We start from the raw sequence: 57,671 nt of genomic DNA on the forward strand, positions 1-57,671 counted from the left end.
GCAAGAATATCAGCCGATGTGCCCGGTACGACGACAACCTTGACGTTGTTTGCCTTTTCAAACTCCGGCAAGACGTACTCGGTGTAAGCCTTCTCCATGTTGCCGCCATTCATACCGATATAAAGCGTCTTGGTTTCAGCCGATGCGGCCGAAGCAAACGCGACCGACAGGCCGAGCGCTAACAGGGCGGACTTGGTAATGGCCTTGGTAATGGATTGATTTTTCATGCTACTCCCCTTTGTGGTTTAAGTTCGTATCGAACCGGTCGATGCGGAATGCATCGATCGGCGTTTCCGTCTCGCCTTTCACGGCAAGATCGCAAAGAATGGCGCCTACAGCCGGGCCGGTCTGGAAACCGGCACCGCAAAAACCGAAGGCGTGAAAGAGATTTTTGACCCGGCTGCTTGGCCCAATCACCGGATTGTCGTCCGGCATTTCAGATTCAGTGCCAGACCAGAAGCGGATTACCTGGGCATTTTTCAGATGCGGGAAAAGCTCAATTGCGCGCAGCATCACCGATGACGCCGCATTAACCGAAGGCCGCGAGAAATCCGGGTTTTCGAGCGGTGTTCCGCGCCCGCCGCCCATCACATAATTGCCCCGCGTGACCTGACGGCCATAAAAACCGCCACCCTCTTCGCCAAGGCTCATTGGCAGACGCATCGGCATTGGTTCGGTCACAACCATGGACGGATAGATGCGCTGGAGCGGCACCGGCTCGCCAAAGGATGCGGCGAATTTATCCGACCACGCACCGGCGCAGTTGAAGACCATGCCCGCATTGATTTCAATGCCGTCACCGGCCAGCACTGCAAAGCCACTCCCCGTCGAACGCACTTCATGAACAGGCGTGTTTTCCAGTACTGTCGCACCTAAAGCTTTTGCAGCGCGCGCAAAAGCAGGCGAAACGAGACGTGGATTAGCGTGACCATCTTCCGCACACAGCGAAGCGCCCGCCACATCACCCGTCAGCCATGGAAAGCGTTCGCGCACGGCATTACCGCCGATCAGCTCAAGCTCCAGCCCAAGCGGCCTGACCCTTTCCGCATAGGCTTCAAGCTTTGCGAAATGCTCTGGCGTGCGCGCAAGTTTCAGATGACCGCTACGAATATACTCACCGTCGATGCCGATCAGTTCAGGCAGACGCGCCCAGAGATCGAATGCGCGTTGCGACAGCGGAATTTGCTCTGGCTCGCGACCCTGCCTGCGCACGCCGCCATAATTGACGCCACTTGCCTGCGCACCGCAAAAACCCTTATCCAGCAGAATAACCGACAGCCCGGCCCTGCGCATGAAAAGTGCTGCCGAACCGCCGACAATACCGCCGCCGATGATCAGTGCATCAGCCTGAAGGCGCTTTGTCATGGCAACACCTCATGCTGAGACTTCGAACCAAAGCCAAGCGGGATCGGCTTGACTGGTGCCTGCGCACGAATACGTCCTGCCTGCGATGGCGATTTATCCTGCATCGACGCCAGGAGTTCCGCAGCAGCAGCCGTACACATACGGCCCTGACAACGGCCCATGCCAACACGGCTCAATGCTTTGAGCCGGTTGATCTCGCTTGCATTACCGTCGCGGATGACCGAACGCGCTTCGCTGAGCTTTATCTCTTCGCAACGGCAAAGCGTGACATCCTGTCCGACGGTTTCAAACCAGTCATGCGGGAAGGGAAATGCCTTCTCCAAAATCAGACGCTGACGATAAACCGCATCCAGTTCACTGATAAGACGCTGTTCGAGCGCCGCATCCGCCGTGCCACCAAGATCGCGGATCATGGCAATTGCCGCCAGGCGCCCGCGAATTTCCGCTGCATCAGCACCGGCAATTCCAGCCCCATCGCCCGCCACATACACGCCGCTCTTGCTCGTCCGGCCAAGCGCATCCGCCACCGGAAGCCAAGCGCGATCACGCTCGTTAAAGCCGAAATCACAGCCCGCGAGATCGGCAAGCTGGGTTTCAGGTCGCAGCGCAAAACCATAGGCCAGCGCATCGCATTCAATCTCGCGCTGACGTTTGCCTGAGCGATAGCGAATGCCTTCAACATGCCCCGCGCCCAGCACTTCATCGGGCCGCACATTATAATGGATCGGCACGCCGCCAAGCTTCAGTCGCAAGCCATAATAAGCGCCGAGCGCAACAATGCGCGGCGCGTGCAACGCCAAATGCGCCAGATGAAATTTTGAGCTGAACGATGCCGTATCAAGAACCGCTGCAACCTTGGCACCGGCATGATGATATTGCCATGCCACCAGATAAAGCAGCGGGCCGGAACCCATGAAAACCACACGTTCGCCAATCGTGCAGCCCTGTGCTTTCAGTGCTGTCTGCGAAGCACCAAGCGTATAGACACCGGGCTTCGTCCAGCCGGAAAATGGCAGCACGCGGTCGGTCGCACCCGTTGCAAGCAGCAACTGACTGTAAGGCAATTGCACATGAACACCGCCCGACATCAGATCAAGGTGGCTTGTTTCATCGCGTGAAATGTTCCAGACCAGCGTTTCCGGGCGATAATCAATCGCCTCGCGCAAATGATCGAAGGTCTGATGCAGCGCTTCCGCCTTATGGGCTTCCGATCCGTAACGCGCCTTATAGCTGCGACCATCATCGAATGGCGGACGGCGATAGATCTGCCCACCAGCGCGCATGCCTTCATCCAGCACAATCGGACGATGACCAGCCTTCACCAGCATTTCGGCTGCACGAATACCCGCAGGACCAGCGCCCACAATCACCGGATTGAGAAACGTACTCATGCGAACGGCTCCGTCACGAAAGACATGCCTTCTTCAAGCAGCGTCGTGCAGGCGCGCACGCGCTCACCTTCGCTGGTCATGACATGGCAATCCTGACATGCACCGATCAGACAAAAGCCTGCCCGCGGCTCGCCGGTAAATTCTGTATGACGCACTTTGCTCTGCACCGAGAGAATGGCCGTCAGCACGGTATCGCCGCGACGTCCCTGATAAGGGACGCCGTCGAGCAGGAAGCCGACCGGCTGTTCATCAAGACGATAACGTCGGCGGAACTGGGGCGTGAGAGGCGAGGTTGAAACCGCCATGATATGTATGCCCCTATCAACCCTTGCCCACAAGGACACGGTCGAGACCAAACAGACGGTCGATAATTACCATCGTGACAGTAGCCACAAGGATCATCAGCGCAGACACCGCAGCCATCATCGGATCGATGGATTCGCTTGCATACATATACATGCGAACCGGCAGCGTGACCGTGGACGGCGAAGTGACAAAGATCGACATGGTCAGCTCATCAAACGAATTGATGAAAGCAAGCAGCCAGCCGCCCGACAATCCCGGCAGAAGCAACGGCAGCGTCACGCGGCGGAACACTGTCCATTCACCAGCACCCAAGGTGCGGGCTGCGTTTTCCGCATTGCGATCCATGCTGCTGAGCGACGCCAGAATAAGGCGCAGCGCATAAGGCGTGACAACGATCACGTGAGTTGCAACCAGCCACGCAAACGAGCCGGTCAGGCCCATCAGCGAGAAGAGACGCAGAAACGCGACGCCAAGCACCAGATGCGGGATGATCAGCGGCGACAGAAACAGCGCATTAAGCGCATCGCGGCCACGGAAATTATACTGCGCAATCGCAAGGCCTGATGGCACTGCAAGCAGCGTCGAAATCGTCGCCGAAAAGATTGCGAGCTTCAGCGAGTTTGAGAACGACGTCATGAAGTCGTTATGCGCGAATACGGCATAGAACCAGCGCAACGACAAGCCATTCCATGGCATCGACAGCGTGTTTTCCGGCGTGAAGGCGACAAGACAGACCACAACCATCGGTGCCAGCATGAAGATAACGACCAGCGTGTGAAAGAAGAGTGCGAAAGGACCGTTCTTTGTCATGGCGGTTACCCCAGCTTCCTTCTCGCTTGCCCTTCGAGCATGCGATTATAGGCAATCATGATAATGAGATTGGCGACGAGAACGATGATCGCAATGGCAGCACCGAGCGGCCAGTTGAGCTCAATCAGGAATTCGTCATAGACGACCGTTGCTGCCATCTTGAGACGACGGCCACCCAACAGACCCGGGATCGCAAACGAACTTGCAGAGAGTGCGAAGACGATCAGACTTCCCGACAGAATGCCGAGAACTGCCTGTGGGAACACCACGCGGCGCAGCGCTGTGAAGCGCGATGCGCCAAGCGTAAGGGCTGCTGCCTCAACCGTCGGATCGAGCTTTTGCAGCACCGTCCAGACAGGGATCACCATGAAAGGCAGCATGATATGCACCAGGCCGATCACGATAGCCGTTTCGGTATAAAGGATTTGCTGCGCTGGCAGGCCGACAAACTCCAGCACGCTGTTCACAAGCCCGTTGCGGCCTAAAAGCATGCTCCAGCCGAATGTGCGTACGACAACCGAAACCAGAAGCGGGCCGATAATGACCAGCAGGAAAATCGAACGCCACGGCGCGCGCATATTCGAAAGAATATAGGCTTCCGGCACGCCGATAATCACGGCAATCACAGTCGTAATCAGCGCAAGCCGCAAGGTACGCCAGAAGATGTTCAGGTAATAGGGATCCTGAAGCACCTGCGTATAGTTGGTGATCGTATAGACGGCTTCGATGCCCTTGTCATAGCTGTAGCTGTTGAACGACAGCATGACGGTGAGTGCCAGTGGCAGAAGCACCAGCGCGAAGAACATCAGAGTGGATGGGCCTGTCAGAAAAACCGGCATCCAATTACGCCGTTCTTTCGTTTCCCCGGAACCTGTCTGCGAAACGGCACTCATGATCAGTGCGCTCCCTTGTTCAGGATGCGGCAATCTTCATGGTTCCACTTGAGGCCAACTTTGCTGCCTTCAATCGGCGGCGGGTTGCCAAGGTTTGGCAAGGCCACAGACAGCATACCGGCAGGGGTCAGAACGCCAAGCAGCCACTGTGCGCCCATGAAATAGCGCGTGGTGACTTCGCCGCTGACATGGCCTTCATCGGCATCCACCAGATGCACTTTTTCCGGGCGGATAAACACCGACACTTCGCCAGAAGCGGACGCATCTTTTGCAGGGAAACGGATTTGCGTATCGGCCAGCGTAATATGCTCGCCATCGGCTTGCGCCTTCAGGAAGTTCGACTTGCCAACGAAGTTAGAAATGAAGTGGTTATGCGGATGCTCATAGAGCTTATAAGGCGCATCAACCTGCGTGATCAGGCCCTTTTCCATCACCACGATGCGGTCGCTGATCGACAGCGCTTCCGCCTGATCATGCGTGACCATAATGGTCGTAATGCCAACTGTGCGCTGAATGCGGCGCAGCTCAAACTGCATTTCTTCACGCAGCTGCGCATCAAGATTTGACAGAGGTTCATCGAGCAAAAGTACCGGCGGGTTGATGACCAGCGCGCGTGCAATGGCGACGCGCTGACGCTGACCGCCCGACATTTCACGCGGGTAGCGTTCGGCCAGTGCACTCAGACGCACCAGTTCCAGCACGTCGCGAACACGCTTTTCGCGCTCTGCCTTTGGCACTTTGCGCATTTCAAGGCCGAAGCTCACATTTTGCGCAACCGTCATATGTGGAAACAGCGCATAGCTCTGAAACACGACACCCAATTCGCGCTTGGCCGGGGCCAGCCGCGTGATATCGCGTCCATCCAGGGTGATCGCGCCCGATGTTGGTGGCACAAGACCGGCAATCATCTGCAAAGTTGTGGTCTTGCCGCAGCCCGAAGGGCCGAGAAGCGAGATGAACTCTCCCTTTTCAATCTGCAGATTGAAGTTATCAACGGCTGCAAACTTGCCGTAGTAACGGGAAATATCGGAAAGGGTCAAAAAGCTCATTGCGTCTCCCTCTCAGCAAGACTTCCGCCAGTCCAAGTGAAGGAACGGAAGCGCCGCGATGTTGGTTCACGTCGCCTCTTCATAGGACTGGCTGAGGGGAGCGGCTTGATCGCGCATCTGAGCGCTTATCGGACCTGATTGTTTGAACGCATGACCGTCCGGCTGTCTGTGCAGCCGCAGCGTTCCCCAGGTCTGATGCAAATACCACCGATCCGCTCAGCATTCATTCCATGCCTTGCCTGACCTTCCCATTGGCGACAATTTCAAATGGCAGAAAATTTTGAACGATTACAAATTATAATTTTCAATTTCGGAATAAATTATGTATTTATTTCAAAATACAGAATTCGGAAGCAATTTTATGGATGATATATCAGAGAATACGAAATCCAGCGCCTCGCTTAACTCAAGTCTGGTGAAGGCAATTCATATTTTGAAAGGTCTGGCCGCAAGCACGGAAGACGGCGTCCGCCTCATCGATCTGGCGCGGGATCTCGAATTGAGCCAGCCATCCACCCATCGCCTGCTGAAGACGCTGATTGTCGAGAACCTTGTAGAGCAGCTTCCCGATAAAAAAGCCTATCGCCTGTCGCTGGACTTTTTCGCCATGGCCGCACAGGCACGGCAGCGCGACGGCATATTGAGTATTGCGCGCCCGTCACTCCTACGGCTTTCAACCACGTTCAACGATACGGTCTTTTTGCTGGTGCGCAGCAATTTCGATGCGGTGTGCCTCGACCGCGTGGAAGGTCCGTTTCCGATCCGCTCCTTTACCGGCGACATCGGTGGCAAAGTTCCACTCGGCATCGGTCAGGGCAGTCTTGCCATCCTATCCTTCCTGCCGGAAGAAGAACGTGAGGCGATCATACGTTTCAACATGCCGCGCATTCTCGACAAGGCCACTGTCGATGAGGTGGATCTGCGTATCATGATCGAAGATGTGCGCCGCACAGGTGCTGCCACCTATAATTTCAACATGATCGACGGCATGTCAGGACTGGGTGTTCCGGTGCTCAATCGTAGTGGCGAAGCGGTCGCAGCGCTCAGTATCGGCACGCTGGCCTCACGATTAACAGAAAAACGTCAGCATACGATTACCGACCTTTTGCGCAAGGAAGCGGCCATTATCACCGAGAAACTCAACCCTTTTGATCCCACTCTGCGTCACCCAAGCCAGGCGCTTGTGAAATAATCGAAAGCTTTAACAGATTTCGACGCAATACCCTTACCTTGTCCACAGCAGCCCCCGAAATTGGAGATTGACTTGCACCATGCGCCGTCGTTTGATCGGGCAAGTGTGGGGGATCTGTAGAAAGAGGCGATAAGCCCAAAGCAGAAATTCCATCTCTATATCGATGTAAAAATGGAGTTCTGTTGTGTTCAAGTTCACCAGACGGGGAATGTTTCATCTTGCGCTCGCTCTCGCTGCTTCGACAGCGATGGGCACCGTTGCCACCACGGCAGCGCAAGCTCAGGATAAAATCCTGCTCATCATCAATGGCGCGCTCGGCGATAAATCCTTCTTCGATTCTGCTGCCAATGGCATGAAGATGATCAAGGACAAGTATGGCGACGACGTCGAGACCAAGATTTTGGAAATCGGCGATGATCCGACCAAGTGGGAACCGGTTTTCCTCGATGCGTCCGAACAGGACTGGGATCTGATCATCGGCGGCACCTATCAGATGTCGGAAACTGTCGGCTCCGTTGCGCAGCAATATCCCGACAAGAAATACGTCCTCTACGATGCAAGTGTGCCTTATGAAGAAGGCGGCTACGACAACGTCTATTCCATCCAGTACAAGCAGAACGAAGGTTCCTATCTCGGCGGCATGCTGGCGGCTTCACTGCTCAAGGAAGGCAAGCTTGGCGACACCGGCAAAAACCTCGGCTTCCTCGGTGGCATGGATATCCCTGTCATCAACGACTTCCTCGTCGGCTATGTCGCGGGTACTCAGGCAATCTCGCCGGACGTAAAAATCGCTATTTCCTATGCGGGCTCCTTCATGGATGCGGCAAAGGGCAAGGAACTTGGCCTCGCACAATATCGCTCTGATGTAGCACTCGGCTTCGTCGTTGCCTCGCAGACCGGCCTTGGCCAGCTTTCAGCAGCGAAGGAAACCGGCAAATATGTTCTGGGTGTCGATTCCGATCAGGAAGGCATCTTCAAGGATAGCGATCCAGCGATGGCCAAGCAGGTTGTCAGCTCCGTTCTGAAGAACGTCGATGTCAGTCTTTTGCAGGCCTATGACCGCTTCAAGGAAGGCAATCTGCCATTCGGCAAAGCCGAAGCGCTCGGCCTGAAGGAAGGTGCTGTCGGCATCGTACAGGACGGCAATATGGCTTCGATGGCCACGCAGGAAATGAAGGATGCCATCAAGAAGGCTTCCGATGAGATTTCCGAAGGCAAGATCACGGTTCCAACCGCATTCGGCATGAGCACCGAGGATCTCAACGCGATCCGCAACAAGGTTCGTCCCTGATCGTGGAAAAACAAGCTGAAAACAATGAAGGCGGCGATGCAATCGTCGCCTTCCGCCCAATCGTCGCTTTCCGCGATGTGAGCAAGGTCTATCCGAACGGTACGCAGGCTTTACGCGATGTGTCGTTCTCGATCCGCGCAGGCTCCATCCACGCCATTTGCGGCGAAAACGGCGCTGGTAAATCCACACTCATGAAAATCCTCTTCGGCATTGAGAATGCCACGGCAGGCGAAATCGTCATCGACGGCCAGACGATCACTTCATGGTCGCCGGAAGACGCGAGCGCCAAGGGTATCGGCATGGTGCACCAGCATTTCTCGCTCGTGCCGACACTGACTGTCACTGAAAACATCATCCTCGGTCATGAGCCGGTGAAGAGCGGTTTTATCGACCGTGTCAGTGCACGTAAAATGGTCGAAGAGCTGATGCAGCATTATGATCTGCATGCCGACCCGGACGCGATCACGGGTACGCTGTCCGTTGCGGCACAACAGAAGATCGAGATTCTCAAGGCGCTGTCGCGCCGTACCCGCCTCCTGATACTTGACGAACCGACCGCGGTTCTCTCGCCACCGGAAATCGAAGAGCTGATGCGCAGGCTGAAAGCGCTGCGCGACGAAGGCATCACCATTCTCTTCATTTCGCACAAGCTCAACGAAGTGCGCGAACTTGCTGAAAGCGTCACCGTGTTGCGTGCAGGCATGGTCACCGGCACCGAAAAGCTCGCCGACGTGCCGGACGATGCCATCATGCAGATGGTCATGGGTCACGCCGTCGATATTCCTGAGCGCGCCCATAAGCAGGGTCCGACGGAAACGGTCCTCGAAATGCAGGGCGTTACCATTGAGGCGCTCGATCCCGCTGATCGCATCCGCGATGTAAGCCTGACAATCGGTGCGGGCGAAATCCTCGGTGTTGCCGGTGTCGATGGCAGCGGCCAACGCGGCCTTGTCTCAGTCCTGTCCGGTCTTATGGAAGCAAGCAGCGGAACTGTTCGTCTGAATGGCGCAGACATGCTTGCTGCCAAAACCGCAAGCTGGCGCAAAAAAGGCCTGGCCTGTCTGCCTGCCGATCGCTTTTCACAAGGCGGCGCGCCCGGTCTTTCTCTGGCAGAAAATGCAATCGCCGGAACGGGTCGCGACAATAAGACCGCCGGTGCTCCAATCTATTGGGGCCCTTTCCTACGCTGGAATGCGATCAAGGCCCGCGTCAGCGGCATGATCAAACAATATTCGGTACGCGCAGGTGCAATCACCGAACGGCTCGATTCCTTATCGGGTGGCAATGCCCAAAAGCTCATCGCTGCACGGGAACTCGCCACCAATCCGAAATTCCTGATCGCCGACCAGCCCACGCGCGGCATCGACGTTTCGGCGGCGGCCTTTCTGCATCGTCGTATCGATGAGGTCGCGCAAGGTGGCTGTGCCGTGCTGCTTGTCAGCGCCGACCTCGATGAATTGCTGCGGCTCAGTGACCGTATCGTCGTGCTCTTCAATGGTCGTATCGTCGCCGTTCTCAAAAACGGCCCTGAAATCACACCAGCAGTCCTTGGTCCTTACATGCTCGGCACGAGGAATGCTGCCTGATGCGTAGATTTATATCCTATCTTATTCCCTTCTTTCTGACCGTGCTTGTGATCGGCGTCATCATGGCGGTTCTGCTGGTGCCACTGGCATTGATGCAGGATAATCCGGCGGGCGTTCTCAGAACCTTCTTCCTCGGTCCCTTCGGCAGCATTCGCCATATGGGCAATGTGGTGGAAGCTGCAACGCCGATCATGCTCACGGGTCTTGCCATCACCATTCTGTTCCGCTCCGGCCTGTTTAATCTCGGCGCAGAAAGCGGCTTTTATCTTGGTGGTCTGGGTGCGGTTGCGGGTGCTGTTCTGCTGCCTTCGCTCGGCTGGTTCTCATTGCCTGTCGCCATTTTGTGCGGCGCGGTTGCGGGCAGCTTTGCCTGCACGATTCCAGCGGCTCTGCGCCTGCGCTTTGGTGCATCCGAAATGGTGACATCGCTGGTTCTGAACTATGCCTTCCTGTTTCTAGGCCTGTTCGTGCTCAACTATGTCATCCGTGATCCGGCTGCGGGCGGTATGATGTCAATGCGCATTCCGGCTGATGCAAAGCTCGAGCGGCTTCTGGCAGGTACGCGCCTCAATAGCGGGTCGATCATTGCGATCATCGCCTGTATTGCGGGCGGCATCTGGCTCTACTGGACGCGCTCGGGCCTCAATATCCGTATTGCAGGGTCCAGCCCCGGCCTCGCCAACCATCTTGGCTTGCCGCTCAAAGGCATTGTCATGCGTGCGCAGATCATCGGCGGTCTCGTGGCAGGCATGGCTGGCGCGCTCGAAGTTCTGGGCCTGCACAATCGTTTCGCATGGCTCGATCTGCCCGGCTATGGCTGGACTGGCCTGGTCGTTGCAATTCTCGCACGCGAAAACCCGTTCCTGATCGTTCCGGCGGCTTTGTTCCTGGGCTTTGTTCAGGTGGGTGGCGATCTTCTGGCACGGAACATGAATATTCCGACCGAAGTTGTGGGCCTTGTGACCGCCGCTATCATGGTCGGTGCGACGGCCAGCGTCATTCACAATCATCCAACTGTGCTGCGTCTGATCCGAAACTTGCGAAACCGGGAAGGAGAACAGTCATGAGCGCCGTTCTTGCACAAATTCTCGATCCTTCCTTCATCGCAACAATCCTGCGTGTCGCCACGCCTCTTTTGTTGGCGGCATTGGGCGTGATGATCTCCGACCGCGCGGGCGTGCTCAATATCGGCATGGAAGGCATGATGCTGATTGCAGCATTGATTGCAGTTCTCGCAAGTGCTGCAACGGGAAGTCCTGCCATCGGCCTGCTCGCAGCTCTTATTGTGGGGGCGTTCCTTGGCTGGCTGATGTCATTGTCGGTCAACCGTCTCGGTACTGACCTCATCATGACCGGTATCGCGCTCAACATTGCGGCAGCAGCAGGCACCACGCTGGGGCTTTTTCTTGCCACCGGCGACAAGGGCATGTCAGGCGCGTTGAAAAGCGGTGCACTGCCAAGCTTTGCCATACCTTATATCGGTAATATCCATATCTTAAGCTTTGCAGCGTTGCTCGCTGTGCCTGCTGTTAGCCTCATGATGATGCGGACGCGATTCGGCCTTCATGTGCGTGCAACGGGCGTTGATCCCAAATCCGCACGCGCGGCAGGCATTCACGTCAAGCGTGTGCAAATGCAGGCGCTGGTGCTTTCGGGCATATTTGGTGGTGCTGCGGGTGCTTATCTTTCGCTCGGCTATGTCACATGGTTCGGCCAGAACATGACGGCCGGTCGCGGCTTCATTGCCATTGCAGCGGAAGTCATGGGACAGGGAACTGCGTGGGGGACACTGGCCGCAAGCCTTGTGCTGGCCGCAGCAGAATCCCTCGCCATTACGCTGCAGAGTCTTGGACTACCGTTCGAGCTGATGCAGATGATCCCTTATCTCGTCCCGGTCGTCGTGCTGACGGTGCACGCCGCCAGAAGACAGCGACGCGCCAAGCAATTGAAGAAATCCTGACATGCATAAGAATGAGAAAAACATGAAAGCCTGGGAGCTTACACGCGATCTGTTGCGCGACACCAAACCTGTCATACGCACCGCGGAAGAGCAGACATGGGACGCAAGCGCCGTCATGAAGGCGCAGGACGATCTCATGGCCATGTTCTGGAAAAGCAATGTGCCGGGTTCAGCGGCACCTGAATGTCTGATGGCTGGCGCGCTGCAATCGCTTGAAAACAAGGGCTATGTGCTGGCACCCTATGCAGAACTTCTGCGCGACGGGCTTGCAGCACTGGAGCGCTCTGATTTTGAAACGCTTTATCGCATCGATATGCGCTTGCGTATCCTGATGCGTGCAGCAAAGCCGGACCCGAACCACCCATCGCAAAAGACTATGCGTTTTGCGTCGTGGGACGCGTTTGACGCAACGGTCAAATGGCCGGAAGATGCGGCTTATGATCTTGGTTCCGACGATTTCCGCGAGCGCACTTCGGCCGCGTGGATGGCCCAGCTCGTAGGGGCTGCCGCTGGCACGGCACTTGAGGGCTATACGGCTGAGAACATCATGGAGGTTTTCGGTCCAATCCGCGATTATGTGCGCGAGCCCAACACCTATAATGACGACATCACCTTCGAGATCGCCTTTCTGGAAGCCTTTGGCGACAAGGGTTTTGCCGTTACCAGTGCCGACATTGCCGAGCGCTGGACCTCGCTCATCCCGCTTGGCTGGTCTGCGGAGGCAATCGCCCTTTCCAATATGCGTCGTGGGCTTACAGCGCCGGAAACCGGCACATCTGACAATCCCTTCGACGAATGGATCGGCGCTCAGATGCGCGGCACAATCTGCGGCATGGTTGTGCCGGGACGTGCGCGTGAAGCTGCCCGCCTTGCCTGGATGGATGCGGAAATTTCGCACGCCGGAAACGGAATTTTGGGTGAAGTTTTCAATGCCGTCATGGCCGCACGCGCCTTTGCGATCAAAGACACGCGCGAATTGCTGGTCTCAACCGCAGAGCTTTTCTCGACTGAAACGGAATATGGTGCGGTTCTCGCTTTCGCGCTTGATGCCTGCCATACGGCTGCCAACTGGCAGGATACATGGGCAAAATGCGATGCAGAATATGCCGAATATAACTGGATTCACGTTACGCCAAACGCCGCCGCACAGGTCGTTGCACTGTGGTTTGGCGAAGGTGATTTCGACCGAACGCTCGAAATCGTCTGCGGTATCGGCCACGATGTCGACTGCAATGCAGCTCAGATTCTAAGCATGATCGCCATCCAGCACGGCCCCGGCATCATCGCAGAACGCTGGTCAAAGCCGCTCCTTGCCGACGATATCGTCACCTATATGCGCCGTCCGGCGAAAATCTCCTTCAAAGCGCTTGTCGACCAGACGGTCAGTGCCGCGCGCAACGCTCTCTAAATCCCCTCATCAGGAAACCATCATGGCCCGTAAAATCATTATCGATACCGATCCCGGTCAGGACGATGCAGTCGCCATTCTTCTGGCACTCGCAAGCCCTGAGCTCGACATTCTCGGCATCACCGCCGTTGCTGGCAACGGCCCGCTGGCCCGCACTGAAATCAATACCCGCACCATCTGTGAAGTTGCGAAAAAGCCGGACACAAAAGTCTTTGCTGGCTCGATCCGTCCGCTGGTGCGGCCGCTCGTAACGGCTGAAAACGTCCACGGCAAAACTGGCCTTGATGGCTATGATCTGCCACAGCCAACCATGCCGCTTCAGGCGCAGCATGGCGTTGATTTCATTATCGAAACGCTGATGAAGGAAGAAGCTGACACCGTTACGCTCTGCCCGCTTGGCCCTCTTACAAATATCGCCTCCGCACTGATCCGCGAGCCGAAGATCGCTGAGCGCGTCAAGGAAATCGTGCTGATGGGCGGCGGTTATTTCGAGGGTGGTAACATCACACCATCAGCAGAATTCAACATCTATGTCGATCCGCACGCCGCCTCGGTTGTCTTCAAATCCGGCATCCAGATCACCATGATGCCGCTCGATGTCACGCACAAGGTACTGACGACCGAGAAGCGCATCGCAGCTATTCGCGGCATCGGCACGCATGTCGGCGAAGTGGTTGCAGCATGGCTTGAATTCTTCGAACGCTATGATGAAGCAAAATACGGCACCGATGGCGGCCCGCTGCATGATCCGAACGTCATTGCCTATCTGCTGAAGCCTGAACTTTACTCGGGCCGTCACTGCAACGTGGAAATCGAGATCAATTCGGAACTGACCATTGGTGAAACAGTCGTCGATTGGTGGGAAGTGACCGACCGTCCAAAGAACGCACTCTTCATCAAGGATGTTGATGCGGATGGTTTCTTCGCGCTGCTCACAGAGCGTCTCGCAACGCTGTAAAACATGTCTCCCAAAAGTGGGTTGTGTTTTTGGGAGAATGGCATGCGAACTGATCATAAGCAAAAAGCCGCGCTGGCAGAACCAGCGCGGCTTTTCAATATTGATCTGCTCTAGTTTTTGCCCAAAAGTTGCGCCACTTCCTGAGCCGTTGGCGCAGCTGAACCAGCACCAACACGGGTAACAGCAATCGCACCGGAAGCAGACGCAAAGCGCACACAATCATGCAGCGACTGGCCTTGCGAATAAGCAACGGCAAAACCGCCGTTGAAACTGTCTCCGGCAGCAACCGTATCGACCACCTTCACCTTGAACGGTTCGAAGTGCTTGACCTCGTCGGCAGTGACAAGCAATGAGCCGCGCCCGCCAAGCTTGACGATCACGATCTTCGGGCCACGTTCGAGAAGCTTGCGCGCAGCAGCTTCTGCCGATGCAATATCGGTGGGTTCAATGCCAGTAATTTCAGCGGCTTCCGTTTCGTTGGGCGAAATGATCTCGCTCAAGGAAATCAGGTCGGCCATGCGGCTTGCATCACCCACAGGTGCGGGATCGAGCAGCACGGTGCCACCAGCGGCTTTCACAGCCTTTGCAACAGCCAAATTGGCTTCATGTGGGACTTCGCGCTGCAACAGCGTGATCTTTGCCTTGGCGATATCAGACGCATAGGCATCAATATCGGAAGCCGACCAATGTGCATTGGCACCTGCACAAACAACAATCGTGTTCTGCCCTGCTTCTTCGACCTGAATGATAGCAATACCGGTATCGACCCCATCAATCATGCGGACACCGTCGGTATTGAGCCCAAACTGCTGCATCTCTTTGACAGCCAGTTCGCCGAAAGCATCGTTACCGACCGCACCGACAAAGCGAATGTCGCCGCCAAGCTTTGCTACAGCTACCGCCTGATTGGCGCCCTTGCCGCCAAGGCCAATGCCATAGCCCGACGCATTGAGTGTCTGGCCGGGACGCGGCAGTGCTGCCATTCTGGCGCTGACATCCACGTTCACACTGCCGAAAATGAAAATCTTCAATGGAATTCTCCACGATTGCAATTACCGCCGAACATAGCGTCGGTTGTGGCAAACTTCCATGCCATGGCGTAAGCCATACACAAATACGAAAAACCGCAGGCTTTAGAGCGCGTTTATTTAAAGCATAATCTTATCGATCCTCGTTTCACTCCGGTGGGATTATGCTCTAATCGACGGTGCCCGAGCGGGTCGGATCAGCAAGCGGAAAGCTCTTGTCCGTCAGACAAGTTTTGAGCCAGTTATAGTCGTCGTTATCGATGACTTCGCCGTCAAGCTTCAGCTCAGGTTTTGAACTATAGAGTGTGGGCTGCGCTTCCGGCTTCACATTCCAGCTCTGCCCTTCTCCGCTTGTCGTTGGACAAGTGTTGTCATCACCATTGAATGAGCAACTCGCAATCAGCGTAGGTTTGCCATCAACGATATTGGCAATAAAGCGCTTGGTGTAACCGGTATTGGTCGCCCAATATTCATCGACACTGCACACACGATCACCATTCTGATAATGGCGCGTTGGAAAGCAATTATAGGTCTGGTCAGGCGGCAGCATATCGCAGGATGTCTCATAGCCCGCATAGTCACCGCTACTGAACTGCTGAAGGAAAGCCCGCTGGGTGCGTGCCACTTCAATGAGGCTCATCTTGCCCTTTTCCCCAAGCTGCGCTGTGCGTTCGGCAATCATGCTGTCGGCAATCTGCTCCGCACTTTTACCATCCGGCACGCTATCGGGTTCGCCAATGAGGCCGTCCAGCGCCTTGTCACGTGCTGCAATCCAGCGCTTCTGGCTTGCCACCAGCATAGCGCGGATTTCCTCGTCGGGCGCGGATTTGAGCGTTGCCGAGTAGGTCTTATTCAGCCTGCTATCTGCTTTCTGGAGCAATTTGCTGGAGCAGATCAGCTTTTCGCTTGGCGTTTGTGCCTTACTGCAATCAATGGCCCATGCCGGCACCGACAAAGCACAGAGAGCAGCCAATACGGAAAGGCGCAGAGCGGAGTGTTTCAAATTCATATCAAATACCTGAAATTACTGATCGACCGATTTCATATCGCAGGTCGTTTCTGCATTTGAACACAGACCTCTGAACCAGGCGCGTCCGGTGAGTTGCTCATCGCTGGCAAGTTCGACAAGTTCTTCACCCGCCATACGCTTGCGCAGCACCGTGTAATCCAACAGAACCCAGTCCTCATTGCAGGCGAGGATATTGTTGATCCGGCCCATTTCCGTCAGCCAGTCGCTGCCGATATCGAGGAGCCGCTCGCTCTGAGGATCAGGCTTCAGAAAACCACGCGCCGACTGAATTCCAACTTTTGCTTCGTCCGATTTGATCCAGCCTTCGCCCTTGTAGACCTCACGCGGAACATAGTCGTCGCTCTCTTCATTATAGGCGTCGCTCGCATTGGCGATCTTCAGCCAGCCATCTTTGGCTTCGAGCACGTCAAAGCCGATGCTGTAGGCATATTCCGCTTCTCCGACTTTGGAGCCGGTCGGTATATGACCCAAAAGTTTGGCATCGGCAGATGGCGTCTCACGTATTTCAATTGAGGGTTTTTCACTGTTCGTCCATGCACTGAACGCGCATGATGTTGCGCCTGCATGAACCTCTGCCTGAGCGCTGACAGCCTGTGCCGGAGCAGTTAGCGAAAACACAGGTAAAGACAGTGCAAATGCTGCGAGATATGGACGAAACCGCATTACAACCTCCAGATAAAATGCCTTCATTCAATAAAAACCTTCACGCTGGCTGCACGTCCGCCTGCATCAACAACGGTCAGTGTGGAATAGCCTGTCCCATCCGGCAGCCACGTGGCCGTGCGACGGCGATTGGGTTCTGAAATTGGTTTGCCATTGGCAAGCCAGCGAAACGGTGCGCGCCCGCCCTGCAATTTCAGCACCAGCGGCGAGGCATTATCGGTCAGGGCTTTCAGTTCGACATGTGCGCCATCGGGTGGAAACACGATACGCGGTGCGGGCTCAATCGTGGCTTTGAGAACCGGCAGAGGATCGCTTGCAGACGAAAAGCGTATCTGCGTCACCGGAAGATCGGCGCGTGCCGTGCGAAACGCGCCAGCAGGCGCACGCGGCAGCGGCACTGACACAACCCCCGAACGTACAAAGGCTTCAAACAGGATTGGAGCCGCCGAAACATAGCCCGCAAGTCCCGGCACCGAGCCACCATCGGCACGCCCGACCCAGACACCCAGCACATAACGACCGTCATAGCCGACCGACCAGGCATCGCGATAACCATAGGACGTGCCGGTCTTGTAAGCGAGGCCGAGGCGTTTAGCACCCTGCGGTGGCACAACACCGGCCAGAATATCACCAATCTGCCACGATGCCTGCTCGGTGAGAATAGGAGCCGTCGGCTGCACAGGCTCAGAGCCTTCCGTGCCGTCACGCAGCGCTGCACCGCGACCGCCATTGGCAAGGCCTGTATAAAGCTGCACCAGATCGCGCAGGCTGATGCCCGCGCCACCAAGGCCGATGGCAAGGCCCGGCGCTTCGCCTTTCGGCAGTTGCAGATTGACCGCCGCCTGACGAATGCGCGTGGTGAGCCGTGCAGGGCCGACAGCATCAAGCAGGCTGATGGTCGGCACATTCAGCGACATTTGCAGCGCCTGACGGATGCTGACATCGCCCTGATAGCTCATATCGAAATTGCGCGGACGATAGCCTGCAAAATCCTGCGGACGGTCCTCGATGATGGTTTCCTGCGCAATCAGTCCCTGCTCGAAGGCCAGCCCATAGATGAAGGGCTTGAGCGTGGAGCCGGGCGAACGCACGGCGCGGGTCATGTCGATCCAGCCCTGCCGCTTACCATCGAAATAATCAGCGGAGCCGACTTCACCTAAGACATTGCCGTTGCGACTGTCGGCCAGCACGATTGCCACAGAGACTTTTGGCCCAAGCTTGGCGGCAGCTTCGCGTGCCACAACTTCAAGCCCAGCCTGCACCGATTTTTTAAGCGTCAGGTGATGCCGGGCCTCGGTCGGTGCCTGCTTCAATGCGAGATCAGCAAAGTGGGCAGCCAATGCGGGCAGAGGATGACGCGTAGCGGATATGCGCTCACGCGATGCACGCTCGGCTTCCTCGGTCGTGAACACATCAGACGAAACCATGCGTTTCAACACACGATCCCGCGCGGCAACCGCGTTCTTCATCTCGCGATCCGGGCGGCGGCGTTCAGGCAATTGCGGCAGAGCCACAAGAAGCGCTGCTTCCGATGTGGTGAGGCGCAACGGCTCCTTGCCAAAATAGGCAAGTGATGCCGACCGCACACCTTCCAGATTGCCGCCATAGGGCGCGAGTGTCAGATAGCGTTCGAGAATTTCAAACTTGCTTAAGCGCCGTTCGATCTGGATTGCGCGTGCCAGCTGCCGGAACTTGGAGCCAAAACTACGGCTTTCGCGCGGCTCGATCAGGCGGGCAAGCTGCATGGATAGCGTTGAGCCACCGGACACAATACGACCACTCCCTGCAAGCTGATAAGCGGCCCGAAGAAGTGCTGTGAAATCAATGCCGCCATGCTCGTAGAAACGCTTGTCCTCATAGGCGATCAGCATTTTCACAAATTTCGGATCGACATCTTCGATGCGGGTATTTAAACGCCAATAGCCGTCCGGCGTTGCATAGGCACGCAGCAAAGCGCCATCGCGATCCATGACTTCTGTGGAAATGGTCAACCGTTCCGGCAAAGGCGGAGGATAGGTGCGGTCGAGCCAGTCAAGCCCGACCACGGTTCCGAGTGCGGCGATGCCACAGAATGCGGCTCCGCCAATCGCTATTTTCCAACGCCTTTTCATTTGTTTAGCCATGATCTTCTCCGAAAACCGGCTCCCACTTTTCGGGATCATGGCTTACGGTGCCGCCACCTCCATCATGCCTGTCGCCGTGCGCGCTGCAAATTGCGGACGATACATGTCCTCAACCGTTGCTGCCGGATGCGTATAAAGCCCCGGCGTCACCGCACGCACCACATAAGCGAGTGTGATCGGCTTCTTCTCGCCTGCAAAGCGGTCGAAAGCGGCCACAAAACGATCATTGCGGAATTCGAGATGGGCCGCTTGCGTGCTTTCGAGCCATGAGAAATTGCCAAGATCAGCGCTGGAAACAAGGCCCGGATTGTCGATCTCAAAACCGGCTGGCAAGAGATCAGTCACCAGCAAGCGCGACTGCCATTGCTGCAAATCATCGATTTTCAGAACAACCACATAGCGTTCATTCTGATTGACCCCGGTGACATTGGCCGGCTCACCATCAAGCGTATAATAAGTGCGCTCGATATTGAAACCTTCTCCACCCGCAGGCAGCGACTGCGCAGGCGATGCAACCGCTGTTACCACAGCATCGACCGAACCCTTGCCCTTATTGGTGACGACTAAAGGCTGCGCTTCAAGTGCTGCACCATTGAGACGTTCAGAGAAAACGCCTTCGTGCATAGTGCCATTGATGTCGAGGCTGATTGCGCCATTGTCATCCTGAAGCCCGCGTGCTGCAAGCAACATCCATGCCTGATCCTGCGTGCTCAAATAACGTGCCTTTTCACGCTGAAACTCGACCAGCGTAACGAGGGCGGGAAGCACTTTCGGCGCAGGCTTGGTTTCAGCTGCAAGCGCCAGCATGGCCGCTCCATCGCGCAGAGGCGAACCATAGTCAGAACGATTATAGTCGAAGCTGGACTGGCTGGTTGCAAGCTGGAGCGACGCATTGAACACTCGTTCCGAACGCGGCTGATCACCATAAAGCGCGAGCGCTGCGCCCAGCTGGGCCACGGCCATCGGGCTTGCGAAGTTTTCGAGCTGGGTATCGGCAAAGTAGCGCAGATCGCCAACGGAAGCCTTCTTGTTGCGTGCCAGAACATAGATCGCATATGCGATGTCGTTGCCACGTTCCTTGACGTCGGTGGTATAGCCGAGCGCATTCTGCAGATTTGCAAGAGCCGAAAGCATCGCCTGCTGCGGAACGTCATAACCCTTTTCACGGGCACGCGTGAGGAAGTCGGTCACATAGGCGTCCATCCAGAGATCACCCGACCCCGGCGACCAGAGGCCAAACGACCCGCTTGAAGACTGGTTGTTGAGCACGCGGAAGATGGAATCCTGTACGCGCTTCTTAAGTTCTTCCTGACTTTCCAGACCCGCTGCCGCTTCCGTACCTGCAGCCATTTCGCTCAAATAAAGCAGCGGCAGTGCTCGGCTGGTGGTCTGCTCTGTGCAACCATAAGGATAGCGGTCGAGCGCCATCAAAAGCGCTGGCACATCAAATGCAGCACTTCGCGTCACACCAACGCTGACAAAAGCACCATCAAGCAGGCTTTCCGACAGAAGGCCGCCGTCGACTTTCAGGCTTCCGCCATTGGCTCCGAGATTGACGACATGACGGCTCGTGACCGGCAGATCGACCGGACGCACCGGCAATGCCAAGGCCTGTTCAACATTGAGGCCCGCATCGTTGGAAAGCCGGATCGTCACACCACCGGCACCTGTCGCCACTGCATTCAGCGGCACGGTGATCGACTGCCGTTTGCCACCTGTAAGTGCAATGCTTTCTGGATAAGAGCCAACTTCGACGCCAAGATTATCGGTGGTCTCAAGGCTCACACGATAGTCACCGTCCGGTGCATCCGTATTGGCAATATCGAAGCGGATATTGGCCTGATCGCCAGGGGCCATGAAGCGTGGCAGACCAGCGGTGATGACCACAGGATCGCGGATGATGACATCCGTAACCGCATGACCGACAGCCTTCTTGGTCCATGCAACCGCCATGACGCGCGCGGTACCGTTGAACTGCGGTACGTCGAAGGTGATTGTAGCCTTGCCGTCGCTGTCGAGTTCCACAGGACCGGAGAACAGCGCAACCAGTTTTTCGGTGGGCGGGCTGCCTTCGGCTGCCATATTGCCACCGTCGCCACCTGTGCGCAGCTTGCCGGTGACACCGAGCGAACCATCGATCAGGCGACCGTACATATCGCGCATTTCAAGGCCCAGCTGACGCTGGCCGAAGAACCAGTCTTCAGGGTTCGGCGGCTGATAGCGGGTCAGGTTGAGAATGCCGACATCGACCGCCGCAACCATGACATAGGCCTGCTCGCCACCCGCATTTTCAACCGAAACAGGGATGGAAAGCGTGGAACGCGGTGCGATCTTTTCAGGCGGGGTAAGCTTGACTGCAAGCTGCTTGTCGGCAGGGTCAACCTTCAGCCATTTAAGACCAATCGCACGCGCAGGCATACGGCTTTCAATCGCCTCGCCCGGACGGAACAACGTTGCCGTGACATAGGCACCAGCACCCCAATCCTCACCAACCGGAATATCGATGGTCGTGCCACCTTCCGGCACACTGGCCGTGATGGTCTGGAGCAGCTTTTCTGCACCGATGGTGATGAGCAACTCACCGGCAAAACGTGGGGATATTTTCAGTTCAGCCGTATCACCCGCCGCATAATGTTCCTTGTCGAGCGCGATTTCCAGCCCGTCCGGTGTTTCGGTCGAAGTGGAGCTCACATACCAGCCCGCGTCGAATTCGTAGCTTGTGGTCGGACCCGAGGCATCAGCCGTTTCGATTTCCAGACGATAACGACCCCAATCAACCGGCAGGCTGATTTCAGCTTCGCTATCGGTTTTGAGATCAATCTTGCCGTTGGAAACAGCCTTGGTGAACGTCACCGGCTCGTAGTTCCAGCTGTTGCCGCTGCGATACCACTGATAATTACGCTCGATCTTGACCAGCGACCATTGTGCGCCGTCGAGCGCCTTGCGATCACCCTTGCTATCAGATGCGATTACACTGAACTTAGCCGTCCCACCCTGCGGAACCTCACCGCCGGAGAAATCGGGACGAATGCCGATCATGTCAGTTTCCGGCTGCACGGCAACATTGATGGTGCGTTCAACCGCGCGACCGCCAGTTTCCCGCATACGAACGGTCACGGCTGCGTTTACGAGACGTGTCGTCGACGGCATTTCATCGACAGCAAGCGGAAAACTCGCCTTGCCGTTGTCATCGACCTTCGAAAGACCATCAAGCGGAAGGCGCGAGGCTTCACCCTGTTGCTCATCCGTGAGGCCGAAATAATAGCCAGCAAAGCGGTCCCACTGGCGTTTGGTTGAAAGCGTGACTTCGCCTTCAAGAGCGAGACCCGCAGCAGGCGCACCATAGAGGAAACGACCATCCACGGTGATATTGGCGGTTTCACCCACAGCAATTTCTGGTTTGTCAGACGTCAGATCGAACTCGATCCGGTCCGGCACAAAATCTTCAACCAGAAACATCTGCGTGGCAATAGCTGGCTGCTTGGGATCGGTATAGATCGACACAGACCATGTGCCACGCATGGCGTTGGTTGGCAATGTCAGGTCGATGGCATGACCACCAGCCAGCTTGCTGTCGGAAACAAGACGGCGATCTTCCACACCATCGGGGCGCGAAAAGATGAATGTCAGTGGCAGATCTTCAATTGCGTTGGCACTATCATCACGCGCCAGCGCACCCACATGCACAACTTCGCCCGCACGATAGATACCGCGCTCGGTCCATGCATAAAGATCAAGTGCTTTCGGGACGGCACGGCCCGTCACACCACGATCGGAAAGATCAAAACCAGCGCGCGCCATATCGAGGAATGTGAAATCCTCATCATGCTGACTTGCCATCAGCACCGCTGGCACCATGCCGTCTGTGCCGCGTGTCAGTCCCGGCGTGAACGTCGCCCGGCCATCGCTGTCGGTGGTCGCTTCGCCCAGCACTTCATTATTACGTGCAAGCAGGGTCAGCTTCACACCTTTAAGCGGTTCTGCGCTTTCCAGCGAACGGGCAAACACATTAATCCCGTCCTGTCCGGTATAAGTTGAAAGGCCGATGTCGGAAACGACAAACCACTGCGTTGCCTTGGTGCCATATTCATCATCGGACTTCTTGACCAGCGGCTCGGCGGTCAGCACATAGACGCCGGGTTTACGTTCCGACAGCGCTTCATCGACCGGGAAACTGGTTGTCGCTTCCTTGTTCAGCTCATTGCCTGCAACCTCGATCTCACCTTCCCAGACAGGCGACCCCATCTGTTCGGAAACCGTGCTGATGTCGTAGCTGTCGAGCTGGCGCAGGAACTGGTAGCCGGAAAGGAGCTGTGCCAGCGAACGGTCGCCAACGCGGTAAAGCTTAACTTTCGCTGCATCGAGATTGACGCTGACCAGCGGAATGCCGCGACGTGCCTTGGCAGGCAGCACAAAGCTGTCGCCGGTAAAGCGCACGGATGGCGCACGATCCTGCACATAGATCGAAAGATTGACCGGCGCTGGCAGCACTTCGCCAACAGCTGATGGCAGGCCCTGACGGAACGTCACTGTATAATTGCGGCCATGCTCCAGACCTTCGACACAAATCTGGCGATCCTTGGCGTCAACAGCTTTTGGCGCACCATTATCGAGTGTAACGAAGCTCGAATAATCGACACCGCTTTTCACCAGCTCTTCCGAGAACTGCGCGCAGATCCGCGGGGCGGCATTGTCATTATCAACGGTGTTGTTGACGATGCGGAAGCCTTTGCGGGCTTTCAGATCTTCATAGGCAGCACGAACCGATGCGGAATTAACGAGATCAAGGCTCGCTTCATAGGCCTGCAAGGCCGGGCGCGATGCATCGCGCTTTTCCAGTGCCTGCGCCATGACGGCAAGCGCTTCCGCGCGCTCTTCCTTGGTGCGTGAAGCCTGATAGGCAAACCACGAGGCAGACGTCGCATCACGCTGGAACTTTGCGCGTTCCTGACCGTTGGATGGTTCAGTTGCAAGCGCCGAAAGCGCATATCCGGTCCAGAGTTCGCTCTCATCCGGCGACATGCTGGAAGCGAGACGGAACTTTTCCATCGCCGTGCGCGGATCGCCATTCAGGCCCGCCGCACCGGCTTCATTTCGCAAGGTACGCAGGCTGTCGGAACTTTCAAGGCCATTGATTTCGCGCTTCAGACGACGGGCTTCATCAATCAGATTGGCAGAAAAGAACGAGATTGCGGGTGCCGCACCAAGATCTTTGCCCTTGGCGGCTTTCGCTTCCGTCACAACCTTGCCGGCAATGGAACCGACAGATTCATTGAGCTTGTTGAAATCGGCTTTCAGAAAGCACCATTTGACCTTCGGGTTATAGGTGAAGGCCAGACAGGAATTATCGCCAAGGCAGATGCTTTTGCATTGCTCAAGCGAGACATTTTTCTCGGTTCTCAGATCAAAGCCGAAATAATCGGCATCCTGCGTGGTCTCGATTTGTCTTGTTTCAGCGGCATGAGCGCTAAATGATGTCGCAAGGCAGAACGCAGTCGTAAAGGCCAGTATCAGCCGATTAAACCGAACAGACATGAATGTCACTCTTCTGTAGTTGTCCCTCATCCCGCGCGGTTGTCATCAACCCAGACCCGCACGCTCTCCAGATCAAACCTTACCAATTTATCCCACACCGGGTAACTGGATTCGCATCTGAACTTCCGAATAGACTCTGATACAGGACAAACCTGATCAGACAAGGGTTCTTTTAGCGTCGGCTCAATCAACAGTCAGAACATACGGGCTCGACATTACGTGATCACCGCAATATTGCTCGGCCTGAAATAAAGCATACATAAGGAAAGCAATCGCATCGCCCTCCTCCCCAAAGGATGTGGTCGCAAAACTGAATTCCCCCAAACAAAAGGCCGGAAGCGCTCCCAAGGTTTCCGGTTGGCATGATTGATGGCACATCCCAACAGACTGAACTCTGCAGCGCTCGATTTAATCCCCAACACGGCCACGGCGGATGAATTGAAAGCTGCGATGCGACAGCTTGCTGCCGGCATCAGCGTCCTCACCACAGGAACCGGCGACGCCAGAACCGGCGCAACCGTGACATCTGCGACCGCTCTTTCGGTCGAACCGCCGACAATCATCGTCAATATCAATCTGACGGCCTCCGTTTGGCCGACAATCAATGCCGAACGCCGCTTCTGCCTCAACATTCTTTCAGGCGAGCAGCAGGCCATAGCCGACCGTTTTGCAGGCCGGAATGGCGAGAAGGGTGCGGCGCGCTATGCTGAAGCCGAGTGGTATGAACTCGAAAGCGGTGCACTGGCACTGAAAGGCGCGCTGGCCTCCATCGATTGCGAGGTCGAAGAGATCATCGAGCGTCACACGCACGCCATTATTATTGGCCGTGCACTCAAGATCGTCACTGGCGAAGGTGAGCCGCTCGTCTATCATCACGGACGCTATCACGCTCTGCAGCCCTAACTTCTTTGTCAAACATTCGTCCTGCCTGAAACAACTGTTGCCCTGCTGTCATAAATTGCCTAGCTGTTAGACAAGTTGCCTAGAAGCGGGAGAGTTCAGCGTCGTGATTGAGTGGTTGGCCAATAGCAGTCCGGTAAATCGGAAAAGTGCGGCTGAAATCGTATTTGAGGATATCCGCTCTGCGATTACCACTGGGCGGTTGACCGTTGGAACACGCCTTCCCTCCGAAGCCCAACTTGCCACAAAATACAGCGTCAGCCGCCCCATTGTGCGGGAAGCATTGCGCTCACTACAGACACTCGGTCTCACTCAGACACGCACCGGCAGCGGCACTTATGTGCTCAAAGCTACCCCCGGACCCGAACTGAGTTATGGCGGCTATTCAGCACGCGATCTTATCGAGGCCCGCCCTTTCATCGAAGTCCCGGCTGCCGGCTGGGCAGCAATCCGCCACACCGAAGAACAGATGGCAAAGCTGATCGATCTTTGCGACCGCATGGACAAGCAGACCGATCCGCATAAATGGGTGCTGCTCGATACCGAGTTTCACAGCATGATTGCTTTGGCTTCAGGCAATGCGATGTTTGCAAAAATCGTCGCAGATGCCCGCGTGGCCCTTTCGCGCCAGTCGGAACTCGTCAATCTGATGGCCGGTCGTCGTGAGGCTTCCAATATCGAGCATCGCCAGATCGCCGAGGCGATCAAGGCCGGTTCTGAGGAACAGGCGCGTCTCGCAATGCAGAACCATCTCGGGCAGGTGAAACTGGCCGTCACCACGATTATGGCCGAGGAAAAAGGCTCGCCGGAGTAAATTCCCGGCAAACCTTCACAGCTTTTATCAGGCGTCAATCGCCAGATTGGCCAGATGTTCCGGCTTCAATGCCTGCTGCAATTCGTCGGCAGTCATATGTCCCTGCGCAAGCACGACCTCCGGCACAGTCTGACCTGTGGCAAGCGCTTCCTGCGCAACCTTGGTCGCAGCATAATAGCCGATCAGCGGATTAAGCGCGGTTGCAAGACCGATGGATTCCTCCACGCGCCGCGCCATGATTTCCGGATTGGCGGTTATGCCATCCACACAGCGTTCTGCAAGAATGCGGCAGGCGGCTCTCAAGTGACTGATGCTTTCCGACAGTGAACGCACAATGATCGGCTCAAATGCATTCAACTGCAATTGACCACCTTCGGCTGCCATTGTGATCGTGATGTCGCTGCCGATGACAGCAAATGCCACCTGATTGACCACTTCCGGGATCACCGGATTGATCTTGCCCGGCATGATGCTGGAGCCTGCCTGAACGGCTGGCAGGTTGATTTCGCCAATGCCCGCACGCGGACCGGACGACAAAAGCCGCAGATCGTTGCAGGTCTTGGAAAGCTTGACCGCAACGCGCTTCAGAACGCCTGAAAGATGCACGAAAGCACCCGGATCCTGCGTTGCTTCAATCAGATCGCTGGCCGTGACCAGCGGGCGACCTGTCAGACGCGAAAGATGCTCACAGGCAAGCGTTGCATAGCCTTTCGGCGCATTAAGCCCGGTGCCGATTGCCGTGGCACCAAGATTGATCTCATGCAGCAGCTTTGACGATTCAAGCAGCCGCAAGCGATCTTCGCCGAGCATCACTGCAAAGGTGCGGAACTCCTGACCAAGTGTCATCGGCACCGCATCCTGAAGCTGCGTGCGCCCGACCTTCAGCATCTTGTCGAATTCGCGTGCTTTACGCTCAAACGATGCCTGAAGAACTTCCATGCAATCAGCCAGTTCATCAATGGCTTCAATCAGACCGACATTAATTGCGGTCGGATATGCATCATTGGTCGACTGGCTGAGATTGACATGGTCGTTGGGATGCAGATGCGCGTAATCTCCCTTTTCATGCCCAAGCAATTCCAGCGCACGATTGGCAATAACCTCATTGGCATTCATATTGGTGGATGTGCCCGCACCGCCCTGAATGACATCAACGACAAACTGATCATGCAGCGCGCCATCGCGGATTTCGCGGCAGGCACTGACAATTGCGTCGAGATGCTGGCGGCTCAAGAGGCCCAGCTCGTGATTGGCGAGCGCTGCTGCTTCTTTCACAAAAGTCAGACCGCGAACGAGATAGGGATAGCGTCCGATGCTAACGCCTGTGATCTGAAAATTATCCACTGCTCGCGCCGTATGGACGCCCCAGTAAGCATCTGCGGGCACCTCCTTTGCACCAAGCAGATCATGTTCAACGCGCGTTCCGACCACTTTGTCCTCCTGAACCCGAAACGTTAGAGCGTGTCGCGCTTATTAGTATCCACAACGCTCGCTCTAACTCATTGTTTTTACGCATGTCGTTATTGGAAAACCGGTTCCCACTTTTCCGCGACATGCTTTAGAGCGCATCTTGGTCCGAAAACCGTTTCACACTTTTCGGGATGTGCTACAATATCTGTCATGCTGTCAGACAGATTTAATCCGGTTACTCCTCCTTGAGACAAGCGTCAACACACTTGTGAACTTGACTCGTGTTTTCTGATATGCGTTAAAGCCGCAATTAAATCTGTCATGCAGCTTTACAGAAAATGCGACGGGAACGAATTGAAGCATGCTCAGAAACCTGCTCCCCCGGGGGCGGTGAGGTTTCTTTTCTCAACAATGCTTTCAATTAAAACAAAAGATGCATTGCCGGGCCGTGCACGAGCTCCATGTATCTGACTGTTTCAAAAATGCCGTTCTTCGTTGCGAGCACTGCATAAAGCTATTGCCTTTATTCAAAACTGAGCTCTCAGGGAGGAGCGATGACAACGGAATTTATCAAGGCCACCCCGGCCGAACGCGAAGTCTTCACCGAAGAAGATCGCGGCTATCACAAGGCGCTGAAGCCGCGTCAGATTCAGATGATTGCCATCGGGGGAGCAATCGGTACGGGTCTGTTTCTTGGTGCAGGCGGACGTCTGGCACAGGCTGGTCCGTCACTTGTGTTCGTTTATGCCGTGTGTGGCTTTTTCGCATTTCTGGTGCTGCGCGCCCTTGGCGAGCTGATCATGCATCGCCCAAGCTCCGGCTCGTTTGTCTCCTATGCCCGCGAATTCTACGGCGAGAAGATGGCCTTTGCAGCGGGCTGGATGTACTGGCTCAACTGGGCCATGACATCGATTGCGGATGTGACCGCTGTCGCGCTCTACATGAATTTCTTCAAGCATTATGTTCCATGGCTCGAAGGGATCGACCAGTGGATGTTTGCGATGACAGCCCTCATTCTCGTGCTGTCGATGAACCTGCTCTCGGTCAAGGTTTTTGGTGAGCTGGAATTCTGGTTCAGTCTCGTCAAAGTGCTTTCGCTGGTAATCTTCCTCGCTGTCGGCATTTATTTCGTCGTGTCCGGCACACCGATTGACGGTCATCAGCCCGGCTTCCATCTCATTCGTGAAAGCGGCGGCTTCTTCCCGAACGGCATATTGCCCGCGCTCGTAATCATACAGGGCGTCGTCTTCGCCTATGCCTCGATCGAACTGATCGGCACGACTGCGGGTGAAACCGAAGACCCGCGCAAGATCATGCCCGGCGCAATCCGCACCGTCGTCTTCCGCCTGCTGGTCTTTTATGTCGGCTCGGTTCTGCTGCTCACCCTTCTGCTACCGCATACGCTCTATTCGGCTGGCGAAAGCCCGTTTGTGACCTTCTTCAGCAAAATTGGCGTTCAGGGTGCTGATATCATCATGAACCTCGTCGTGCTGACTGCGGTTCTGTCATCGCTGAATGCCGGTCTTTATTCGACCGGACGCATTCTGCACTCAATGGCTGTCTCCGGTTCTGCACCGGCAGCACTTGCCAGGATGAATAAGAGCGGCGTTCCTTATGGCGGGATTGCGGTCACTGCGGTCGTCACCGCATTGGGTGTCGCCCTCAATGCCGTTGTGCCTGCCGCAGCCTTTGAAATTGCGCTCAATCTGGCTTCGCTCGGCATCATCACCGCCTGGGGCGTAATCATCCTGTGCCAGCTCAAGCTCTGGCATCTGTCACGCAAGGGTGAAATTGCCCGCCCGGATTTCCGCATGTTCGGTGCACCCTACACCGGCATTCTGACGCTTCTGTTCCTCTTTGGTGTTCTGGTTCTGATGGCTGCGGACTACCCCGTCGGCTCCTACACCATCGGTTCGCTGATTATCATTATACCCGCACTGGTTATTGGCTGGTATTGTCTGCGTGACCGAATCTATCGTCTGGCGGAACAACGCGCGGCTGATACAAAGAAAAGCAGCTGAGTGAGGGGAAAGAGTGAATAATTCGCAATTCAAACCATTGGTGGCGGTCATCGCCACCGGTGGAACTATTGCAAGCAAGCGCGGGGAAGATGGCGCAAGCACGCCGACACTGAATGGTGACGATCTGCTTGCGACTCTGGGCCATGTCGATGCACGATTGCGCCCCATCGATCTGATGGCGAAGGATTCATCCAGCCTGACACTGATCGATATGCAGACTATCTCCAATGCGGTTGCAGCGCAGATCGCAGACCCGGAAATCAATGGTGTTGTTGTGCTGCATGGCACGGATGCCATGGAAGAAACGGCCCTGCTCGTTCACCTGCAACACCATCTTTCCAAGCCGGTGATTTTCACCGGCGCGCAGTTCACCGCTGATCACCCCGATGCGGATGGTCCATCCAATCTGACGACTGCAATCCATCTGGCGGCAGACCCGACCAATGCGGAAAAAGGCGTACTTATCGCCTTTGGCGGCAGGATCGTGCCTGCATGGGGCGCATTCAAGTTCAGCAGTGACCACGCCGATGCATTTCGGGAAGTGCGCGATCTGGAAAGACCGGATGCTATCCGCCTGCCCGCATCTGTCAGCGCAACACGGGTCGATATTGTTGCCATTCATCCGGGTTGCGACGACCTGCATCTTCGGGCGAGCATTCAGGCTCAAAGCCATGGCATCGTGTTGGCAGCTCTCGGCTCCGGCAATGCCAATGCGACGATCGTTGAAGCCGTGAAGCAATGCACGAAACAAAATATCCCGGTGGTGGTTTCAAGCCGTGTTCCGACCGGCGTGCTGGTGCCGGGTTATGGCGGCGGCGGTGGCGGCCATGACCTGGTCGCAGCCGGTGCTGTGCATTCGCAGACTTTGCGTCCCGGTCAGGCGCGGATCCTTCTGGCAAGCCTGATTGCCAGCAAAAGGCCGAGAAATGCGATTATCCGGGCCTTTGATGATCTGAACCCATAAGATACATCGCAAAATACAAAGCCAAAACGCGTCGCAACCAGCGGCGCGTTTTTTTGTTGTCACCTGCCTGACGTCAAAACATATATGACTTTTTTATTTTTCGGCCTTTTCCCCTCTCTCGAAACCCTATGGGCTGCGGCAGCATAATCCCTGCTGTGGAAACAGAGAGCCCCATAGGCATTCGGCCATGAGGCAATCGCGACAGGGCAATCAAAATGACAATGGATATCGCCGTTATTGGTATCGGCATCGCTTTTTTCGCAATGCTGTTTGGCTATTTGCGCCTTTGCGAGAGGCTTTGAGGAACCCGCCATGCTGATTGAATATATCGCAGGCGCCTTGGTTGCGGCTTTCGTTGCAGCCTACCTTCTTTACGCGCTCATTCGTCCGGAACGGTTCTGAATAAGCAGCCGATTTGAGCCTTCTCAAGGCTTGGGAAAAACCATGACAATCAATGGATGGATACAGATCCTCATCTTTTGTGGGATCATCATCGCGCTCATAAAGCCGCTTGGCAGCTATATGATGCGCGTTTTCACTGGCGAGCGCACGTTTCTGTCGCCTGTCCTCGTTCCCGTCGAACGGGGACTTTATCGTCTGGCAGGCACAAGCGAGCGTGAGGAACAGCACTGGACGAGTTATGCGACCGCCATGCTGCTGTTCAATCTTGCAGGCTTCCTGCTTCTTTACTTTCTGCAGCGCTCGCAAGGTTCTCTGCCTTTCAACCCGATGGGCATGAGCAATGTGCCGGCAGACCTTGCCTTCAACACAGCAACAAGTTTTGTGACCAACACCAACTGGCAGAACTATGGCGGCGAAAGCACCATGTCCTACCTCACCCAGATGGCAGGTCTTACGGTTCAGAACTTCGTTTCGGCTGCAACGGGTGTGGCCATTGCGATTGCGCTCATTCGCGCTTTCTCGCGCAAATCCATGAAGACGCTGGGCAATTTCTGGATCGATCTCACGCGCTGCGTACTCTATATCCTGCTGCCGATTTGTGTGGTCATGACGCTTGCTTTTGTGGCTCTCGGTGTGCCGCAGACGATCGGCTCTTATGTCGAAGCCACCACGCTTGAAGGCGCGCGTCAGGTCATAGCACTTGGCCCGGTCGCCTCGCAGCTTGCCATCAAGATGCTCGGCACCAATGGTGGCGGCTTCTTCAATGCCAACTCCGCGCATCCGTTTGAAAATCCAGATGCCATCTCGAATATGATCCAGATGGTCGCGATCTTTGCCATCGGTGCAGGCCTTACAAATGTGTTTGGCCGCATGGTCGGCAACGAGAGACAGGGCTGGGCGATCTTCGCCGCTATGGGCGTCCTCTTCGTGGCAGGTGTTGCCATTTGCTATTGGGCAGAGGCTGCGGGCAATCCGCTGATCCATGCGCTTGGCATTGATGGCAGCAACATGGAAGGCAAGGAGACCCGCTTCGGCATCGCCATGTCGGCGCTGTTTGCTGTGGTCACCACGGCTGCATCCTGCGGTGCGGTTATCGCCATGCATGACAGCATGATGGCGCTTGGCGGCATGATCCCCATGATCAACATGATGCTGGGCGAAATCATCATCGGCGGCGTGGGCGCAGGCTTCTATGGCATCATCCTGTTTGTCGTCGTCGCAATCTTCGTGGCCGGTCTGATGGTCGGACGCACACCGGAATATCTGGGCAAGAAGATCGAGGCAAAAGAGGTGAAGATGGCCATGCTCGCCGTCCTCTGCCTGCCGCTGTCGATCCTTGGCTTTACCGCTATCGCCACAGTCATTCCGACCGGCCTTGCATCGATTGCCAATCCCGGACCGCACGGCTTCTCGGAAATCCTCTATGCCTATACGTCAGGCACGGCCAATAACGGTTCGGCCTTTGGTGGCCTCTCGGGCAATACGCCCTGGTACAATATCACCATCGGTCTTGCGATGCTGATGGGCCGCTTTCTGGTCATCATTCCAGCACTGGCAATTGCAGGTTCACTGGTTGCCAAGAAGGCAGCACCCGAATCCGCCGGGACATTCCCGACCCACGGACCGCTTTTCGTCGGCCTGCTGATCGGTGTCATTCTTGTCGTGGGTGGCCTCATCTTCTTCCCGGCACTGGCGCTCGGACCTGTGGCTGAACATCTTGCCATGATCAACGGGCAGACCTTCTGATGGTCAGCCCCTCAAATCTCATTCTCCTCATCCTCGCAGCAGTGCTGATAATCGTCTTTGCTGCAGAATTTCTGGGTCCGCTTTTCCGGAGTTCCCTATGAGCAAGTCCCAATCCACAAAAGTAGTTAAAACCGGCATGCTTGATGCCCGCATCCTCATTCCCGCCATCGGCGATGCCTTTCGCAAGCTCAACCCAAAAAGCCTTGCACGCAATCCGGTCATGTTCGTCGTCGCGGTCGTCTCGCTGCTCACCACCGTTCTTCTGCTGAAGGATGTTGCGACCAGCGGTGCCGATATCGGCTTTTCGTTCCAGATCGTGCTGTGGCTCTGGTTCACGGTGCTGTTTGCCAATTTTGCCGAAGCCGTAGCTGAAGGTCGAGGCAAGGCACAGGCAGAATCCCTGCGCCGCACACGCACGGAAACACAGGCCAAGCTGCTCCGCGGCGCAGGCCACACAGATTTTACAACCGTACCTGGCACAAGCCTCAAGGTCGGCGATCTGGTGATTGTTGAAGCAGGCGACATCATTCCATCCGATGGCGAAGTCATCGAAGGTGTCGCTTCTGTCAATGAAGCAGCTATCACCGGCGAATCCGCTCCGGTCATTCGTGAATCGGGTGGCGACCGCTCTGCAGTTACAGGCGGCACGCAGGTTTTGTCTGACTGGATCAAAGTTCGTATCACGGCAGCACAGGGTTCGACCTTCATCGACAAGATGATCAGCCTTGTTGAAGGCGCTGAACGCCAGAAGACGCCAAACGAAATCGCGCTCAATATCCTTCTTGCAGGCATGACGCTGATCTTCGTTCTGGCAGTCGTGACAATCCCGAGCTTCGCTTCTTACGCTGGCGGCTATATCCCCGTCATCGTGCTGGTTGCCCTTTTCGTGACCCTGATCCCGACCACAATCGGCGCGCTTCTGTCGGCAATCGGCATTGCCGGTATGGACCGTCTGGTGCGTTTCAATGTGCTTGCGATGTCTGGTCGTGCGGTGGAAGCCGCAGGTGACGTCGACACGCTACTACTCGACAAGACCGGCACAATCACGCTCGGCAATCGTCAGGCCACAGCTTTCATGCCGGTCAGCGGCGTGAATGAACTGGCCCTTGCCGACGCCGCACAATTGGCCTCGCTTGCCGACGAAACGCCCGAAGGCCGCTCCATCGTCGTTCTTGCCAAGGAAAAATACGACATGCGCGGCCGCGATATGCAGAGCCTGAATGCGATCTTCGTGCCTTTCACGGCACAAAGCCGGATGAGCGGTGTCGATGTTGACGGGTCGTCAATCCGCAAGGGCGCGGTTGATGCGGTGCTCAAACATGCAACATCGGATGAGAAGACCGTTCATGAACTGCAAGCCATTGCCGACACGATAGCCAAATCCGGCGGCACGCCATTGGCAGTCAGCAAGGATGGACGTCTGCTAGGCGTCATTCACCTCAAGGATATCGTCAAGGGTGGTATCCGCGAGCGTTTCACTGAATTGCGCCGCATGGGTATCCGCACGGTGATGATTACTGGCGATAATCCGATGACCGCAGCTGCCATTGCGGCAGAAGCCGGCGTCGATGATTTTCTGGCGCAGGCAACGCCTGAAAACAAGCTTGAACTCATCCGCGAGGAGCAGGCCAAGGGCAAGCTCGTGGCCATGTGCGGCGACGGCACCAATGACGCGCCAGCCTTGGCGCAGGCCGATGTCGGCGTTGCTATGAATACGGGTACGGTTGCCGCACGTGAGGCCGGTAACATGGTCGATCTCGACAGCGATCCAACCAAGCTCATCGAGATTGTTGAGATCGGCAAGCAATTGCTGATGACACGCGGAGCGCTGACGACCTTCTCGATTGCCAATGATATTGCCAAGTATTTTGCGATCATCCCGGCGATGTTCCTCGCCTTCTATCCGCAGCTTGGCGCACTCAACATCATGGGTCTTGCAACACCGCAAAGCGCGATCCTCTCAGCGATCATCTTCAATGCACTCATCATCGTGGCGCTGATCCCGCTTTCGCTGAAGGGCGTTGCTTATAAGCCTGTCGGCGCAGGCGCGCTGCTGTCGCGCAATCTGCTGATCTATGGCCTCGGCGGCGTCATTGTTCCGTTCATCGGCATCAAGGCCATTGATGTGGCCATCGTCGCTCTCGGTCTGGTTTAAGGAACTAGAAAATGCTGAAACAACTTCGTCCGGCACTCGTCATGATCGTTGCCCTTACCGTCATCACCGGGTTGGTCTATCCGCTCGGCATGACCGGCCTTGCACAAGCCATCTTTCCGCAACAGGCCAATGGCAGCCTGATCGAGAAAGACGGCAAGGTGATCGGCTCCGAACTGATCGGCCAGAAATTTGCAGGCGACCGCTATTTCCATGGCCGACCTTCTGCGGCCGGCAAGGAAGGCTATGATGCTGCAAGTTCCGGTGGCTCCAACCTTGGGCCAACCAATCCGGCACTGATCGAACGCATCAAAGCCGATGCCGATGCACTCAGGCAAGGTTCTCCCAATACCGAAGTGCCGATTGATCTCGTCACAACATCGGCAAGCGGCCTCGATCCGGATATCTCGCCGGAAGCAGCGCTTTTTCAGGTGCCGCGTGTTGCCAAAGCGCGCGGGCTTGATGAGGCAAGCCTTCGCGGTATCGTCGAACAGCAGATCGAACCGCGCGAGCTTGGTTTTCTGGGCGAGCCGGTCGTCAATGTGCTGAAACTTAATCTTGTTCTGGACAGAACAGGCAGCAATTAGAGTAGATCAAAGCATTTCCAGCAAAAGTGCATCGCGGTTTTGCGTTGGATAATACGAGAAAACAAAGAAATAGAGCGGTTCCAACGATTCTGCTAAAACCGGAACCGCTCTACCTGCGGGCTTGCCCGCTGCCTTCTCATTTTGAGGAACAACGCTTGGTATCGGACGATCTTCGCCTTGGCGATATGAGGCCCTCCCCCGATGCGCTGCTTGAACAGGCAGAGCGCGAAACGCGCGGCCGTCTCAAGATATTTCTGGGAGCAGCACCCGGCGTCGGCAAGACCTATGAAATGCTGATGTCGGGCCGGGCCCGCAAGGCGGACGGCATTGATGTGGTGATCGGCATTGTCGAGACGCATGGGCGACAGGAAACGGAAGCGCTTGTCGATGGACTTGAAATCATCGACCGCAAGCCGGTGTCCTATCATGGCCACCAGCTCGATGAGATGGACATCGACGCCATCCTCAAAAGACAGCCGCAACTGGTTCTGGTGGATGAGCTCGCCCACACCAATGCACCGGGCAGCCGTCATCCCAAGCGTTATCAGGATGTCGAGGAAATTCTGGCACGCGGGATCGACGTTTATACCACGCTCAATATCCAGCATGTCGAAAGCCTCAATGATGTGGTGGCGCAGATCACCCGCATTCGTGTGCGCGAAACCGTGCCAGACAGCATCATTGACCGGGCCGACGATATCGAACTGATCGATCTCACGCCGGACGATCTCATAAAGAGGCTCGATCAAGGCAAGATCTATCTGCCCAAAACCGCAAAGCGCGCCATTCGCAACTATTTCTCTCCCGGCAATCTGACTGCTTTGCGAGAGCTTGCACTCCGCCGTACTGCGCAGCGGGTTGACGAGCAGTTGCTGACCCATATGCGCGCCAATGCCATCCAGGGACCATGGGCCGCCGGTGACAGGGTGCTTGTTGCTGTCGACCAGCGCGCAAACAGCGCTTCACTGGTCCGCTATGCCCGGCGGCTTGCCGACCGGATGCGTGCACCCTGGGCTGCCATCCACATCGAGACGCCGCGTTCCGCCAGTCTTTCCGATGAAGCCAAAGATCGGCTTGCCGCAACCATGCGACTTGCCGAGCAGCTTGGCGGCGAGACCATCATCATTCCCGGCCAGAGCATTGCCGAAGACCTCGTGCGTTATGCCACAACGCATAATTTTACGCATATCGTTGCCGGAAAATCGGCCAAGCCACGCTGGCGTGAGGCAATCGAAGGCTCAGTCGGACATGCGCTGATCCGCCGTTCCGGAGCGATCGACGTTCATATCACGGCCGCCGCTGATCGCGACAATGCCAGTTCTGCCCGCAGCATTAAAACCGTCAGCCATCCAACCGGATATAATCTCAAGCCCTATCTTGCAGCATCTCTTGTCACAGCCTGTGCGCTTGGTGTCGGGCTTCTGCTCGACCAGTTTCTCGATGTGCGAAGCATCGCTCTGGTTTTCGTTGTGGGCGTTCTCGGCGTTGCGGTCACGCTCGGCCTCTGGCCAGCGCTGTTCGTCTCGGTTTTAAGCGCGTTTGCCTATAATTTCTTCTTTCTCTCGCCGCTCTACACTTTATCCATCGCCGATCCCGAAAGCGTGGTGGCGCTTGCGTTCTTCCTGCTTGTCAGCTTCGTTGCGAGTAATCTGGCAAGCCGCGTCCAACGACAGGCGACTGCCGCACGCCAGCGCGCACATATGACCGAGGATCTTTATCTGTTCAGCAAGAAGCTCGCAGGAACCGGCTCGCTGGACGATGTATTGTGGGCCACCGCCTTTCAGATCGCTTCCATGCTTAAGGTACGGGTCGTCATCCTGCTGCCGGAAGGCGAAAGCATCGCCGTTCGTGCGGGCTATCCGCCGGATGACAGCCTTGTCGATGCCGATATAGCTGCCGCACATTGGGCCTGGGAGCATGAACTGCCGGCGGGACGTGGTGCAGATACCTTACCCGGCGCCAAGCGGCTTTATCTTCCGCTTAAAACCGCGCGAACCTCCGTGGGCGTGATCGGCCTCGACAATGATAGGCAGGGGCCAATTCTTACGCCGGAACAGCAAAGGCTTTTTGAAGCGCTCAGTGATCAGGCGGCCATTGCCATCGAGCGTGTGCAGCTTGTGGGCGATGTTGAGCGCGCCAAGCTTGCAGCAGAGGCAGACAAGCTCCGCTCGGCGCTTCTCACCTCCATATCGCACGATCTTAAAACGCCGCTTGCGGGCATTATGGGTGCTGCCACCACATTGCGCGACTATTCTGGTTCACTGCCGGATAATGATCGCACCGAATTGCTCTCGACCATTGTCGAGCAATCCGAGCGGCTCAATCGTTTCATTGCCAATCTGCTCGACATGACGCGGATTGAATCGGGCGCTATGGAGCCCAATCTGTCGCTGTATTATCTCGGCGATATTGTGGGTACAGCGCTTCATCGTGCCACCAAGATTTTGGCGCGTCATAAAGTTCAGGTGGCAGTGCCAACCGACCTTCCTATGGTGCGGCTTGATGCGGTTTTATTCGAGCAGGTGCTGTTCAATCTTTTGGACAATGCCGCGAAATATGCGCCGCAAGGTTCAGAAATCGCCCTTGAAGCGCATGTCGAACGTGGCCGTGTGACGCTCGAAATCAGCGATCATGGCCCCGGCATTCCCAATGTCGATCTTGAACGGATTTTCGATACGTTCTATCGCGTGCGCAAGGGTGATCATGTGCAGGCAGGAACCGGACTTGGTCTTTCCATCGCACGTGGCTTTACTGAAGCAATGGGCGGAACCATTCGTGCCGGAAACAGAGCTGACGGTTCCGGTGCATGTTTCACATTAACCATACCGCTGCCGGTTCAAGAAACGGACAAGAACGCATGAACGACCCCAAGCCGAAAATTCTGGTGGTCGATGACGAGCCACCCATTCGCAAATTGCTGCGGGTTGGGCTTACGACCGAAGGTTATACGATCATTGAAGCGGCCACTGCGCGAGAAGCAGAAATGCTGCTCGAGAGCGAAAAGCCCGATCTCGTTCTGCTTGACCTTGGTCTGCCCGACACGGACGGCCACGAGCTCCTTCGTCTATGGCGCGAACAGGGGCTAACGCTACCGATCCTCATTCTCTCCAGCCGCACCGATGAAGCGGGCATTGTGCGGGCACTGGAAACTGGGGCAGATGATTATGTCACCAAGCCCTTCGGCATGAAGGAGCTGGCTGCAAGAACGCGCGTTGCTCTGCGTCACAAGTTGCACCAGCAGGGCGAAAAGCCAGTGTTTCAGAGCGATGGTCTGTCAGTCGATCTGGTGAGGCGCATCGTCAAGCTGGATGAGACAGAGATAAAGCTCTCGCCAAAAGAATATGAAATCCTGCGCCTGCTCGTGCAGCATTCGGGCAAGGTGCTGACACATCAGTATATTCTGAGCCATGTTTGGGGACCGGCAGCCGATGTGCAATATCTGCGCATCTATGTCCGCCAGTTGCGCCAGAAGATCGAGAAATCTCCCGATCAACCGCATTACATTCTGACAGAAACAGGTGTCGGCTATCGCCTGCGCGAAGCCGACCCAATGGGCATCTGATATCAGGCTTTCGTCGTTTTGGACTTTTTCAGCGTCTTGCCGTGATTGGAAATCCAGTCCATGGCCGCCAGAAGCACACCCGAAATTACGAAAACCAAATGGATGATGACCATCCACTTGATGTGGTCGGCGGAGTATTTGGCAACGTCCATGAAGACTTTGAGAAGATGGATACCTGAAATCGCCACGATGGAGGCGACCAGCTTCAGCTTGAGCGCTGAGAAATCGACTTCGCCCTGCCAATCAGGACGGTCCTTGTGATCGGCGAGATCCATGCGGCTGACGAAGTTTTCATAACCTGCAAAAATCACTATCATCAGGAGATTGGCAGCAAGGCTGAGGTCGATCAGCGCCAGCACGCCAAGAACAGCATCATTGACGGTCATCGATGGGATGATCAACGCCAAATGCCATAGCTCAACCATAAAAACCCACACCAGAATGACCAACGCCAAAGCGAGGCCAATATACATGGGCGCCATCAGCCAGCGACTGGCGAAAAGGCTGCGTTCGATCAGTCGTTCCATGGTGTGCTCCTAAAATCTGGCAGGAGACGCCACTATCACGCGGGCGTGATCGCAGCAAGATAGTGTTTTCACCACTTCACGTTCAAACCGATATTGCCTTCCCATATGCGGTTGCGCTCGCCACCGAGATTGGTGGTGTAATCGGCAGTCGCGTAAAGACTTGCCTTCTCGGTGATGTCGAGGGTGAGGCCGCCACCAACTTCCAGCGAAGTGCCTTTCAGGTCCGTCACAATCGGATCAGTGGCAAAACGCACAGTCTGATCGGATGAGAAATTCTGCCAGAGATTGGCTTTCAGATAGGGACGCAGCTTGCCGATGGATGTGTCCTCAGCGCCCTGTAAGCGCATCCCGATACGTCCGGTCCAGGCGTTGTCTGAATCAAAGGATACAGATGAATAACGGTCTGCCTGATCATCAAGCGAGAGGCTTTGCCAGATGAGCTGCGCCTGCGGCTCCAGCGTCCAGCTTTCGCTCAGCGCAATCGGGTATCCGCCTTCCAGCGAAGCCGTTACGCCATGACCGTCGACATCGATGCTCTGCCCTTCATTCGAACTCGCATCGCCGCCATACCATGTACCCATCAGCACGGCATCGAGATACCCGCCTTGCGGGCCGATATGCGTCCAGTAACCGCCAAAGCTGGTGCCGGTTATTTCGAGATCACCCACGGCAAGATCATTCCAGCCGAGCGCCTGACCTGTGATATCGCCGGTCACACGGGCATAGCCAAAAAACAGGCCGAAGCGGTCGGAATGGCCACTATCCGTTTCGCGGCCCCAAAGATCCTGGCCAGCCTGAATACCAAAGAGCTTGCCATCAAGGCCCGGTGCAACTGTACCCTTCCACTTTGTATCGATATCCTGTCCGAACAGACGCGCCCAAGTGGACGGCAGATAACCGCCGCTTCTGAGAAGATCCTGTTCGCCACGGCGCTCGTGGAATGTTCCGAGTGTTGTGAGTGCCAGATGATGCGCCACAGGAGGCAAGGCGGAGTAAACGGGAACCTCGACGCGATAAAGTGGAACGACATCGCCTTCGACACGTGTAGCACCCGGCGATGGCGGGACCGCACCCTCAAAGCCGATCTGCGGCGTTACCGCCTGTCCATTGGAGGTCGCCGGTGGATTTGCCGCCTCAGCAGGAGGCGGTGCCGGAGGCGCTTCTGGTTGAGGTGAGTTTTCCGTCACTGGTGCAGACGTATCCTCAGGATCGGGGTCATTCGGATCGATCGGCAATGGTGCTGGCGGCTGTTCCAGTGCTGGTGGAGGCGCGGAAGTTTCAGGGGCTTCCGGTGTCAGTGCTTCCGGAATAACAGGCGCAGGTTGGCTACCGCTGACCAAGGTCGAACGCAAATACCAGTTTTCATTGGTGTTGGCGGAAACGCCACCTTTAAACAGGAAATATTCGTAAGCACCGGCGGCAGCGCGTCCCTTGAGCGCGAAGGCCCCGCTTGTGGTTGTCGCACCGTTCAGTGCCTGCACAACCATGATGCCATCGGAAACCGTCGATGCGCCTGTGCCGCCAACATTGTTGACGACAATACCGGTCGAACCGGATGCATTACCGGTATCAATGACCAGTTTGTCTGATGGCGATGCATCGGCACCAAGCACGGTATCAACGAACAGGTGACCATTCTGACCGGTGTAATTGCCCTTGATGGTGAATGTATCGCTTGTGCCTGAGCCACCATTGGTCAGATCGATACGACCAGCGTTGAAGACTGAAGCAAGCTGACTGGCCGAAAACGCATTGATGCCACTTTGTGCTGATCCACCATAGATCGTGCTGGCAGCATCGATATTCAGCGTCCCGGTGCCTGTACCCGCATCGCCCAGGGTGAGGGTGGTGTCGAGCGTCAGACGGGTGTCGTTGGTGAGATTGATCGTCTCCCAACTGTCAAACCGACCAACCTTGCCTGTTTTAACATTGTTGAAAGTCAGCGCATCGACACCCTCGCCACCAGTCAGGCGCTTGGTTGCGCCAATATTGGCATCGGTCAGATTGGCAAGCACAGCCGTATCACTGTCAGCGCCCATATCGATATTGCCATAGACAATGCCGCCGCCGTTCCAGGTGAACTGGTCATTGCCGAAGCTCATAAGAACGTCGCCGGCCACCGTACCGCCAGTAATCGTGACACTATCCGTCCCGCCGCTGACGCTGATATTGCCTCCGATCATGCCATCGGAAATAATGATCGTGTCATTGCCAAAACCTGCCACCAGATTACGATCAATGGTGCCGCCGGACATGTTGAAATAGTTGTTGTCGAGTTTCATGTTGACGCGGCCGATGCGGCCACCCGTCATTACGGCGTAATCACCGTCATCAAAAGCATCGACAATGCGGCCGCCAGACATGAAGAACGTATCAAGCGCATCGCCCTGATTGAGCGAGCCAATCTCGCCGCCCGTCATGCGAAAATCATCAATACCGAGGCCCTGCTGGATATTGCCGGTGACAGTTCCGCCGGAAATCACGAAAGCATCCGCACCGTCGCCCTGAACGACATTGCCCGTGATCGTACCGGAATGAACCTCAATCCGGTCAGTGCCTGCGCCAAATGTTACATTGCCATTGACTGTACCGCTTCCGCCGGAAGGCAACAGTAAGGTGTTATTGCCATTCGTATCGGTCAAACCGCCAATTGATGTACCGCTATCGCAAATATAGGTATCGTCACCCAGCGTGGGAGAGAACGAACACGCCGCTAAAGCCGGATCGGCCTTCAGTATAAAACTACTGATTGTAACAATGGCTGTACTTGAAAGAAAAGTTACAAAGGCAGGACAAATTACACGATGCTTCATTAGCCCTCTCCATTTTGCAGCCAGCGGCAGCAAAGTGATAATGAGGTATTTTTTATATTAGGCAAGGCGGTTATTTGAATATAATTAAGGAAATATGCTCTCTATAATTTGTTGCTATTTCAATATTTTAAGAGAAATTGATATCAGAAAAGCAGTTAATCAGACATATTTAGTGGTAAATAGAATAGAGTAAGTAAGACAAAATAATTCACTTTTCGGACGTCACAAAACTTGCATAGCCATCGCCAAGCGTCTTGTCGATAAAGCTGGAATACTGGCCATAAAACGGGTCAGCCGTGGTTATCCGACCAAAAACCGGTGTTTCGAACATCTTCATCGGGATAAGTGCCAAAGGTACGGATACAGGCGTCAGTTGTGCGCCCTGCCCTGCACGCAAGGTCGTGAGAATTCCATACATTTCGCCCGCAATGCTTGGGCGCGAGAGAACCGCCATCCGGTATTGCCCGGATGTATTGGTCACAAGATAAACATGACCTGAAAGATGCGGGACAGAAACTCGCCCATACTGCGAAAACGACGTATCGGTGCGTTCGCGCTCCTCGAATTTGAGATGTGTGTTCTCCGCATCCCAGCTGATATGAGTGCAATAAGCGAAGATGTCGTTTCGATTGCCGAATGACGGACGCAAAGTGAGAAACGTTCCCTCAAGCCATGAAACGGCGGCGCGCGAATAAGCGCCAAGTTCTTCCGCAGCATGTCCGTGGGGAGCCGCTGGCTTTGGCTTCTCTGTTTCCACCTGATCACGCAGCTCAAATCCCATGGCCTGCTCAAGCCGGATGATGGTGGCAAGCGTAAAGGGACGGTGTCCAGACAGCGCCTTTTCGAGCGTCGAGAGGCTGATACGTGCCTCATCGGCCAGATGCTGGCGCGAAATTCTGCGGCGCGCGATCTCCTCGCGCACACGTTCAGCAACGCGGAGATTCAACTGATCGGGCAAAACCGCATCTTGCTGAGACATGAAAACTTCCTCAATCCGTACTTTCCTTCACAATTCCACACAAAGCCAGAACCGGCAAGGTGGCTTGCGGCAAAGTCCGGACAAAACTTGGCAAAGCTTACGCTGGCGAGGAAACAGCACTCCGGCGCAAATTGTGTCCAGTTATCCGATAGATAAAGGAGCGCACAATGTCGCCTGCCTTCAGACACTCTCATAACAACGCAAGGGCAATCAGCCTCTCGCAATTCTGCAAACTCATCTGGTTTGTAAATATGCTGATATTGCCAATCCTGGCCGTTGTTCTTTCACTTCTCAACGTGGCTGCGGCCCGTGCGGAAAAGCCAGCCTATGTAACACCGAATGCGGTGCAGAGCGGCAGCCTCCTGCTTCAGAGCAGTGAAGCTGGCCAATATGTCGAAGCGCCACGGCTTGCCACTGATTTCAACATCGATGTCAGTGGCCCCACCGCCCGCGCCCGTCTCAGTCAGGTTTTTGAAAACCCAACCAATGGCTGGGTCGAAGGGCTTTATGTCTTCCCTCTGCCTGAAGACAGTGCGGTTTATTCCCTGAAGATGATTGTCGGTGACAAGGTTATCGTCGCCGATATCAAGGAAAAGCAGGCAGCGCGTGAAATCTATGAGAAGGCAAAAAGCGAAGGCAAGAAGGCAGCTCTCATCGAACAGCAGCGCCCCAACATTTTCACCAATGCAGTTGCAAATCTCGGTCCGAATGAAAAAGTCGTCATTCAGATTGAATATCAGCAGGCGGTTCGCCTGAGCGATAATCGTTTTTCTCTGCGTGTGCCACTTGTTGTTGCACCGCGCTATAATCCTGAAAACAGCGACCCGATTATTGAAACCGCAGATATTCAGGGCGGCTGGGGACAGCAGAAAACGGAACCAACCCATGGTCCCGACAATGGCGCCATTGAAACGCCTCTCGTGATGCCGGGCGAAGACCGCACCAATCCAGTGACGATCACTGTCAATCTCAAGCCCGGTTTCCCGGCAACCGATATCAAGAGCCTTTATCACCCTGTCAAAATCGACCAGCAGGACGAGAAGACATCGAAGATTGTTCTGGATGGCAAGGCCACAGCTGATCGCGATTTCGTTCTCGAATGGCAGACTGCTGAAACCGCTATGCCCAATGTCGGCCTGTTTCGCGAACGCGTGGGAAATGACGACTATGTGCTGGCCTATGTCACGCCGCCGGCTGTCAAAAGCTCTGCAAATCAGTCACGAGAAATCGTGTTTGTCATCGACAATTCAGGTTCGATGGGCGGAACTTCGATCAAGCAGGCCAAAGCCAGTCTTGATTATGCCCTCTCTCGTTTAAAACCCACCGACCGTTTCAACGTCATTCGTTTCGATGACACTTTGACCAAGGTATTTGATGACTCCGTCCCTGCTACGCCACTCAATATTACCGATGCCCGCGAATATGTGGCCACGCTTGACGCAGTCGGCGGAACAGAAATGCTGCCCGCATTGCACGCGGCTCTTGATGACAGCCACCAGAAAGACGGTTTGCGTCAGATCGTGTTTCTGACCGATGGCGAGATCAGCAACGAACAGCAAATGCTTGATGTCATCGCATCACGCCGGGATCGCTCCCGCCTCTTCATGGTTGGTATCGGTTCGGCTCCCAATACCTATCTGATGAACAAGGCATCTGAACTTGGCCGTGGCACCTTTACACATATCGGCTCTGTTGAAGAGGTCGACCAGCGCATGCGTGAACTGTTCGCTAAGCTCGAAAACCCGGTCGTCACAAACGTAAAAGCCAGCTTCTCGCAAGAGGGTGTCAATCTGACGCCAGGACTTCTTCCCGATCTTTATCAGGGTGAACCGTTGGTGATCGCTGCCCGCACAAAACAGGCAACTGGCACCATTACAATTGAAGGTACAGTTGGACGGCACCCATGGACAGTGACCTTACCGCTCGATGCGGCAAGCCCGGCAGAAGGCATTTCCAAGATCTGGGCGCGCCGCAAGATCGATGATGCTGAGGTGGACATGAAACTCGGCAAGATTACAGGACTGGCAGCCGATACACGTATTCTCACCCTCGCACTGGAGCACCATCTGGTAACACGTCTTACAAGCCTTGTTGCCGTCGATCAGACACCGGCCCGCCCGGCAAACACGCCCCTCACCCGCGCGGACATTCCTTTGCAGCTTCCTGCCGAATGGGATTTTGATGCGCTGTTCGGTATTCGTGCAGACCGTAATGTGCTTGATCATGCCGATGCAGGTCAGGAACAGATCCTGGTTCGAAACAATGATCGTCCGGCATCGCCCGCTGTTTCAGCACCCGCAATGCCGCTGCCGCAAACCGCAACTCCGGCAACGCTCAATATGCTTCAGGGATTGGGCGTTCTGTTCATCGGGTTTCTCATCTTCTGGTTTTCGCGCCGCAAGGAGAATGCATGATGAGTGTCATTGCTGCATATAACTCAAAGGCAAAGGAGCGCACATGGTTGCGCTCCCCCCTCGCCCTTCTTTCGATCGCCGTCATGGCCTGCGGTTTCATTCTTCTCGGTCAGGGCGTCTGGATCCATACCAAAGCATATACGGCACAAATTCTTCTGGAGCGCGCTTTCACACAGAGCATTGCGACAGGCGAGAAAATCAAACCGTGGAGCTGGGCGGACACATGGCCGGTAGCCCGTATCGAAGCACCACGTCTGGCTGCATCAGCAATTGCTCTTAATGGTGCAAGCGGACAGGCTCTCGCTTTTGGTCCCGGCCATCTGCAGAACACACCGCAAGCTGGTGAACAGGGAACTGCGATTTATGCCGCCCACCGCGACACACATTTTGCGTTTCTCAAAGATATCGAGAAAGACGACCTTATTCGCATTACCCGCAACGACGGCAAGACATACACCTATCGTGCCACTCAGATGAGCGTTGCGCGTTGGGATGAAGCGCAGATCGATGTCCATGCATCCGGCTCTCATCTGGTTCTTGCGACCTGCTATCCCTTTGATGCTGTTACACAAGGTCCGCTTCGTTATCTCGTCTATGCGGATCTGGCAGAATAGTCTTAGCCACAAAATGCTCTCTAAACTTCCAGAGCGTATGGAATTGAGGTTCCTACGCTTCTGGATTTCATCGTGTCAGCGTGGGGTCTAGCCACCCGGTCGGCAGTTCATCTCGGTGAAGGCCGCGAGCTCGCTTTTGACCATGCTGAAACCGAAAGCTTTGATGGTGAGCTTGCCTATCATCGTGTCGTTGCACAGCATGATGGAGGTGGGCTCTTTGCCTGAAATCTTCATATCGCAAACCGCGCCGAAGCTTTCGTCGTTAGATTCGCCCCGAGTTCCGATCAGGAGATCGCAGCTCAGCTTTGCTGCAATGCCCAGCTGTTTCAGATCCTTTTCAAAATCACCGGCACGTTCTGATATCTCCTGCTTATCCGTGATATCGCGGACCGTGAGAGTTTCGGCAGCCACTGGCGCAGTCAAAAGTATCAACCCTGCGGCCATCAAGCTACCCAATTGGAAATACATGCTTTCTTCTCCTTAGCCGTCATCAGATCTGAAATTTCAAAACAGATTATCAATACAATCACATTGCCTATGTCCAGACTTTATGTGGTTGACGCCAGTCTCATGGTCAGTGGTCGTATAGGCCTTTATGCACTTGGCCATCACCAGTTTGCGAAAGTTAACTCATTGTTAAGTTTCAACACAGCGACCACACCTAAACCTCTCTTAAATCCTGTTTCCCATAACAACGGGAGATATAAGCCAGCATCAGCTCATTGCAGTTGCCTTTGTTGAATATGCAGAGCGCTGACCATGAGAGCTTTTACCGAAAATGCGTCTTCAGCAGCCTTTTCCGTGAGAATGCGAAGATAACCACTCACAGAGCGAATATCGTTATAGCGCTGGAGCAGATAGGCAATTGTGATAGCCGCATTCTGCCTTCCAAGCATTTTCAGAGCCATTTCATAGAGTTTGGTATCGATGCCGATAAAGCTACGTACCTTCTCTGCTGTGGTCATCAGATGTTCCCACTGTCTTATCGGATCTGATGCGTAAGCGCTGATGTCTGGACAGGCTCTGAGAACCATATCGAGAGAAATGCTGGCCTCAATTGCGCAATCGGTTATCGTTGTGATCGCAACTGTGTCTGAATTTGCGACGTTCCTATCAAAATGGGAATCTGGTTTTGACTCATTAAGCTGCCGCTCATTTTGGGATTCATTGTCGCTCAGATTTTGAACTTTTTGATTATTATTCAAAGCTTTATCAACAGAACCACGAATTTCATGCAGTTTTGCGACGAGTGTTGTCAGCTCGATCATTTCTGCACGACGTGGAATGCTGTCGACAACCGCACGGAACTCGACTTTGAGCTCATCCCAAGGACCAACAAGAGATGCTTCGATTGCATAATCGAGCAGCTTTGATATGTCGCGACGCAGCAAAGTCAGCTGTTCACGGATTTCACGCAGAGCGATCTTCTCGGATTTGACCTGTTCGGCAGCAGCCTCAAACTCATCTGCTCGCGCCAAAAGTGGTGCAAGCGAGAAACCAAAGGCAACCTTTAACTCACCGGATTTGCTGCGACGAGCATAGCGTTTGCCATTCGGGCTATCCTGACGAGTGATGATACCGGCCTCGACCAGCGCTGCCAGATGACGACGCAATGTTGCATCGGCCATGCCGTGTGCGCGCAAGGCCAGCTGTTTGTTGGATGGAAACACCACCAGAGCGCCGGTTTCGACCAGCGTGTTCTCAGGATAAAACGACAGCAAAGCAGACAGAACCGCCAAAGAACGATCACTGATGCCAATGATATTCTTGCCTTCGCACAGCCAACGATGAAGCTGCCACTTATCAGCAGCTGCTCCCTGAGGGATTTCGCGAGCTTTTTGATGCACTGCCAACAAGGCATGCGTCATCCGCTGACTGCCAAAAGGCGTCAGTCCGAATTGAGACTCCATTTTCTTTCACCTTCCACAAGGCAAAAGAAATCCACCCGCCGAAATGACGCTGATAACACTTGACAGTGATTCGTGAATTTGCGATTCTCTAGCTGCTAAACCAATGAGAAGGGCTTCCACGCGGCGACGTTTGGGGGCCTTTTTCCTTTGCTGCTGTTTCCTCTTCGTCAAATTATGCAGATGACCATCACCTGCACTCTTCCACTTTTATACGTTACGCTGATTAGGCGGGGGATAAGTCCCCTCACCTGATACGCTTACTCACTTCTCGTCGTCGCTGAATGACGCATAAAGCGCATCCAGATTACGCGAAATCCATTCAGCAAAACGCGGACCATTGGCTGCACTGAGCGCCAGAGTTGCTGTCTTGCCGTTCTGTTTGATGGTGGCACTGACGCTTTTGTCAGCGGCACTCCAGGTCGAACCAGTACGCGAAGCGGCCTTCGTAACCGGCTTCTTCTGGTTTGAACCTTTGAGATAACCATAGAGCTGTTCAAAACGTGTGCCAGACTGTGCTGTCTTGAAGGCATCGGTTGCCATCAGTTCACGCGCCGTATCAGCCTTGCCAGGCATCTCGATCAGCTTGCGCAGTTCAAGCCAGCGGTCACGTCCGATGCCTTTCGCTGGTCCGATAGCAACGAGCATATCTTCGGAGATTGCGCGCGGAATGGTCAGCATTTTCGAAAGGGTTTGGTAATCGATAGAAAGAGCGGCCTGAATAGCTTCACGGCTATACTGCAGCTCCTCAAGGCGCGCTGCAAACAGCACACGCTCAATGAAGCTGAGATTGGCACGAGCAGAGTTTTCCTGACCCTGGCTCAGAATATGTTCGAGATCCGCGAGAGGCTTGATGACGGCCTTGACCTTGATGCCAAGTTCACGCGCAACCTTGGCCCGACGATGACCGAACACGATCATATAGCGACCGCTGGTCTCCGGGTGAGGGCGCACGAGAATAGGGCTATCCTGTCCACGGTCGCGAACAGCTTCCAGAAGCTCGGCATATTCCTGATCGTCAGCCTCTGGCAGGCGATCGGCAATGAACGACGCGTCGAGAACAGAAGGATCGAGTTCGACGATGGCTTCACCATCAAGCTTCTGAGAAGCCTGCTTGGCAAGTTCATCAATAGATGCAGACAAAGACTTTGCAGCACCAAAACGGCGCGAAACATTTTCGACCGGAGAAACGGGCTTTTCTTCCGCTTCTTCGGTCTGCATTACGCTCTGAAAAATGTTCTTCCGTGCCATTCTCTTACCCTCAAATCAGTCATAAGCCTGATTTCATTTCATATTTTCCGAATTAGACTGCCGTCTAACGACCCCAGGCTTCATGAATAAGCCCGCGAATTTCCGAATTAACGCCCTCAAGAGCCTCCATAGCGCGATCATAAGTTCCGCGGTTCATGGAAGAACGTTCAACTTCATAGAGTGTCTGTTTTGTAAGACCCGCATCCGACACCGCAGTCGATTTGAGCATCTGATGCTTAAGCATGTGGGACGCCAGCATGCTCTGCATGAAACCAACCATCTGCGCCTGCGGCATATCGGTCGGCTCATAGCGGGTGATCAGATAGCGGAACCAATCGAGCTGTACCGCACCACCGGCTTGACGAACGGTCTTGAGAATATCACCCAGCATCAGCAGGAACTGCGACATCGACATAAGATCGAGCATCTGCGGATGAACGGTAATGAGAACTGAGGTTGCCGCTGAAAGAGCGGTCAGTGTCAGATAACCAAGCTGCGGCGGGCAATCGATGACGACCACATCATATTCCGCATCCACTTCAGCGAGTGCAGACGCAATACGATTCCAGAAGGTTTTGCCTTCGCCGCCGTTCTGCATTGCAAGCGGGGTGTCGTATTCATATTCCTGCAACTCGAGCATCGCGGGGATAATATCGAGACCCGGGAAATTGGTCTTGCGAATGACTTCGCGGATGGATTTGCGCTGCTCGTCATAGCGAACCGCTTCGTAGAGCGATGGGAACTCATCAAGCTCTGGCTGAATGCCGTGGAGCGCTGAAAGGGACGCCTGCGGATCGAGATCGATGGCAAGTACGCGATGGCCGGTCAGCGCCAGATGCTGCGCCAAATGCGCAGCGGTCGTCGTTTTGCCGGAGCCACCCTTGAAGTTCACAACACCGATGACCTGCAATTTATCATTGCCACGACGATGCGGAACATAACGTTTCACTTCGGCACGACCGTTCTGATCAAGCCAATGACGGAGTTCCTGAAGCTGTTCAATTGTATAAGCACGGCGTCCGCCGGAAAGGATGATCGGCTCGACGCCTTTGCCTTCCAGATGAAGCTTCTTGAGATTGCTCGGAGAGACACCAAGGAAGTAAGCCGCTTCTGCCATGGAAAACTGGCGCAGGTTTTTGCGCGCATCCGGCGGGAAGTTCTCATGACGCAGCAGATTGAGCTTGCGCGAGATCTCTCGCCCTTGCGTCAATATCATGTCGTCAAACGACACTTGCTCTGCTTTATTTGCGATATTCATAGACTTGGGATCCCTAGTGACGGCACTGGAACTAATACCGTCTAAATACCGTCATTATGTCCGATTCTTATTTTGCCGCAAGGGGCGTATATTAACAAACAGTTAGCATCGCTGGCGGGCCGGTCTGGAATCTATGTCCATTGGAATCGAAAACACCCTATCTAGCTGAATATAAAGAGAATTAAGGATAATAGACGGCAGTCTATTCAAAGCTGTCGTTTCAAATTATGAGATTCTCTCCTGCATTCAAGCAGGATCGGCACTGCGAGGGACAATACTTGTGGGAGAATCGGTCTTCTATCTCATAGTCAGTAAAGCAGCTCAAATAAGCAATGGTGTGCGCTGGTCACCGGATTATTGGAAATGTGCTGCTAAGACAGTTGGAGAATCCGATCGGTCGCATGTAGCGGACAATCTGCTCGAAGGTGTCGTTCTTAATGTGCCGCTTCTTGTGAAGGGGCAAGCAGAAGCTTCTTGTTTGGGTGTCGCTCAATAAGAACGCCGCAATTTCCCGCAATCAGTGATCGTGTTGAACAGAGCTTCATTAGATTGTGCTGACGGCAACGCAAAACAGGAATATTGCCAATCAGTTTAGAGCGCATCTCCGTCTGATTGAACTGGATGGACACTCCAACGCTATATTCTAATGCGCGGTTGGGTTCCAAAAGTACCCCACACTTTACAGAATGCGCACTGATTGGCTGCGCCGTGAAGGGATATGTGTAACTGCGTAAAGCTTTGAGCCGTTTCCTGAAAAGCGTTCAATGGGCGGGCAGTTATTATACGAAGATGGAGAGCCAGCGTTTGTAAGGATGAAGGCGGAGTGTGAAGTTAAGCATGTTAGACGTAGACATTCTTAACCAAATCGTCCTATAGTGCCTATCAGTGAAGCCGAGCCATTTCAGGAACTTCCTCACGCTGATTCTGGGAAAATAAGCCTCCCTGTTACTTGTCCAAGTGGCTAAACAAAAATCTCATTTAAGTTGAATAACGCGCGATAGATTGTTCTTTTTCAAGAACATAGTGTTATGGCACGTTGATCCGTTGCGGAGGCGTAACGATCATCGAAAGCCTCGTTGGGCGCTGGTTGCGCGATTCCCGAACGCTTACTTTCCGAGTTTCTGATAGCGTTTGATGAGCCGGTCGCGCTTGAGCTTTGACAGACGCTGTATCCAGAAAATGCCGTTAAGCTGGTCGATCTCATGTTGATGACAGACCGCGAGCAAACCGTCGGATTCTTCCGTCTGCTCATTGCCGTCCATGTCCTGATAGCGGATATGGATGCGGGCATGTCTTTCAACATCATCCACGACACCCGGCATGGACACGCTGCCTTCCTGATGGCGGATTTTCTCATCGGAAGCCCAGATGATTTCGGGATTGATGTAGGTCCTGGCACTGACGGGGCCAGAAAGTTCGAGGACCACCACGCGTGTCGGAACACCAATATGCGGGGCAGTGATACCGATGCCGGGAGCGGCACGCACCGTATCGAGCAGGTCCTGCGCGAGAATGCGCAGATCTTCATCAAAAACCGTGACGGGCGCGGCAATCGCCTTCAAACCTGCATCCGGATACTTGACGATCTCTCTCACGCTCATTCTGCTTCTCTGCTCTTTGCGGTCCATCGGCTATGCGCTTGAGCAATGTCTTCATTTCGCAGAATGCGCAAGCGGGCACTGCAAGATGCAGTGCCCGTCAGCGATTTTAAAGTAGGATCAATTCGGCGCGATTATTTGGCGTTCAGAAAATCTGCGACTTCGAGCAGGATAAACTCGTTGTTCGCAGCTTCGCCGATCTGACGACCACCTGAGAATGGCAGGTTGTTGTCGTTGGCGATCAGGATATGCGTATCGTCAACGCGCATCACGTCTTCAATGGTAAAGAACGGGAAGGTGAATTTTCCCTTGAGGTCGCGTGCTGCTGCGGTTTTCAGGATCGCTTTGTTGTCCGGGTCCTGAATGTCCATCAGATTGATATGGCCGATGCGGTGAATATAGCCGTCTGCATCGATCTTGGATGTATCGACGAGAACGATGTTCTTGACCTTGGCTGGCAACGGATAGCAGGCCGAAAGGTCATCGGTCTTGCACTCAAGGCTCGGATCGCCTTCACCATTGTCACGCTCGATGACCAGCGCACGGGTGTCGTCGATGAAGTTGAAGTCGCCGATAGCAGTCGCACCTTCAGCGAGGCGGAAGCGGTAGCTGTTGCCGGTCCATTCACCCTTGTCGGTGTCGAAAGTAATCACACGCAGGAAATCGCCTTCCGGCTTGCCGTTCTCGTCAGAAAGCGGCTTTTCGAGCATGGCCCAGAGCTGATTGGTCTTTGGCTGTAGCGCCATGCCTTCATAACCGCCTGAACGCTGAACGCGATAATCCTTGCCGGCAACCGCAGGCACCACGATGCCCGGTGTATCCGGACCCATCAACTGCTTGCCATCGAGCATGGTTGGGTAGACGGCTTTCACACGGCCATCGAGACCAGCGCGAATGATGTATGGGCCGAACTCGTCACCGATCCAGATTTCGTCATTGAGATACTGAATGCTTTCCGGATCGAAATCGGCACCCGTCAGGTAACGACCATCGGTGCCTTCATAAGCGATGCGGAATGGCACCTTCTTATCGGGGTCGCGCAGGAATACCGATTCCACGCGCTCAACCTTGCCGGTTTCGAAATCTGGCTTCATGCGATGGAAGAACAAAAGCGCGTCGGGACTGTTTGCCTTGGTACCGAAACCATTGTCGGTCAGGGTGAAGATGCTGCCATCGGCTGCACGGTTCATCGCAAAGCCCGACATGCCCTGCACAGGCTGGCCGATGAAGGGGAAGGAGATGCCGGTGGTGTGGCTGCCATAGGCCTTGCCGACATCACCCATGACGGTCATCGGCTTGTCGTTGCGGGTCTTGCCGGTGAACTTGCCGGAAACCCATGCATCACGGGGAGCATCTGCAGGCGGTGTAATCAGAGTCAGAGCTGGCAGATAAGCGTGACCTGCCAGTTTTGCGGTAAATGTCTCTTCAGCCATTGCCGAAGATGTCATAGCAATTGTTGCAATGGAAGCAAGAAGATAGCCAAGGCGCATAGGGAACCCCTCAAATTGCGGAAACAAACGCAATGGTCCTTAAAGGTGCCCTGTGACGCGTGATTATCATCACGATAAAGGTTTGATGACAGGTCCTATGGAAGTCTGATTGCCACGAACTGCGTGAACTGACCGGCATTGAAATTATTGTCGGATGCAATCACCAGCGTTTTGGCACCATCGACTTCCGGGCCCCAAGTGATGGATTCGATATTGTCGATATCGAGACCGAACGTACCTTCATCGAGACGCAGCAAGAGTTCTTTCTTCAACGGTGTGACTGCGATCCCCTCAAGCGATGATTTGCCGTTGACATCACTCGCCCCGTCGAAGGATGCGCGATAGATGCTGATGCGGTTTCCCACACCGTGTGCATAGCTTCGTTCCACGGTGAGAAGGTTCGGGCCGTCCGTTACAAGTTCGCTCAATCCATTATCGTTCCAGAAAGGTGGAAGCGTTGCCTTTGCAAAAATGGGATCGGTTTCATAGACATGCTCGGCGGTTGCCTCACCTGTCGCAATATCGAACGAGATAATACGCGACTTGCTGCCCTGTTCGAGTGTGGCAATGTCACCATCCTGAGCAAGCGTATTTTCTGTGCCAGCCAGAAGCGTCTTGCCGTCAGCTGTGATGGCGAGACTTTCAAAAGCCAGGTTGTTTCGGGTGCCGCGTGTTTTATTTTCATCCGGCAGATAGGCTTCCGGCAGTTTGAACTCGCGAACAAAAGTGCCGTCGAGTTTCATTTCACGGACAGACGGCTTTCCTGTGCGATCGCCTTCGCTGGACCAGTAAAGCGTCTGGCTCGCCGGATTAAAGCGGATGCTTTCCGCATCGACATCCTTGATTGCGAAAGGCTTTCCCTCTGGATCAAGCAGGGTATTCGTTTCCAGAATATCCAGTCCGTGAATGCCAGCTCCATCAATCTCGAGCTTGAGCTTATAGAATCGGGCAGGAGCCTTCTCCGACCGGTCATCGGAAATCGCATAATAGACATTCTGGGCCGGATCATAATCAAGGCCGGAAATGCCGCCAAATTCAATGCCATTGAGTTTCAGCCCGGTCGGCAGAACAAACTCACCAATCAGAGCAGGGGTCTGGTCTTGTGCAAAGACAGGCATCGCTGTGCCGAACGGAAGTGCAGCCAAAGGAATGATTGAGAGCGTGTTGCGTATCATAATGTCACCTGTCTGATTGATCCGCAGACAAATAGCCGACGTTTTTTACACGGACATGAAAGGAGGCATGAAACTTCAGCATGAAACGCACGCTTAAAATTGTCGAGCGATCAAAATAGCCGGCAAACTAAAATTTACGAATAAAACAGCTGGCTGTTATACCAGTGTCATCTAATTTTCTTATTTGAGCCTCGCACGCATTACACAGTGGGGATTTCTGATATGCGCAAACTGCTTCTTGCTCTCGCCTCTGCAACTATGTTGACGACGGCAGCCGGTGCTGCAACCGTCTATCCGATTGACCGGGCGACAATCCTTGTCAACTCGCCATTCGATTTCAAGGTTGAGTTCGATAAGGTCGTCAAGCCAGAGGACGTGAAAGTTACCGTCAATGGCCAGGACTACGAAGCTGTATTTGGCAGCAAGGCCGAATTCACTGCTGAAGAAAAAGGCGCTGAAGACAAGGTTCTGGGTTCCGCCCTTATTCTGCGCGGTCTGAAAATCGGTAAGGCCGGCGATTACAAGGTTGAAGTCTCTGCTGGCGATGAAACAAAGTCCGTTAACTGGGATGTTTACTCGACCGGTAATGAAGCTAAGGCCAAGAACATCATCTTCCTGATTGCTGATGGTCTTTCGGTTGCCCACCGCACCGGTGCGCGCATTATGTCGAAGGGCATGAGCGAAGGTAAGGCCAATGGTCGTCTTGCTATGGATGACATCCCGCCAGTTGCTTTCATCGGCACCTCTTCGACCCATTCGATTGCGACCGACAGCGCCAACACCATGTCGGCTTACATGACCGGTCATAAGTCGCGCGTGAATGCACTCGGCGTTTATGCCGACCGCACGCCTGACAGCCAGGACGACCCGAAGGTCGAAACAATTGCCGAAGCAATGCGCCGCGAAACCGGCAAGTCGATCGGTATCGTCTCGACCTCGGAGCTTCAGGATGCAACACCTGCAGCGTTGGTCTCCCATACGCGTAAGCGTTCCGATAAGGCTGATATTGTCGGCATGATCTATGATGTGAAGCCGGATGTTCTTTTGGGCGGTGGTTCCGCTTACTTCCTTGCAAAAGACGTTCCGGGCTCCAAGCGCAAGGACGACAAGGACTATATCCAGCTGTTCAAGGATGCAGGTTACGCGCTGGTCACAAGCAAGGACGAGCTTGCTTCATCAGGCACGTCCAATCAGGACAAGCTGCTCGGTCTTTTCCATACCGGCAATATGGACGTGACGCTTGATCGCGAGTTCCTCAAGAAAGGCACTGTCGACAAGTTCCCGAACCAGCCGGGTCTGGTTGAAATGACCAGGACGGCTCTCGAAAAGCTCTCCAAGAATCCGGAAGGCTTCTTCCTGATGGTTGAAGGCGCATCGGTCGATAAGATGAGTCATCCGCTCGATTGGGATCGCGCGCTGGTCGAAACGATCGAGTTCGACAAGGCTGTCGGTGTTGCACGCGAATTTGCTGAGAAGAATCCGGACACACTGATCATTGTCACTGGTGATCATACCCATGGCGTTGCCATCATTGGTACAGTCGATGATGAAAAGCCAGGCGATGAAATGCGCGAAAAGGTTGGCACCTATGATGCCGCCGGATTCCCGAATTACGAAGACACCAATGGCGACGGTTATCCGGATCGCATCGATGTTTCGCGTCGTCTGTTCCTCGCCGCCAATAACGGCCCGGACCATTACGAAACCTTCCGTCCAAAGATGGATGGCGCTTTCGTACCGGCCGTTAAGAACGAAAAGGGCGAATATGTAGCCAATGAGGCTTACAAGGACGTTCCGGGTGCCGTCTTCGTTCAGGGCAACATCCCTAAGGAAGATGACACCGGCGTTCACGCGGTCGATGACGTTGTTCTGCAGGCAATGGGTCCGGGTTCCGAAGGTCTCCGCGGCTATATGGAACAGAGCGACGTTTATCGCGTACTCGCTGACGCTTTTGCGCTCGGCAAGGCAAAGACTGAGTAATCATCATTTGAATGAGGGCAGGCGGGTTTCCCGCCTGTCCACTTTTCCATCAGGAGCATAAAATGCGCACAGGACAGCATTTCAATCGCAGGCAACTCATGCTTGGTGCATTGGCAGCAGCGCCCTTGATGTGCATTGCAAACAGAGCACAGGCAGCAGAACAGCTTGGTTTCGACAATCTCTATAAGAGCTTTGGTGTTCTGGGGCTGGAATTTTCCGATCAGGTCAAAAGCGCTTCCGGCAAGGAAGTGGCGATCAGCGGATTTATGGCGCCGCCACTCAAGGCCGAAGCCAATTTCTTCGTTCTGACCGAAATTCCGATGTCGATCTGCCCATTCTGTTCCTCGGATTCCGATTGGCCGGATAATATTATGGTTGTTTATCTGGCTACCAAACAGACATTTGTGCAGTTCAATGCGCCGATCCTCACGCGCGGCACGCTGGAATATGGTTCATGGACTGACCCGGAAACGGGTTTTGTCAGCCAGCTTCGTCTGCGTGATGCTTCTTTCAAAACGG

The 57,671-nt window shown here is 54.8% G+C and carries 44 protein-coding genes (2 of these 44 running past the window's edge); 21 read left to right on the plus strand and 23 right to left on the minus strand.

The genetic code is table 11. The features are described 5' to 3' along the window. The 7 genes in view from C9380_RS17960 to C9380_RS17990 are tightly spaced (at most 16 nt apart) and all read right to left on the minus strand, a layout consistent with a single transcriptional unit that may run on beyond the window. Positions 1–227, minus strand: the beginning of a protein-coding gene (locus C9380_RS17960; protein ID WP_128094190.1) for an ABC transporter substrate-binding protein. Its footprint begins 841 nt before the window's first position; 227 of the gene's 1,068 nt are visible here — the first part of the coding sequence; its start codon is at positions 225–227; its stop codon lies off the left edge, out of view. A 1-nt stretch (position 228) separates the two neighbouring features. Further along, positions 229–1,365, minus strand: a complete 1,137-nt coding sequence (locus C9380_RS17965) for an NAD(P)/FAD-dependent oxidoreductase (protein ID WP_128094191.1) — start codon at positions 1,363–1,365, stop codon at positions 229–231. After that, positions 1,362–2,756, minus strand: coding sequence for an FAD/NAD(P)-dependent oxidoreductase (locus tag C9380_RS17970; protein WP_128094192.1), 1,395 nt, complete (start codon positions 2,754–2,756; stop codon positions 1,362–1,364). Before C9380_RS17970 ends, C9380_RS17965 begins: the two co-directional genes overlap by 4 nt. Continuing rightward, entirely contained in the window at positions 2,753–3,061 is a 309-nt protein-coding gene (locus C9380_RS17975; RefSeq protein ID WP_128094193.1) for a (2Fe-2S)-binding protein, read from the minus strand. Before C9380_RS17975 ends, C9380_RS17970 begins: the two co-directional genes overlap by 4 nt. Before the next feature lie 16 nt (positions 3,062–3,077). Next, the gene (locus tag C9380_RS17980; protein WP_100557566.1) at positions 3,078–3,872 is read right to left on the minus strand and encodes an ABC transporter permease; all 795 of its coding nucleotides are present in this window, start codon (positions 3,870–3,872) and stop codon (positions 3,078–3,080) included. Positions 3,873–3,877: 5 nt separating this feature from the next. Beyond that, entirely contained in the window at positions 3,878–4,765 is an 888-nt protein-coding gene (locus C9380_RS17985) for an ABC transporter permease (protein WP_105534821.1), read from the minus strand. Between the two features lie 2 nt (positions 4,766–4,767). Further along, the gene (locus C9380_RS17990; RefSeq protein ID WP_128094194.1) at positions 4,768–5,814 is read right to left on the minus strand and encodes an ABC transporter ATP-binding protein; all 1,047 of its coding nucleotides are present in this window, start codon (positions 5,812–5,814) and stop codon (positions 4,768–4,770) included. A gap of 361 nt (positions 5,815–6,175) precedes the next feature. Between C9380_RS17990 and C9380_RS17995 the strand changes: the two genes are divergently transcribed. The 7 genes from C9380_RS17995 to C9380_RS18025 all read left to right on the plus strand — a co-directional run bounded on the left by C9380_RS17995 (position 6,176) and on the right by C9380_RS18025 (position 14,209). After that, positions 6,176–7,006, plus strand: coding sequence for an IclR family transcriptional regulator (locus tag C9380_RS17995; RefSeq protein ID WP_100558055.1), 831 nt, complete (start codon positions 6,176–6,178; stop codon positions 7,004–7,006). Between the two features lie 184 nt (positions 7,007–7,190). Next, positions 7,191–8,297: a BMP family ABC transporter substrate-binding protein gene (locus tag C9380_RS18000; protein ID WP_024896962.1), complete on the plus strand. Its 1,107-nt coding sequence runs from the start codon at positions 7,191–7,193 to the stop codon at positions 8,295–8,297. A 2-nt stretch (positions 8,298–8,299) separates the two neighbouring features. Next, the gene (locus C9380_RS18005; protein ID WP_128094195.1) at positions 8,300–9,883 is read left to right on the plus strand and encodes an ABC transporter ATP-binding protein; all 1,584 of its coding nucleotides are present in this window, start codon (positions 8,300–8,302) and stop codon (positions 9,881–9,883) included. Next, the gene (locus tag C9380_RS18010) at positions 9,883–10,950 is read left to right on the plus strand and encodes an ABC transporter permease (RefSeq protein ID WP_024896964.1); all 1,068 of its coding nucleotides are present in this window, start codon (positions 9,883–9,885) and stop codon (positions 10,948–10,950) included. The genes C9380_RS18005 and C9380_RS18010 overlap by 1 nt, the downstream gene beginning before the upstream one ends. Further along, positions 10,947–11,843, plus strand: a complete 897-nt coding sequence (locus C9380_RS18015; RefSeq protein ID WP_105534823.1) for an ABC transporter permease — start codon at positions 10,947–10,949, stop codon at positions 11,841–11,843. Before C9380_RS18010 ends, C9380_RS18015 begins: the two co-directional genes overlap by 4 nt. Positions 11,844–11,865: 22 nt before the next feature. Beyond that, on the plus strand, positions 11,866–13,251 hold the full coding sequence (locus tag C9380_RS18020; RefSeq protein ID WP_247877590.1) for an ADP-ribosylglycohydrolase family protein: 1,386 nt from the start codon (positions 11,866–11,868) through the stop codon (positions 13,249–13,251). A 22-nt stretch (positions 13,252–13,273) separates the two neighbouring features. Beyond that, positions 13,274–14,209 (plus strand): nucleoside hydrolase, encoded by a 936-nt coding sequence (locus tag C9380_RS18025; protein WP_128094197.1) that lies wholly within the window; start codon positions 13,274–13,276, stop codon positions 14,207–14,209. Positions 14,210–14,319: 110 nt separating this feature from the next. Here C9380_RS18025 and rbsK read toward each other — a convergent pair whose 3' ends face one another. From rbsK to C9380_RS18050, 5 genes are all read right to left on the minus strand, one after another. Next, positions 14,320–15,192, minus strand: a complete 873-nt coding sequence (gene rbsK, locus C9380_RS18030; protein ID WP_235822421.1) for a ribokinase — start codon at positions 15,190–15,192, stop codon at positions 14,320–14,322. A gap of 214 nt (positions 15,193–15,406) precedes the next feature. Further along, entirely contained in the window at positions 15,407–16,246 is an 840-nt protein-coding gene (locus C9380_RS18035; RefSeq protein WP_128094198.1) for a lysozyme inhibitor LprI family protein, read from the minus strand. Positions 16,247–16,261: 15 nt separating this feature from the next. After that, entirely contained in the window at positions 16,262–16,930 is a 669-nt protein-coding gene (locus C9380_RS18040; protein ID WP_128094199.1) for a hypothetical protein, read from the minus strand. Between the two features lie 23 nt (positions 16,931–16,953). Then, entirely contained in the window at positions 16,954–19,053 is a 2,100-nt protein-coding gene (gene pbpC, locus C9380_RS18045; RefSeq protein ID WP_128094200.1) for a penicillin-binding protein 1C, read from the minus strand. A 42-nt stretch (positions 19,054–19,095) separates the two neighbouring features. Beyond that, the gene (locus tag C9380_RS18050) at positions 19,096–24,588 is read right to left on the minus strand and encodes an alpha-2-macroglobulin family protein (protein ID WP_128094201.1); all 5,493 of its coding nucleotides are present in this window, start codon (positions 24,586–24,588) and stop codon (positions 19,096–19,098) included. 369 nt (positions 24,589–24,957) lie between these two features. On the opposite strand from C9380_RS18050, the gene C9380_RS18055 reads away from it, so the two are divergent. Continuing rightward, complete coding sequence (locus tag C9380_RS18055) at positions 24,958–25,491, plus strand: flavin reductase family protein (protein ID WP_024896973.1); 534 nt, start codon at positions 24,958–24,960, stop codon at positions 25,489–25,491. 103 nt (positions 25,492–25,594) lie between these two features. After that, positions 25,595–26,302 (plus strand): FadR/GntR family transcriptional regulator, encoded by a 708-nt coding sequence (locus C9380_RS18060; RefSeq protein ID WP_024896974.1) that lies wholly within the window; start codon positions 25,595–25,597, stop codon positions 26,300–26,302. Between the two features lie 27 nt (positions 26,303–26,329). On the opposite strand, the gene C9380_RS18065 is transcribed toward C9380_RS18060, so the two are convergent. Further along, positions 26,330–27,733: an aspartate ammonia-lyase gene (locus tag C9380_RS18065; RefSeq protein WP_128094202.1), complete on the minus strand. Its 1,404-nt coding sequence runs from the start codon at positions 27,731–27,733 to the stop codon at positions 26,330–26,332. A 533-nt stretch (positions 27,734–28,266) separates the two neighbouring features. On the opposite strand from C9380_RS18065, the gene C9380_RS18070 reads away from it, so the two are divergent. The 8 genes from C9380_RS18070 to C9380_RS18105 all read left to right on the plus strand — a co-directional run bounded on the left by C9380_RS18070 (position 28,267) and on the right by C9380_RS18105 (position 39,146). Beyond that, positions 28,267–29,733: an amino acid permease gene (locus C9380_RS18070; RefSeq protein ID WP_128094203.1), complete on the plus strand. Its 1,467-nt coding sequence runs from the start codon at positions 28,267–28,269 to the stop codon at positions 29,731–29,733. A 13-nt stretch (positions 29,734–29,746) separates the two neighbouring features. Then, positions 29,747–30,697, plus strand: a complete 951-nt coding sequence (locus C9380_RS18075) for an asparaginase (RefSeq protein ID WP_128094204.1) — start codon at positions 29,747–29,749, stop codon at positions 30,695–30,697. 312 nt (positions 30,698–31,009) lie between these two features. Further along, positions 31,010–31,099: a K(+)-transporting ATPase subunit F gene (gene kdpF, locus C9380_RS18080; protein WP_036567035.1), complete on the plus strand. Its 90-nt coding sequence runs from the start codon at positions 31,010–31,012 to the stop codon at positions 31,097–31,099. A gap of 42 nt (positions 31,100–31,141) precedes the next feature. After that, positions 31,142–32,845 (plus strand): potassium-transporting ATPase subunit KdpA, encoded by a 1,704-nt coding sequence (kdpA, locus tag C9380_RS18085; protein ID WP_128094205.1) that lies wholly within the window; start codon positions 31,142–31,144, stop codon positions 32,843–32,845. A 97-nt stretch (positions 32,846–32,942) separates the two neighbouring features. Further along, entirely contained in the window at positions 32,943–35,000 is a 2,058-nt protein-coding gene (kdpB, locus tag C9380_RS18090; RefSeq protein WP_128094206.1) for a potassium-transporting ATPase subunit KdpB, read from the plus strand. A gap of 11 nt (positions 35,001–35,011) precedes the next feature. Continuing rightward, a complete protein-coding gene (kdpC, locus tag C9380_RS18095; RefSeq protein ID WP_128094207.1) occupies positions 35,012–35,584 on the plus strand; it encodes a potassium-transporting ATPase subunit KdpC in 573 nt (190 codons plus the stop codon). Positions 35,585–35,769: 185 nt separating this feature from the next. Then, entirely contained in the window at positions 35,770–38,445 is a 2,676-nt protein-coding gene (locus C9380_RS18100) for a DUF4118 domain-containing protein (RefSeq protein WP_247877593.1), read from the plus strand. After that, the gene (locus C9380_RS18105) at positions 38,442–39,146 is read left to right on the plus strand and encodes a response regulator transcription factor (protein WP_111785803.1); all 705 of its coding nucleotides are present in this window, start codon (positions 38,442–38,444) and stop codon (positions 39,144–39,146) included. Before C9380_RS18100 ends, C9380_RS18105 begins: the two co-directional genes overlap by 4 nt. 2 nt (positions 39,147–39,148) lie before the next feature. Here C9380_RS18105 and C9380_RS18110 read toward each other — a convergent pair whose 3' ends face one another. The 3 genes from C9380_RS18110 to C9380_RS18120 form a co-directional block, all read right to left on the minus strand. Continuing rightward, the gene (locus C9380_RS18110) at positions 39,149–39,673 is read right to left on the minus strand and encodes a TIGR00645 family protein (RefSeq protein WP_105706552.1); all 525 of its coding nucleotides are present in this window, start codon (positions 39,671–39,673) and stop codon (positions 39,149–39,151) included. A gap of 68 nt (positions 39,674–39,741) precedes the next feature. Further along, complete coding sequence (locus C9380_RS18115) at positions 39,742–42,486, minus strand: autotransporter family protein (protein WP_128094209.1); 2,745 nt, start codon at positions 42,484–42,486, stop codon at positions 39,742–39,744. A gap of 208 nt (positions 42,487–42,694) precedes the next feature. Further along, a complete protein-coding gene (locus tag C9380_RS18120) occupies positions 42,695–43,465 on the minus strand; it encodes a helix-turn-helix domain-containing protein (RefSeq protein ID WP_024896985.1) in 771 nt (256 codons plus the stop codon). 167 nt (positions 43,466–43,632) lie between these two features. Between C9380_RS18120 and C9380_RS18125 the strand changes: the two genes are divergently transcribed. Together C9380_RS18125 and C9380_RS18130 are read left to right on the plus strand one after the other, a co-directional pair. Then, positions 43,633–45,879 (plus strand): marine proteobacterial sortase target protein, encoded by a 2,247-nt coding sequence (locus C9380_RS18125; protein ID WP_128094210.1) that lies wholly within the window; start codon positions 43,633–43,635, stop codon positions 45,877–45,879. After that, positions 45,879–46,493, plus strand: a complete 615-nt coding sequence (locus C9380_RS18130; protein WP_128094468.1) for a class GN sortase — start codon at positions 45,879–45,881, stop codon at positions 46,491–46,493. The genes C9380_RS18125 and C9380_RS18130 overlap by 1 nt, the downstream gene beginning before the upstream one ends. An 87-nt stretch (positions 46,494–46,580) precedes the next feature. Here C9380_RS18130 and C9380_RS18135 read toward each other — a convergent pair whose 3' ends face one another. From C9380_RS18135 to C9380_RS18165, 7 genes are all read right to left on the minus strand, one after another. Continuing rightward, positions 46,581–46,961 carry a hypothetical protein gene (locus C9380_RS18135; RefSeq protein ID WP_105534841.1) on the minus strand — a complete coding sequence of 127 codons (381 nt, stop codon included), beginning with the start codon at positions 46,959–46,961 and terminating at the stop codon, positions 46,581–46,583. A gap of 251 nt (positions 46,962–47,212) precedes the next feature. Then, positions 47,213–48,403, minus strand: a complete 1,191-nt coding sequence (repC, locus tag C9380_RS18140) for a plasmid replication protein RepC (RefSeq protein WP_128094211.1) — start codon at positions 48,401–48,403, stop codon at positions 47,213–47,215. Positions 48,404–48,664: 261 nt separating this feature from the next. After that, the gene (gene repB, locus C9380_RS18145; RefSeq protein ID WP_100557590.1) at positions 48,665–49,651 is read right to left on the minus strand and encodes a plasmid partitioning protein RepB; all 987 of its coding nucleotides are present in this window, start codon (positions 49,649–49,651) and stop codon (positions 48,665–48,667) included. A gap of 64 nt (positions 49,652–49,715) precedes the next feature. Further along, the gene (repA, locus tag C9380_RS18150) at positions 49,716–50,909 is read right to left on the minus strand and encodes a plasmid partitioning protein RepA (protein ID WP_128094212.1); all 1,194 of its coding nucleotides are present in this window, start codon (positions 50,907–50,909) and stop codon (positions 49,716–49,718) included. Between the two features lie 1,106 nt (positions 50,910–52,015). Then, the gene (locus tag C9380_RS18155) at positions 52,016–52,510 is read right to left on the minus strand and encodes a peptide deformylase (protein ID WP_128094213.1); all 495 of its coding nucleotides are present in this window, start codon (positions 52,508–52,510) and stop codon (positions 52,016–52,018) included. A 131-nt stretch (positions 52,511–52,641) separates the two neighbouring features. After that, the gene (locus C9380_RS18160; RefSeq protein WP_128094214.1) at positions 52,642–53,997 is read right to left on the minus strand and encodes an esterase-like activity of phytase family protein; all 1,356 of its coding nucleotides are present in this window, start codon (positions 53,995–53,997) and stop codon (positions 52,642–52,644) included. A gap of 95 nt (positions 53,998–54,092) precedes the next feature. Continuing rightward, positions 54,093–55,172 (minus strand): esterase-like activity of phytase family protein, encoded by a 1,080-nt coding sequence (locus tag C9380_RS18165; protein ID WP_247877588.1) that lies wholly within the window; start codon positions 55,170–55,172, stop codon positions 54,093–54,095. Between the two features lie 222 nt (positions 55,173–55,394). Here C9380_RS18165 and C9380_RS18170 point away from each other — a divergent pair, with 222 nt between their 5' ends. Next, positions 55,395–57,152, plus strand: coding sequence for an alkaline phosphatase (locus tag C9380_RS18170; protein WP_128094215.1), 1,758 nt, complete (start codon positions 55,395–55,397; stop codon positions 57,150–57,152). Between the two features lie 62 nt (positions 57,153–57,214). Beyond that, positions 57,215–57,671, plus strand: the 5' portion of a protein-coding gene (locus C9380_RS18175; RefSeq protein ID WP_100557596.1) for a hypothetical protein. 5 nt of this gene lie beyond the right edge of the window; the window shows 457 of its 462 coding nt (coding positions 1–457); it begins with the start codon at positions 57,215–57,217; its stop codon lies beyond the right edge, outside the window.

This window comes from Brucella pituitosa, from assembly GCF_003049685.1.
Classification (GTDB): Bacteria; Pseudomonadota; Alphaproteobacteria; order Rhizobiales; family Rhizobiaceae; genus Brucella; species Brucella pituitosa.

Coding starts and splice junctions, on each gene's coding strand:
- C9380_RS17965 (WP_128094191.1), bottom strand. CDS start 1,365: ATGACAAAGCGCCTTCAGGCTGATGCACTGATCATCGGCGGCGGTATT.
- C9380_RS17970 (WP_128094192.1), bottom strand. CDS start 2,756: ATGAGTACGTTTCTCAATCCGGTGATTGTGGGCGCTGGTCCTGCGGGT.
- C9380_RS17975 (WP_128094193.1), bottom strand. CDS start 3,061: ATGGCGGTTTCAACCTCGCCTCTCACGCCCCAGTTCCGCCGACGTTAT.
- C9380_RS17980 (WP_100557566.1), bottom strand. CDS start 3,872: ATGACAAAGAACGGTCCTTTCGCACTCTTCTTTCACACGCTGGTCGTT.
- C9380_RS17985 (WP_105534821.1), bottom strand. CDS start 4,765: ATGAGTGCCGTTTCGCAGACAGGTTCCGGGGAAACGAAAGAACGGCGT.
- C9380_RS17990 (WP_128094194.1), bottom strand. CDS start 5,814: ATGAGCTTTTTGACCCTTTCCGATATTTCCCGTTACTACGGCAAGTTT.
- C9380_RS17995 (WP_100558055.1), top strand. CDS start 6,176: ATGGATGATATATCAGAGAATACGAAATCCAGCGCCTCGCTTAACTCA.
- C9380_RS18010 (WP_024896964.1), top strand. CDS start 9,883: ATGCGTAGATTTATATCCTATCTTATTCCCTTCTTTCTGACCGTGCTT.
- C9380_RS18015 (WP_105534823.1), top strand. CDS start 10,947: ATGAGCGCCGTTCTTGCACAAATTCTCGATCCTTCCTTCATCGCAACA.
- C9380_RS18020 (WP_247877590.1), top strand. CDS start 11,866: ATGAAAGCCTGGGAGCTTACACGCGATCTGTTGCGCGACACCAAACCT.
- C9380_RS18025 (WP_128094197.1), top strand. CDS start 13,274: ATGGCCCGTAAAATCATTATCGATACCGATCCCGGTCAGGACGATGCA.
- rbsK (WP_235822421.1), bottom strand. CDS start 15,192: ATGGCAGCACTGCCGCGTCCCGGCCAGACACTCAATGCGTCGGGCTAT.
- C9380_RS18035 (WP_128094198.1), bottom strand. CDS start 16,246: ATGAATTTGAAACACTCCGCTCTGCGCCTTTCCGTATTGGCTGCTCTC.
- C9380_RS18040 (WP_128094199.1), bottom strand. CDS start 16,930: ATGCGGTTTCGTCCATATCTCGCAGCATTTGCACTGTCTTTACCTGTG.
- pbpC (WP_128094200.1), bottom strand. CDS start 19,053: ATGGCTAAACAAATGAAAAGGCGTTGGAAAATAGCGATTGGCGGAGCC.
- C9380_RS18050 (WP_128094201.1), bottom strand. CDS start 24,588: ATGTCTGTTCGGTTTAATCGGCTGATACTGGCCTTTACGACTGCGTTC.
- C9380_RS18055 (WP_024896973.1), top strand. CDS start 24,958: ATGGCACATCCCAACAGACTGAACTCTGCAGCGCTCGATTTAATCCCC.
- C9380_RS18070 (WP_128094203.1), top strand. CDS start 28,267: ATGACAACGGAATTTATCAAGGCCACCCCGGCCGAACGCGAAGTCTTC.
- kdpF (WP_036567035.1), top strand. CDS start 31,010: ATGCTGATTGAATATATCGCAGGCGCCTTGGTTGCGGCTTTCGTTGCA.
- kdpA (WP_128094205.1), top strand. CDS start 31,142: ATGACAATCAATGGATGGATACAGATCCTCATCTTTTGTGGGATCATC.
- kdpB (WP_128094206.1), top strand. CDS start 32,943: ATGAGCAAGTCCCAATCCACAAAAGTAGTTAAAACCGGCATGCTTGAT.
- kdpC (WP_128094207.1), top strand. CDS start 35,012: ATGCTGAAACAACTTCGTCCGGCACTCGTCATGATCGTTGCCCTTACC.
- C9380_RS18100 (WP_247877593.1), top strand. CDS start 35,770: ATGAGGCCCTCCCCCGATGCGCTGCTTGAACAGGCAGAGCGCGAAACG.
- C9380_RS18105 (WP_111785803.1), top strand. CDS start 38,442: ATGAACGACCCCAAGCCGAAAATTCTGGTGGTCGATGACGAGCCACCC.
- C9380_RS18110 (WP_105706552.1), bottom strand. CDS start 39,673: ATGGAACGACTGATCGAACGCAGCCTTTTCGCCAGTCGCTGGCTGATG.
- C9380_RS18115 (WP_128094209.1), bottom strand. CDS start 42,486: ATGAAGCATCGTGTAATTTGTCCTGCCTTTGTAACTTTTCTTTCAAGT.
- C9380_RS18120 (WP_024896985.1), bottom strand. CDS start 43,465: ATGTCTCAGCAAGATGCGGTTTTGCCCGATCAGTTGAATCTCCGCGTT.
- C9380_RS18125 (WP_128094210.1), top strand. CDS start 43,633: ATGTCGCCTGCCTTCAGACACTCTCATAACAACGCAAGGGCAATCAGC.
- C9380_RS18130 (WP_128094468.1), top strand. CDS start 45,879: ATGAGTGTCATTGCTGCATATAACTCAAAGGCAAAGGAGCGCACATGG.
- C9380_RS18135 (WP_105534841.1), bottom strand. CDS start 46,961: ATGTATTTCCAATTGGGTAGCTTGATGGCCGCAGGGTTGATACTTTTG.
- repC (WP_128094211.1), bottom strand. CDS start 48,403: ATGGAGTCTCAATTCGGACTGACGCCTTTTGGCAGTCAGCGGATGACG.
- repB (WP_100557590.1), bottom strand. CDS start 49,651: ATGGCACGGAAGAACATTTTTCAGAGCGTAATGCAGACCGAAGAAGCG.
- repA (WP_128094212.1), bottom strand. CDS start 50,909: ATGAATATCGCAAATAAAGCAGAGCAAGTGTCGTTTGACGACATGATA.
- C9380_RS18155 (WP_128094213.1), bottom strand. CDS start 52,510: ATGAGCGTGAGAGAGATCGTCAAGTATCCGGATGCAGGTTTGAAGGCG.
- C9380_RS18160 (WP_128094214.1), bottom strand. CDS start 53,997: ATGCGCCTTGGCTATCTTCTTGCTTCCATTGCAACAATTGCTATGACA.
- C9380_RS18165 (WP_247877588.1), bottom strand. CDS start 55,172: ATGATACGCAACACGCTCTCAATCATTCCTTTGGCTGCACTTCCGTTC.
- C9380_RS18170 (WP_128094215.1), top strand. CDS start 55,395: ATGCGCAAACTGCTTCTTGCTCTCGCCTCTGCAACTATGTTGACGACG.